The following is a 56045-nucleotide window of genomic DNA, read 5'->3' as shown; positions in this document are numbered from 1 at the left end:
GACCTGAAGGTCAGCGCCACCAACGGCGCGACCCTGGTCGGGCTCATCGCAGGCAACTGCGTCTGGGTCTACCACCCGGCCAAGTCGGGCGGCACGAACCAGCTGCCGGTCAACCTCAACAGCAGCGCCAACGTGACCACGATCCAGGCCGCGATCCTCGCCCTGGGACACAGTTTCGTGGTGCAGAACTGGAACGCGGGCTCCTCGCTCGGCGACCTCAACGTCTACGGGGCCATCGCCCAGAAGTTCCGGGGGCCGGTCGGTACCAGCAACTCGTCGGGTGGAGTCGCCTCGGGCTACGCCAAGAAGTACACGTACGACGGCCGGCTCGCCAACATCCAGCCGCCCTACTTCCTGAACGCCGGCAATTCGCCCTACAAGATCAGCGGTCTGACCGACGGATGATCCGCACCACCGAAAGCAACGGTACCGTCACAGGGTGACAACCGATCTGCTCCCGCTGCCCGTGCTCGTCGCCGTCGTCGCCGGTTTCGGGCTGCTCATCGGCTCTTTCCTCAACGTGGTGATCATCCGCGTGCCGCAGGGGCGTTCGGTGGTGACGCCGCGCAGCGCGTGCCCGACCTGTGACCGGCCGATCAGCGGGTTCGACAACGTGCCGGTGTTCTCCTGGCTGGTGCTGCGCGGGCGCTCGCGGTGCTGCGACGAGCGGATCAGTGCCCGTTACCCGGTGATCGAGGCGTTCACCGCGGTGGTGTTCGGGGCGGTCGCGGCCTGGGCGGGCTGGTCGTGGGACCTTCCCGCGCTGCTGTTCCTGGCCGCCATCAGCATCGCCCTGGCCGTCATCGACTACGACGTGCACCGGCTTCCGAACGCGATCGTGCTGCCGTCGTACCCGGTCGCGGCGGTGCTGCTGACCCTGGCCGCCCTCGCCGACGGTGAGCCGGGTCGGCTGCTGAGCGCCGCGGTCGGCGGGATCGCGCTCTACGCCTTCTATTTCGTGCTGATGTTCATCTACCCCAGCGGGATGGGTTTCGGGGACGTGAAACTCGGCGGGGTGCTCGGGCTCTACCTCGGCTTCTACGGCTGGGAGGAGGCCGTGGTCGGCGGGTTCGCGGCCTTCGTGATCGGGGCCGTCGTGGGCCTGGGGGCCATCGCGTTCGCCGGCGCCACCCGCAAGAGCATGATCCCGTTCGGGCCGTTCATGCTGGTCGGCGCCTGGCTCGGGCTGATCTGGGGGGCCGGGCTGGTGGACTGGTACCTCCGCCTCAACGGGCTCCGCTGAGCCCGCGAACCGGCGCCGGGCCGACGCGTCCACCATTGGCCGCCACCCAAAGGTGAGCCGCACGGTTACTGCCCGCTGAGACTCAAGCTCGGCCTCACCCTTCCCGATCACGCTTTTGGGCGATCGACGCAACGGAAGCGTCTTCGAGCACCACAGGAGCAGTACCGCCCCCATCGGAAGGGACTCGCAGGCATGGCACGACGCACGGCCATCGGACTGGACATCGGGACCTCGGTCGTCCGCGCCGTGGAGCTGTCGTTCGGACGCGACGGCGTCACGCTCGACCGCTTCGGACAGGTCGTCCTGCCGGACGGTGCGGTCCGCGACGGCGAGGTGGTGGACGCCGAGGCGGTCACCGCGGCGATCAAGACCCTGTGGTCCGCAACCCGTTTCGGCTCCAAGAAGGTGGTGCTCGGGGTCGCGAACCAGCGCGTCATCGTGCGTCAGCTGGACCTGCCCTGGATGGAACAGGCGGAACTGCGCAAGAGCCTCGCCTTCCACGTCGCCGACTTCCTCCCGATCTCGGTCGAGGACTCGGTGCTCGACTTCTACCCGCTCGAGGAGGTCACGAGCGACGAGGGCGCGCGCCAGCTGCGGGGTCTGCTCGTCGCCGCCCAGCGGGACACCGTGCTGCGCAACGTGCAGTGCGCCGAGAAGGCGGGCCTGCGCGTCGAGAGCGTCGACCTGACCTCGTTCGCGGTGCTGCGCTCGATGGGCCGCCAGACCGACCTCACCGTCGGCACCGAGGCCCTCATCGACGTCGGCGCCCGCGTCACCAACATCGTCGTGCACTCCGCCGGCGTGCCGCGTTTCGTCCGCATCCTGCTGATGGGGGGCCAGGACGTCACCGACGCGGTCTCCGAGCAGCTGGGCGTGCCGATGGACCGCGCCGAGGGACTCAAGCAGAACTTCGCCCGCTTCGCGCACGGCGAGCAGATGGAGATGGTCTCGCGCACCGTCGCCACCACCGCGCAGGACTTCGTGGACGAGATCCGGGGCTCCCTCGACTACTACGGCGCCTCGTCGCCGGGGCAGCCGGTGGAGCGGATCGTGATCTCCGGCGGCGGTTCCCGTCTCAACGGGCTCGCCGACCGGCTCGCCGCGGGCACCCGTCTGCCGGTCGTGCTGGGCGACCCGCTGTGGCCGCTGAAGCTCGGGCGCACCGGGCTGGACGCCGAGCAGATCGAGTTCATCAAGCCGCTCGCGGCCGTCCCGGTCGGCCTGGCGCTGGGGGCGATCTGATGAGCGAACAGACCACGCAGGTCATGCAGGCCGTGCCCACCGGGCCGAAACCCGTCACCTGGGCGCCGGTTCCGAAGGTCAACCTGCTGCCCGTCGAGATCCTCGAGAAGCGGTCGTTCCGGCGTACCCAGGTGGTGCTGGCCGGGGCGGTCGTGGTCGTGGTCGGGGCGATCGGGGTCGGCACCGTGTGGGCGCAGAACGGTGTGGACAACGCGCAGGCCGAGGCGGACGCGGCGGCCGGGCGGGTACGGCAGTTGCAGGCGCAGCAGGCCGAGTACGCGGCCATCCCGCGCATCACCGCGCAGATCGAGGCGGCCGACTCCGCCCGCACCACCATCTACTCCACCGACGTGCGCTGGTACCGCTACATCACCCTGATCCGCCGGGCCCAGCCCGAGGGCGTCGACATCTCGACCATGACCTTCAGTCTCAGCGCCGCGTCCGACGCCGCCACCACGACCGGCAGCGACGTGCTCACCCCGAGCGGGGTCGGTGAGGTGAAGTTCACCGGCACCGGTGGCGAGTACGCCCAGGTCTCGGCCTGGCTGGAGGCCGTCGGCAAGATCAGCGGCCTGGAGGCGCCCCGCCTGGACAATGCCACCCAGGCGACCGACGAGACCGAGGGCACCGCGGTGACGTTCTCGACCTCGGCCGTGCTGGACAGCGAGATCTTCTCCGGGCGCTTCCAGGACACCACCACGGACACATCGAGCTCATCGTCGGGTTCGACCACCGACTCGGGTTCCACCACCGACTCCGGTTCCACCACCGACTCCGGTTCCGCGCCGGCCGCCCAGTAAGGACTCCCATGCTCGCCAACCGCACCGCGCGCTGGTCGCTCGGTACCGTCGCGCTCTGCCTGGTCCTGCTGGTGGCCGCCTGGTTCCTGCTCATCGACCCCCGGCGCGGGCAGGAGACCGATCTGCGCGACGCCGCCGTCGCGTCCGACAGCCAGGCCTCGCAGCTGCAGATCCAGGTCGCCAAGCTGAAGAGCCAGGCCTCCGACCTACCCGCTCAGAAGGCCAAACTCGAACAGATCGCGAAGCAGCTCACGCCGGACGCGGGCATCCCCGACTTCGTGCGCGCGCTGCAGCAGATCGCGGCCGAGAGCGGCGTCGAGCTCTCGTCCATCGCCCCCGGGTCGCCGGTGGTGGTGACCACCGGGGCCGCTGCGACCCCCTCGACGGACGGTGCCGCCCAGGCCGGGTCGCTGGTGTCGGTGCCGATGGCCCTGAACGTGAGTGGCGACGCCGCCGAGAGCACGATCTTCCTGAAGTACCTGCAGACCAAGATCGCCCGCACCTACGTGATCAGCGCGCTGAACGTCGCCGTGACGACCTCGACCAGCTCGGGGACGGCGTCGGTGGAGGGCACGTCCGCCCAGGGCGCCGCGGCGATCAGCCAGGCCTCGCTCGACGAGGGCAGCCTCTCGGCCGCCGACGGCGACACCAGTACGGCGACACCGGCTGCGACGTCCAAGGGCGACGAGGGAACGACGGCCACCCCGGCGCCGGGCGTGAGCACGGCAGCACCGGGTACGGGTACGGGTACGGTGACCGACCCGGCGGCGACCGCCACGGCCACACCGGATCCCGAGGTCACCACGACCACGACCACGCTCGACATCACCGGCAGCATCTACGTGCTCCTGGACGGGACCTCCACCCTGGAGGACATCCAGAAGCAGGCGGCCGAGGCAGCGGCGCGCGGCACCACCACGGCGACCCCCACGCCGAGCGCAGGCAACTGAGCCCGGGCGGAACGGCCCGGGCCCGCGGATCCACCCGGTCCGCGGGCTCGCCCGTTTCCGGCTCGCACGCCCCGTCGTGGCAGGATCACCCCATGCTTCGTTGGCTCACTGCGGGCGAGTCCCATGGCCCCCTGCTGATCGGCGTCCTCGAGGGACTGCCGGCCGGTGTCCAGATCACCACCCCCGAGATCCAGGCCGCCCTGGCCCGGCGCCGGCTGGGCTACGGCCGCGGCGCCCGGATGAAGTTCGAGCAGGACGAGGTCCGGGTGACCGGCGGCCTGCGGCACGGGGTCAGCCAGGGCGGGCCGTTCGCGGTGCAGATCGGCAACACCGAGTGGCCCAAGTGGGAAAGCGTGATGTCGGCCGACCCGCTCGCCGAGCAGGTCAGTGACGACCCGAACGACAAGCCCCTCGACGGCCAGGGCCGCAGCGCCCCGCTGACCCGGCCCCGCCCGGGCCACGCCGACCTGGTCGGCATGCAGAAGTACGGCTTCGCCGACGCCCGGCCGGTGCTCGAGCGCGCCTCCGCCCGGGAGACCGCCGCCCGGGTCGCGCTCGGCCAGGTGGCCGCGAGCTTCCTCGAGCAGGCCGCCGGCATCCGGCTGGTCAGCCACACCGTGGGCATCGGCCCGGTCGGCACCCCCGACGACGCCGAGCTGCCCGGCCCGGACGACGTCGCCGCCCTCGACGCCGACCCGGTGCGCAGCTTCCACGCGCCCACCAGCGCCGCGATGGTCGCCGAGATCGACGACTGCCACAAGGCCGGCGACACCCTCGGCGGCGTCGTCGAGGTCCTCGCCTACGGCGTCCCGCCGGGCCTGGGCAGCCACGTGCACTGGGACCGCCGCCTCGACTCCCGGCTGGCCGGCGCGCTCATGGGCATCCAGGCGATCAAGGGCGTCGAGGTCGGCGACGGTTTCCGTACCGCCGCCCGCCGCGGCTCGGTGGCCCACGACGAGATCGAGCGCGGTGACGACGGCCTGCTGCGCCGCCGCACCGACCGCGCCGGCGGTGTCGAGGGCGGCATGAGCACGGGCGAGATCCTCAAGGTCCGGGCCGCGATGAAGCCGATCTCCACGGTGCCCCGCGCCCTCGACACGGTCGACGTGGCCACCGGTGAGAAGGCCGTCGCCATCCACCAGCGCTCCGACGTGTGCGCCGTGCCCGCCGCCGGTGTGGTGGCCGAGGCCATGGTGGCGCTGGTGCTGGCCGAGGCGCTGGTCGAGAAGTTCGGCGGCGACAGCGTTCCCGAGACCGCGCGCAACATCCGCAGCTACCTGGAGTCGATCCCCGAGCTGCAGAAGTCGGAGATCCGGTGACGCGTCCGGTCGCCGTCCTCATCGGCCCGCCCGGGGCGGGGAAGACCACGATCGCCCACGCGCTCTCCGAGAAGCTCGGGGTACGAGTCCGGGACACCGACGAGGACATCGTCAGCGCCACCGGCCGGGCGATCGCCGACATCTTCGTCGACGACGGTGAGCCGCACTTCCGCGAGCTCGAGCACGCCGCGGTGACGAAGGCGCTGTCCGAGCACGACGGGGTGCTGGCGCTGGGCGGGGGAGCGGTGCTCGACCCGCGCACCCAGGAGGCCCTGCGTGAGCACGTCGTGGTCTTCCTCGACGTGCGCATCACCGATGCGGCCCGCCGCGTCGGGCTGAACCGCGACCGCCCCCTGCTTCTCGGTAACCCCCGGGCGCAGTGGACGATGATGATGGACCACCGCCGGCCGATCTACACGCAGATCGCGACCCACCGCGTCCCCACCGACGGTCTGGAGCCCGACGAGGTCACCTCGGCGGTGCTGTCGGCGCTGGGGTTGCAGGAGACTTCCCATGAGTGACGACATCGCGACGAAGATTCCCGTGGGGCTGAGCGATCGCTACGAGGTGACGATCGGCCCGGGCGTGCTCGCCGGCCTGCCGCAGGCCCTCGGCGACAAGGTCACCCGGGTCGCGATCGTGCACCCGCGCACCCTGCGCGCCCTCGGTCGCACCGTGAACCAGCAGCTCACCGACGCAGGCCTGCGTCCCCTGCTGATCGAGGTCCCCGACGGCGAGAACGCCAAGACCGCCGAGACTCTCACCATGTGCTGGGCGCTCCTCGGCCAGGCCGGTTTCACACGTTCGGACGCGGTGGTCGGGCTGGGCGGGGGAGCCGTCACCGATCTCGCGGGGTTCGTCGCGGCCAGCTGGCTGCGCGGCGTCGCCGTGGTGCAGGTGCCGACGACGCTGCTCGGCATGGTCGACGCCGCGGTCGGCGGCAAGACCGGCATCAACACGGCCGAGGGCAAGAACCTGGTCGGCGCCTTCCACCCGCCCCGCGCCGTGATCTGTGACCTCGACGCGCTGCGCACCCTGCCGCACGCCGACCTGGTCGCCGGTCTGGCCGAGGTGGTGAAGTGCGGCTTCATCGCCGACCCGGCCATCCTCGAGCTGATCGAGCGTGACCCGGCGGCCGCCACCACCTGGGACTCGGACGCGGTGCGCGAACTGGTCGAGCGGGCCATCGCGGTCAAGGCCAAGGTCGTCACCAACGACCTGAAGGAGTCGGGGGAGCGCGAGTTCCTCAACTACGGCCACACCTTCGCGCACGGCGTGGAGCAGGTCGAGCACTACACCTGGCGCCACGGCGAGGCCGTCGCGGTCGGGATGATGTACGTCGCGCGGCTCGGCGAGCTGGCCGGGCGCACCCCGTCCGACCTGGTCACCCGGCACACCGAGGCGCTCGCGAGCCTGGGCCTGCCGCGCACCTACCGGGGCGATCGCTGGCCCGCGCTGATCGCGGCGATGGGCCGCGACAAGAAGAACCGCGGCGACCTCATGCGTTTCGTGGTGCTGGACGGCCTGGCCCAGCCCGGGCGTCTCGAGGGCCCGGAGCCCGCGCTGCTCGAAGAGGCCTACCGGCTGATCAGCGAGTAGACCGAGGTCACCTCAAGGACGGATCAACGGTCGCCGAATCTCACTCGGTGGCGACCGGTGATCCTCTCCTCCTCCCGGGGACCGTGCTGGACCGGCTCGTCCGGCTGCGTTGGGCCCTGTGTCTCGTCGCCGCGTTCGAGGCCCTGGTCGTCCGGCCCCCGGCGGCCTGGGACCTGCAGCAGTTCGCCGCCGGTGGCCGGGCGGTCCTGACCGGCGACCTCGCCTCGGTCTACGCCAGTTCCTGGATGCAGGCCGGGCCTTTCGAACTGCTGGCGGCCTGGTTGATGAATCCGTCGGCGGGCGGGAGCATGCGCTGCCTGGCCTACGGGGCGCCCGACGTGCTCGTGCGGGCCGTCGCCGGGGCGGTCGTCACCGGGGCGGTCATGGTGTTCGTCCGGCACCTGCGTGCGGTGCACTCGCTGGAACCGTCAGCCCCCGCGGAGTTCGCGGCCGGTGCGGCCTCGCTGGTGCTGATGCTGCCGGTGCGGTGGTGCGCCGAGGGGCATCTCGCGCAGGCCGGGGTCGCCGTCGCCTGGATCTGGGCCGCGAGTCTTCTGGTGCGGGGCCGCAGTTCGGCCGCGGCCCTGGTCATCGGACTGGCGGCGGGGTGGGAGCCGTGGGGTGTGCTGGCAGCCGGGCTGCTGCTGACCGAGCGCCGTTTCCCGTTCCTGGCCCGGGCCGTCGCGGTGTTCGTCACCACGGCGGTCGCCGCGTACCTGCCCTTCGTGGCCACCGGTCACTTCGAGCTGTTCGACCTGACCTGGCCGGTGGTGCGGGAAACCCTGTGGGGACAGCTGTTTCCCGAGCACGTGCAGACGGGCTGGTACGCCCGGGTGCTGCAGGGGCTGCTCGCCGGACTGGCCGGGTGCGCCCTGGCCCGGGCCCTGGGCCGCCGGGCCGAGCTGGTGTGGCTCGGCCCGCTCGCGGTGGTGCTCGCCCGGCTGGCGCTGGATCCGCTGATCCTGGCCTACTACTGGACCGCCGTTCTGGTGCTCCTCGTGGTGGGGGCCGGCTTCGCGCGGGACCGGTGGCCGGTGGCCGCGCCGGTGCTGATGGTGGCGCCGTTCGTGCAGCTGTCCCCGGCGTTCTGGACCTGGCAGAACACCTGGTACCTGCCGGCCGCGGCCTGCCTGGTGATGTTCGCGGTCGTGGTCGCTCAGGGCCGCCGGAGCGAGGTCGTGGTCTGAGGACGACGTGACCGAGTCGGGATTATGCCGAACCTTTCGGAATTTTCCGGTATCGTGACGGAGGTCGAAGGGGGATGGACGATGACGCAGATCTGGCCCGACGTGGTGCGTGCCTGGGACGAACTCGAGGTGCCCGACGGCTGGCGGGTCGCCCAGGCGGCGACCGACGGCATCCTGCTCATGCCGCTCACCGCCGGCGGCGAGCACAACGTGATCGGTGGGCTGCTGACCAGGCAGTTCTTCGACGCGATCACCGACGACGAGTACTTCGTCGGCTGGGACCTGCCGGCCTCGCTGCCCGACGACGGGATCTACGTCCCCGACCTGTGCGTGGCCCACGAGAGCCGCATCCGCTGGAACTCCCGGTCCGTGCCGATGGACGTGTTCGTCGTGGCGGTCGAGATCACCACACCCGACAGTGCGGTCAACGACCGCAACCGCAAGTGGCGCGCCTACGCCCGGGGCGGCATCCCGCAGTACCTGCTGGTCGACGCGTCTGACCCGGGCGGCCCGACGGTGAGCCTGTTCTCCCGCCCGGTCGACGGCGTGTACCAGGACGTCGTCCGGGTGCCGTTCGGGGAACGGATCGAGCTCGCGGCCCCGCTGTCCGTGGTCCTGGACACCGGCGCATTCGTGCGACCCGAGGTGGGCTGATCGCCGGGCACATGCATTTCACCTGTGAAGAGGAGGGTTTCGCCGTCGCGCTGTCCGTCGAACGCCGGGCCGTGGCACCGTCATACGGTCGAATGTCTCAACCGAAGGCTGGTTTCGGCCTTCGACGAGATCTTCCGGGTGCATCGGAGCGCGGCCTGGGGTGGGGTGCCGCAGTACCTGTCCGTGGCGTACGGCGAGCCGATCACTCTGCTGCCCCCGTTCCCCGTCGTCATCGACACGAGCCGGTTCCCGCTCACCGACGACGAGTGAGCCTGGGTAACCTCCGTCCATGACCTCCGTCCTCGTCCTCAACGGCCCCAATCTCGGCCGCCTCGGCGTCCGTGAACCCGACGTCTACGGCAGCGACACCCTCGCCGACCTGAGCGCGGCGTGCGTCGAGGCCGGCCGGGAGTTCGGGCTCGAGGTGGAGGTCCGGCAGACCGACGACGAGTCCGAGATGATCGGCTGGCTGCACGGGGCGGTCGACGCCGGGGCGCACGTGGTGCTGAACCCGGCCGCGTTCACGCACTACTCCTACGCGATCCGCGACGCCTGCGCGATGGTGACCAAGGCCGGGCTCACGCTGGTCGAGGTGCACCTGTCCAACCCGGCCGCTCGTGAGGTGTTCCGCCACACCAGCGTGGTGGGCGGCGTCTCCACCGGCACCATCGCCGGTTTCGGCCGGGAGGGGTACCTGCTGGCCCTGCGCGCCGTAGCTGCACGCGGCTAATTCAGGCAGCGGCTAGACTTCACCGGATTCAGACCATCGCGCCGGGCCCCACGAGAGGTCCGCGCGTCCGCATGCAGACGAGAGAGAACCACACGTGGCATCGACGAACGACCTGAAGAACGGCCTGGTGCTGAACCTCGAAGGGCAGCTCTGGTCCGTCGTCGAGTTCCAGCACGTGAAGCCCGGCAAGGGCCCCGCGTTCGTGCGCACCAAGCTGAAGCACGTGCTCAACGGCAAGGTCGTCGACAAGACGTTCAACGCCGGCACCAAGGTCGAGACGGCCAACGTCGACAAGCGCGACATGCAGTACCTGTACAAGGACGGCGAAGACTACGTCTTCATGGACAACGACACGTACGACCAGCTGCACATCTCCGCGGCCACGGTCGGCGACGCGGCGAAGTTCATGCTGGAGAGCGACATGGCGGTCGTCGCCACGCACGACGGCACCCCGCTGTACGTCGAGCTGCCGACCTCGGTCGTCCTCACGATCACCTACACCGAGCCGGGCCTGCAGGGCGACCGCTCCACCGGTGGTACCAAGCCCGCGACCGTCGAGACCGGCCACGAGATCCAGGTCCCGCTCTTCGTCGAGACCGGCACCAAGGTCAAGGTGGACACCCGCACGGGCGACTACCTGAGCCGCGTCAACTGACCGTCATCAACGCCGTCAAGACCGCCGGAAGCGAGCAGTACAAGCGCATGGGAGCACGGAGCAAGGCCCGGAAGCGGGCTCTCGACATCCTCTTCGAGGCAGACGTCCGCGGGGTCGACCCGCTGACGGTCCTGGCCGACCGGAAGGACGAGAAGGACCCCAACCGGGTGCTCCCGGCGTACGCCGTCGAGCTGGTCGAGGGCGTCGCCGCCCAGACCGAGCGCATCGACGAGCTGCTGTCCACCTACTCGCACGGCTGGACCGTCGAGCGGATGCCCGCGGTCGACCGGGCCGTGCTGCGGCTGGGCTCGTGGGAACTGCTCTACAACGACGACGTTCCCGACGCCGTCGCGATCGACGAGGCGGTCGAGCTGGCGCGCACGCTGTCCACCGACGACTCGCCCAACTTCGTGAACGGCCTGCTGGCCCGGCTCCTCGAGGTCAAGGCATCTTCCTGAGTGGTACCTAGGCGTACCCATCAGGTGGCAGAGTGTCATCGTCGGCTACGCCGTCCGGACGCTCTCCTCGCATCAATGTGACGGGCGTGCACGCAGAGACATCAATCTCTCTGTAGTGCACCCCCTTCGCTGCCGATGGACCGGTTATTGACGCCGATCGGTGTCAATGTCGGGATCGATGGTGCGGAGGTGTCGCGATGGACGCGAGCGACGAACCGCGCCCCGGCGACGACCTTCGCCCTCACGACGAGCCCCGCGCCTTCGACGAGCCCCGCGCCTTCGACGAGCCCCGGCAGCGTGACTCGATCCACCTGATCGAGCTCCTCACCGCCTCCACCGCCGCCCTCGACAGCGGCGGCAGCGAGCACGGCGTCACCGTCTCCCGCGAGGCCGCCGACCTGGCCGTGGCGCTCGGCGACCGCCGGGCCGAGGCGTCCGCGCTGGTGCTCCTGGCCCGCCACCTCACCCGTCTCGGCGACAACGAGGCCTGCAGCCAGGTCTGCGACCAGGCCGCCCAGGCCCTGCGTGACCTCGGCGACGAGCACGGCCTGGGCGAACTGCTCATCGTGCAGGCCCTGGCGCTCAACGAACTCGGCCTGGCCGACGAGGCCCTCTCCAGTCTGGCCGTCGCCCGCGAGGTCGCCGCCCGCCTGAACGACCGGCCCCTGCTGTTCTGGGTCCTCAACCGCATCGCCGTCGTGCACACCGCGATGCAGGACTTCCGCCGGGCCCGTGACTTCCAGCTCCGCGCCCTCGAACTCGCGGCCGGCCTCGACGTCGACGCCCGCTTCTGCATCGTCAACAACATCGCCGACAACGCGATCGGGTTCCACCGTCAGCTCCTGCACGACGGCGGTGAGCCGCACGAGGCCAGGGCCGTGCTCGACGAAGGGCTCGCGCATGCCGTGATGGCGGTCGAGCTGTCGCGGCACCCGCTGCACGGCACCCCATACCGCCAGGCGCTGGCTCTCGACAACCACGGCATGCTCCTCGCCCTCGCCGGCAACCCCGAGGCCTCGCTGACCGCGATCCTCGACAGCCGCCGCATCTCGGTCGAGCACGGGTTCCAGGCCATGGAGCTGTCCACGCTCTACCACTCGGCCTTCGTACTGCTCGAACGCGGTGACGCGATGCGGGCCGTGCACGAGCTCGAGGTGGCCCTGCGGATGGCCGACGACCTCAACGAGCTGCCGATGCGGATGATGGTCACGTCCGAGCTCTCCCGGGCACTCGAAGTGACCCAGCAGTACGAACCGGCGCTGCGTCGTTACAAGGAGTACGCGTCACTGGAGCGGCAGCTGCGCTCGACCGTCGCCGCCACCCGTGCCCGCCGCCTGGTGCAGCTGGTCGAGGTGGACCACGCCCGGCTCGACGCCGCCGACGCGCGCACCGAGTCGGAGCTGTACCGGGCCCGCAGCCGGGAGCTCGAGGCCGAGATCCTGGCGCTGGGTCAACTCGCCGCCGATCTCGACCGGCAGGTCAACGAGGATGCCCTGACGCGCCTCTCGAACCGTCACCACATCGAGTCGGAGCTTCCGCAGCTGCTCGGGCTGGCGCACGCGGCGGGTCATCCGCTGAGCCTCGCGGTGCTCGACATCGACCACTTCAAGCACGTCAACGACACCTGGGGACACCCGGTCGGCGACGAGGTCCTGGTCGCCGTGGCCGGGTTGCTGCTGCACTCGTGCCGGGCCGGTGACCTGGTCGGACGGCTCGGTGGCGAGGAGTTCCTGATCGCGCTGCCCGGTCTCAGCGCCCCGGCCGCGGCCGAGGTGTGCCAGCGGGTGCGACGCAGCGTGCAGGACCACGACTGGGCGTCGATCCGGCCGGGACTGCGCGTGACGATCAGTATCGGCGTGAGCGCGCTCGCGTTCGGTGACGACATGCGTGAACTCATCGAGAAGGCCGACGAGCAGCTCTACCGGGCCAAGCGCTCGGGCCGTAACCGGGTCGAGGTGGGCGAGGCCTACCCCGGCCGGGCCGGGCAAGAGGCCTCCTAGCAAGCCCCTGAAGGGGCCTGTGGGGCTCGTGGGGCTAATGGTGGACGTGGGGGTCGTCTGGAGCGCTCGTCTCCCCTTCGTGAACGCGAGGGGCCCGCATCGGTGCGCACGTCGTCCCTCATCGACAGCACGGGACCGCCCAGCCGAGAACACCGGAGCGCGAGCACCCTGCCGCAAAAAGCGTGATGTGACGGTGCCAGCCGCTCCTGGTCAGGCAAGAGGAGCTGCTCGCACCGCCACATCACTGATGCCTGCGGGTGTTGCTGAAGTGCGGGTGTTGCTGAAGATCTGGGTGAAACGGGAGTTGCTGGTGGTGCCGCCCGAAGGACGTGTTGGTCGAGGACGCCGGCCGCCCCGGCGTCCTCTGCTCGAAACTCTGCCCCTCCCTCACTCAGGACAGAGGTGTTGCCATACGGGTGGTGCCTGTTCAGTCTTCCGAGGCGACCGCGCGGCGGGCGTCCGCGTTGAGGACCCCCCACGTGATCAGCTGCTCGGCCAGCACGGCCGGCGGCACGTCATAGATCACCGCGAGCGTACGCAGGTCATCGGTCCGGATGCTGAGGACCTTGCCGTTGTAGTCACCGCGCTGACCCTGGATCGTGGCTGCGTAACGGGCCAGCGGGCCCGCCTTCTCCGCCGGGACGGACTGCAGCCGCTCGAGGTCGAGCACCAGCTTCGGCGGGGGCTCGCTGCTCCCCGTCGGAGCCGCGTCAGGCAGGAGCGCCTGAACCGGAACACCGTAGAAATCAGCGAGCTCGGCGAGACGCTGAACCGTGACCGCACGGTCACCGCGCTCGTACGAGCCGACCACCACGGCCTTCCAGCGACCTTCGGACTTCTCTTCCACCCCATGAAGGGACAGCCCCTGCTGGGTGCGGATCCCACGCAGGCGGGCGCCGAGCGCCCTGGCGTAATCAGATGCCATGCCGATGATAGTCACGGAGAGTCACTGACTCCGTCAAGTCACATTGGCAAACTTCTCGAAGGAATTCGCCACTCGGCGTAGGCGAACAGGGCCTGAGCTACACGGCCGGTCACCGGCTGGTAGCCTCCGGGAGCCGAAAGGTGCTCGAAAACGCCTTCGGTGCCCAGTCCTTTAACGATCCGTCCCGTGAGGCGGAGAAGGAGGGGGTCGACACATGTCGCCCAAAAGCCTTGCCCCGAGTTCACCCAGCGCACCGGACGATCCACCCGAGGTGACGTCCCGCGTGGTGCTCGAGCCCGCCGAGATCGGCCGCGCGCTCAGCCGCATCGCCCACGAGGTGCTGGAACACAACAAGGGCGCCGAGAACCTCGTTCTGCTGGGCATCCCGACCCGCGGCGTGACCCTGGCCCACCGGCTGGCCGCTCGCCTCGCCTCGATCGAGGGCACCGACGTCCCGGTCGGCACGCTCGACGTCACGCTGCACCGCGACGACCTGCGCCGGCAGGCCTTCCGCACGATCGCCGGCACCGAGCTGCCCGAGGGCGGTGTCGACGACAAGGTCGTGGTGCTGGTCGACGACGTGCTCTACTCCGGCCGCACGATCCGGGCCGCCCTCGACGCGCTGAGCGAGTTCGGCCGTCCCCGCGCCGTGCGCCTCGCCGTGCTGGTCGACCGCGGCCACCGGGAACTGCCGATCCGCGCCGACCACGTCGGCAAGAACCTGCCCACCTCCACCCTCGAGCGCGTGCGGGTCCGGCTCGCCGAGGTCGACGGGGGAGACGACGTGGTGAGCATCGTGGGAGGGGTCGCCAAGTGAAGCACCTGCTGTCCACCGCCGACCTCAGTCTCGACGACGCGATCCAGATCCTCGACGTGGCCGGCCAGATGGCCGCGACCCAGCAGCGCGAGATCAAGAAACTGCCGACGCTGCGCGGCCGCACCGTGGTGAACCTCTTCTACGAGGACTCCACCCGCACCCGGATCTCGTTCGAGGCCGCGGCCAAGCGGCTGTCGGCCGATGTGATCAACTTCTCGGCCAAGGGCTCGAGCGTCTCCAAGGGCGAGAGCCTGAAGGACACCGCACTCACCCTGAAGGCGATGGGCGCCGACGCGGTCGTGGTGCGGCACCCGGTCTCCGGCGCCCCGCACCGTCTGGCCCACGCGGGCTGGATCGACGGCACGATCCTCAACGCCGGTGACGGCACCCACGAGCACCCCACCCAGGCGCTCCTGGACGCGTACACGCTGCGCTCGCGCCTGATTCCGGACGGCACCGGGGCCGACCTCAAGGGCAAGCGCGTCGCGATCGTCGGTGACGTGCTGCACAGCCGGGTCGCCCGATCGAACGTCACGCTGCTCACGACCCTGGGCGCGGAGGTGGTGCTGGTCGCACCACCCACGTTGCTACCGGTGGGGATCGATCACTGGCCGTGCTCGACCTCGTACGATCTGGACGACGTGGTCGACGGCGGTCACGGCGACCTGGACGCGGTGATGATGCTGCGGGTGCAGCGTGAGCGCATGCACGCGGCGTTCTTCCCCAGCGCGCGGGAGTACTCCCGGCGCTACGGGCTGGACGCGCGGCGCATGAACCGGCTGCCCGACCACGCGCTGGTCATGCACCCGGGCCCGATGAACCGGGGCCTGGAGATCACCGCGGAGGCGGCGGACTCGCCGCGCTCCACGATCGTCGAGCAGGTGGCCAACGGGGTCGCCGTGCGCATGGCCGTGCTGTACCTGCTGCTGTCGAGTCAGACCTCTGGAGAGGGCGCGTGATGAGCTCGTTTTTGATCAAGGGCGCCCGCCTGCTCGGTGGCGCCTCCTCCGACATCCTGATCGAGGACGGCGTGGTCGCCCAGCTGGGCACCGTCACCTCGAGCGGTGCCCAGGTGGTGGACGCGGACGGGCTCGTCGCCCTGCCGGGTCTCGTCGACCTGCACACCCACCTGCGCGAGCCCGGGCGGGAGGACGCGGAGACGGTCGAGACCGGCACCCGCGCCGCCGCACTGGGGGGCTGGACGGCCGTGCACGCCATGGCCAACACCGACCCGGTCGCCGACACCGCGGGCGTGGTCGAGCAGGTCTGGCGCCTGGGCCGCGAGTACGGCTGGGTGGATGTGCGCCCGGTCGGCGCCGTCACCGTGGGCCTGGCCGGTGAGCGTCTGGCCGAGCTCGGCGCGATGGCCGACTCGGCCGCCGGCGTGCGGGTGTTCTCCGACGACGGCCACTGCGTCTGGGACCCGGTGCTGATGCGCCGCGCCCTGGAGTACGTGAAGGCGTTCGACGGGGTCGTGGCCCAGCACGCGCAGGAGCCGCGCCTGACCGAGGGCGCGCAGATGCACGAGGGCGTCGTCTCGGCCGAACTGGGGCTGGCCGGCTGGCCGGCGGTCGCCGAGGAGGCGATCATCGCCCGGGACGTGCTGCTCGCCGGGCACGTCGGCTCCCGCCTGCACGTGTGCCACGTGTCCACGGCCGGGTCGGTCGAGATCCTGCGCTGGGCCAAGGGCCGCGGCATCGACGTGACCGCCGAGGTGACGCCGCACCACCTGCTGCTCACCGACGAGCTGGTGCGCAGCTACGACCCGGTCTACAAGGTCAACCCGCCGCTGCGCACGGCGGCGGACGTCCAGGCGGTGCGCGAGGCGCTGGCCGACGGCACGATCGACATCGTGGCCACCGACCACGCCCCGCACCCGGTCGAGGCCAAGGACTGCGAGTGGGGCGTCGCGTCGATGGGCATGACCGGCCTCGAGACGGCCCTGTCGGTGGTGCAGGAGGCCATGGTCGACACCGGCCTGCTGACCTGGGAGCAGGTCGCGGACCGGATGTCGGTGGCCCCGGCCCGGATCGGCCGGGTGTCCTCGCAGGGCCGGCCCCTGGTCGTCGGTGAACCGGCTCACGTGACCCTGGTGGACCCGTCGGCCCGGTGGGAGTGCGATCCTGCAACCCAGGCCACGATGGGCCGTAACTCCCCGGTGCGGGGCCGGGAGATGCACGGTCGCGTCGTGGCGACCTTCTACGCGGGACGCCCGACCGTTCTGGACGGCGTCCTCAACGAGGCTCTTTCGGAGGTGCCGCAGTGACTCAGGTTCCCGCAGTCCTCGTGCTCGAGGACGGAACCACCTGGCGCGGCCGCGCCTACGGCGCCGTCGGCAGCACGGTCGGCGAGGCGGTCTTCTCGACCGGCATGACCGGCTACCAGGAGACCCTGACCGACCCGTCGTACCACCGCCAGGTGGTCGTGATGACGGCCCCGCACATCGGCAACACCGGTGTGAACGACGAGGACAACGAGTCCTCGAAGATCTGGGTGGCCGGCTACGTGGTGCGCGACCCCGCGCGCCGGGCCTCGAACTGGCGCTCGCGCCGCGAGCTGCCCGACGAGCTGTCGTCGCAGGGGGTCGTGGGCATCTCCCACGTCGACACCCGGTCCATCACCCGCCACCTGCGTGAGCGCGGGGCGATGCGGGTGGGCATCTTCTCCGGCGCCGCGCTGGCGCCCGAGCACGAGCTGCTCGAGCAGGTGCGCAACGCCCCGGAGATGTCCGGCGCCGCGCTGGCCGACGAGGTCAGCACGTCGCAGGCCTACGTGGTGCCCGCGATCGGCGAGAAGCGCTTCACCGTGGCCTCGCTCGACCTCGGCATCAAGTCGATGACGCCGCAGCGGATGGCGCAGCGGGGCATCGAGTCCCACGTGCTGCCCGCGCTGGCCACCATCGACGAGGTGCTCGCCACCGGGGCCGACGGCGTCTTCTTCTCCAACGGCCCCGGCGACCCGGCCACCGCGCAGCCCCAGATCGCCCTGCTGAGGGAGGTGCTCGAGCGCCGCATCCCGTTCTTCGGGATCTGCTTCGGCAACCAGCTCTTCGGTCAGGCGCTCGACCTGGGCACCTACAAGCTCGGCTACGGCCACCGCGGCATCAACCAGCCGGTGATGGACCGCACCACCGGCAAGGTGGAGGTCACCGCGCACAACCACGGCTTCGCCGTCGACGCGCCCCGTGAGGGCACGTTCGCGACGCCGTTCGGCACGGCTCAGGTGAGCCATGTCTGCCTCAACGACGACGTCGTCGAGGGTCTCAAACTTGTTGACGGGCCTGCATTCTCGGTGCAGTACCACCCCGAGGCGGCAGCCGGACCGCACGACGCCGGCTACCTGTTCGACCGCTTCGCCGATCTCATGGGGGAGCACAGCGCCGATGCCCAGAAGAACTGACATCTCCAGCGTCCTCGTCATCGGCTCCGGCCCGATCGTCATCGGCCAGGCCTGCGAGTTCGACTACTCCGGCACCCAGGCCTGCCGCGTGCTGCGCGAGGAGGGCCTGCGGGTCGTCCTGGTGAACTCCAACCCGGCCACGATCATGACCGACCCGGAGTTCGCCGACGCCACCTACGTGGAGCCGATCACCACCGAGGTGATCGAGGCGATCATCGCCAAGGAGCGTCCCGACGCGATCCTCGCCACCCTCGGCGGCCAGACCGCGCTCAACGCGGCGATGGCCCTGCACTCGGCCGGGATCCTCGAGAAGTACAACGTGGAGCTGATCGGCGCCAACGTCGCGGCGATCGAGGCCGGTGAGGACCGCCAGCTGTTCAAGGGCGTCGTCGACCGCGTCCGCGAGGTCCACGGTCTCGACGCGTCGGTGGCCCGCAGCTTCATCTGCCACACCATGGACGACTGCGTCGCCGCGACGGAGCAGCTCAACTACCCCGTCGTCGTGCGCCCCAGCTTCACCATGGGCGGCCTCGGCTCCGGCATCGCGTACGACCGCGACGACCTGGAGCGCATCGCCGGCGCCGGCCTGCACTACTCGCCGACCACCGAGGTGCTCCTCGAGGAGTCGATCATCGGGTGGAAGGAGTACGAGCTCGAGCTGATGCGCGACCGCAACGACAACGTCGTGGTGGTCTGCTCGATCGAGAACCTCGACCCGATGGGCGTGCACACCGGTGACTCGATCACCGTGGCGCCCGCGCTCACCCTCACCGACCGCGAGTACCAGCGGTTGCGCGACATCAGCATCGCGGTCATCCGCGAGGTCGGCGTCGATACCGGTGGCTGCAACATCCAGTTCGCGGTCAACCCGGCCGACGGCCGCGTGGTCGTCATCGAGATGAACCCGCGCGTCTCCCGGTCGTCCGCCCTGGCGTCCAAGGCCACCGGCTTCCCGATCGCCAAGATCGCGGCCCGGCTCGCCGTCGGCTACTCGCTCGACGAGATCCCGAACGACATCACCGAGAAGACCCCGGCCAGCTTCGAGCCCACGCTCGACTACGTCGTGGTCAAGGTGCCCCGCTTCGCGTTCGAGAAGTTCCCGGCCGCCGACACCACGCTGACGACCACGATGAAGTCGGTCGGTGAGGCGATGGCGATCGGCCGGAACTTCACCGAGGCCCTGCAGAAGGCGCTGCGCTCGCTGGAGAAGAAGGGCGCGGCGTTCCACTGGGACGGGCCGGTGCCCTCGCTGGAGCCCCTCCTCGAGTCGATCAAGGTCCCGACCGACGAGCGTCTGGGCCAGGTGCAGCAGGCGATCCGGGCCGGCGCCACGGTCGAGCAGCTGTTCGAGGCGACCAGGATCGACCCGTGGTTCCTCGACCAGCTGATGCTGATCCAGGAGATCGCGACGGAGGTGAGCGCGGCCGACGCCCTCACCCCGGAGCTGCTGCGCGAGGCCAAGCGGCACGGGTTCTCCGACGCCCAGCTGGCTGCTCTGTCCGGCCTGGCGGAAGACGTCGTGCGGGGCGTGCGCCACGCCCTCGGGGTGCGCCCGGTCTACAAGACGGTCGACACCTGTGCGGCCGAGTTCGCGGCCAGCACGCCGTACTACTACTCCAGCTACGACGAGGAGGACGAGGTCACCCCGTCGTCCCGTCGCAAGGTGATCATCCTCGGATCCGGCCCGAACCGGATCGGCCAGGGCGTGGAGTTCGACTACTCCTGCGTGCACGCGTCCTTCGCGCTGCGCGACGCCGGGTTCGAGACCGTGATGGTCAACTGCAACCCGGAGACGGTCTCCACCGACTACGACACCTCCGACCGGCTGTACTTCGAGCCGCTCACCCTCGAGGACGTGCTCGAGATCGTGCACGCCGAGCGCCGTTCCGGTGAGCTCGTCGGCGTGATCGTGCAGCTCGGCGGCCAGACCCCGCTGGGTCTGGCGGCGGCGCTGAAGGCCAACGGGGTGCCGATCGTGGGCACCAGCCCGGAGGCCATCGACCTGGCCGAGGACCGCGGCGAGTTCGGGCAGGTGCTGGCCGACGCCGGTCTGCTCGCGCCCAAGCACGGCACCGCGATCAGCTTCCCGCGCGCGGCGCAGATCGCCGCCGAGATCGGCTACCCGGTGCTCGTGCGCCCGTCGTACGTGCTGGGCGGGCGCGGCATGGAGATCGTCTACGACGAGACCCAGCTCGCCGACTACCTGGAACGGGCCACCGAGGTCGGCCCGGGCCGGCCGGTGCTGGTCGACCGGTTCCTCGACGACGCCATCGAGATCGACGTCGACGCGCTGTTCGACGGTGACGAGATGTACCTCGGCGGCGTGATGGAGCACATCGAGGAGGCCGGCATCCACTCCGGCGACTCGGCCTGCGTGCTGCCGCCGGTCACCCTGGGCCAGCGCGACATCGAGCGGGTGCGTGAGTCCACCTTCGCCATCGCCCAGGGCGTCGGGGTGCGGGGCCTGCTGAACGTCCAGTTCGCCCTGGCGGCCGGTGTGCTCTACGTGCTCGAGGCCAACCCGCGGGCGAGCCGTACGGCGCCCTTCGTGTCCAAGGCGACCGCGGTGCCGCTGGCCAAGGCGGCGGCCCGGATCATGCTCGGCGCGAGCATCGCCGACCTGCGGGCCGAGGGCATGCTCCCGGCCCGGGGCGACGGCGGCACGATGCCGGCCGAGTCGCCGGTCTCGGTGAAGGAGGCGGTGCTGCCGTTCAAGCGGTTCCGCACCGCCGAGGGCAAGATCGTCGACACCCTGCTCTCGCCGGAGATGCGTTCCACCGGTGAGGTCATGGGCATCGACACCGACTTCCCGCACGCCTTCGCCAAGTCGCAGTCGGCCGCGTTCGGCGGTCTGCCCGACACCGGCACGGTCTTCGTCTCGGTGGCCGACGTCGACAAGCGCGCCCTGATCTTCCCGGTCAAGCGCCTCGTCGACCTGGGCTTCACGGTGCTGGCCACCGACGGCACGGCCGATGTGCTGCGCCGCAACGGTATTGCCAGCACCCGGGTGGCCAAGCTGGGTGCCGGTCAGGGCCCGACGGGGGAGCGCACCATCGTCGACATGATCGGCGCCGGTGAGGTCGACATGGTCGTCAACACCCCCTCCGGCCCGGCCGCGCGCATGGACGGCTACGAGATCCGCGCGATCACCACCGCCGTGGACAAGCCGATCATCACCACCATCCAGCAGTTCTCGGCCGCCGTGCAGGCGATCGAGGCCGCGCGCAACGAGCCGGTGCGGGTGGCCTCGCTGCAGGAGCATGCCATGCGGCTGGGTGAGCTGCGGTCGGAGCAGAAGCTGTGACCTTCGGTTCGCGACTGAGCGCGGCGATCGGCGAGCACGGTCCCCTCTGCGTCGGCATCGACCCGCACCCGGGTCTGCTGGCGAAGTGGGGCCTGGACGACGACGTGGCCGGCCTGGAGACCTTCACCATGACCGTGGTGGAGGCCCTGGCCGGGCGGGTCGCGGCGATCAAGCCGCAGGCGGCGTTCTTCGAGCGGCACGGTTCGAAGGGTGTCGCGGTGCTGGAGCGGGCTCTGGAGGGGATTCGCGAGGAGGGCGGGCTGAGCGTCGTCGACGCCAAGCGCGGTGACATCGGCTCGACCATGTCGGCCTACGCCGACGCGTTCGTGGGGGAGTCCTCACCGTTGGCCGGGGACGCGGTGACGGTCTCGCCGTTCCTCGGGTTCGGATCGCTGCGTCCGCTGCTCGACCTGGCCGCGGCGAACGGCCGCGGCGTGTTCGTGCTGGCGCTGACCTCCAACCCGGAGGGCGGCGAGGTGCAGCACGCGGTCCCCTCGGTCTCGTCGGTCTCGTCGGGACCAAAGACCGTGGCGCAGAACATCATCGACGCGGTAGCGGCGGAGAACGCGGGAGCCGGGCCGCTCGGTTCGGTAGGCGTGGTGGTCGGGGCGACCGTGACCGGTGCGGGGCGCGAGCACGACCTGTCCGCCCTGAACGGGCCGATCCTGGCGCCCGGCATCGGGGCACAGGGAGCCACCGCCGACGACCTGCGGGAGGTGTTCGGGCCGGCCCTGCGTCACGTGCTGCCGAACTCCTCACGGGAGGTGCTCGGCGCCGGGCCGACCGTGGCGGGGCTGCGGGAGGCCGCGGACCGGACCGTGGAAGCCGTGAGTCTGGCGCTGCGCGCCTGATCGTTCCTCCCCGAAGGGCCCGGCTCGCCAGAGCCGGGCCCTTCGTTTGCCCGGGTTCATCACGAACCGGACACGAAAGCGGTTGCGGCGAGTGACGTCACCGGTTCGGAGAGTGGCAATTAACATCTGTCGGATATGACCGTATCAAGTACGTATGCGTAGGCCTACTCTGCGTAAACCGCACTTGACTCCCATAACCGGACAGTGCCACTGTTGCACCCCTCAGGGCCACATCCGTACCAAATCGGATGCGGCACAACAGGTGTGCCCTCACGGTCCCCGAGGCTCCCCGCACTTGTCACCACCGGAAACGTTCAACGGACCCGGACGGCCCTCACCCCTGGCGTCCCGGGGTTCGGGAAGGAATGCCGTCTCGATGGCTCCTAAGGCCAGCGGTACCCGAAAGCGACTGGGTGGACGGTCGATCCGGGCCCGCATCCTGATGATCGGCTGGGTCCCCAGTCTCTCGCTGCTTCTCGTCGGGGTCGTCCTCGCCGGTTACCTGGCCCTCTCGGCCCGGGAGATCCGTGACGGCAACAGCGTGATGGAGACCCAGCTCGGGTCGTCCCGCGCCTTCATCCCCGAGGCCGAACGTGAGGGGCGGCTGAGCGTCGAGTACCTCGCCGACCCGGACGCCTCCAAGACCGAGCTCGACGCCCAGCGCGCCCGCACCGACCAGGTGCTCGCCACGCTGAACGCCGACGCGGTGCTGCTGCAGCAGAACGCCCCGGAGTACCTGAGCCCGGTGTTCGCCGACCTCGGCGAACTGGGGGCGGGCATGGCGGCCATGCGTGCCAGCGTCGACTCCCGCGAGCTGCCGGCCGCCGAGGCCCAGCAGTACTGGAGCAGCTTCGTCAACCTGACGTTCCGCGCGATCTCGCTGATGGCGCGCACCGCGCCCAACGGTGAGTCGTCGGAGCAGGAGCGCCAGGCCGCCGAGCTGATCCGCGTCGTCAACCAGATGTCCCAGGGCAACTCGCTGGCGCTGCTGGCGATGTCGAACGAGGGCCTGACGCCCGAGGAGTACCAGACCTTCGTCAAGACCGGTGGCCTCTACCGGGAGCGGCTGGAGGAGATCGGCTCCACGCTGACCGCCCCGCTGCAGGCCAAGATCACCGCGCTCACCGGCAGCGGCGCCTGGCGCCAGCAGGGTGCGGTGGAGAACGCGGTGCTCGCCGCCGACGCGCTGACCCTGCGCGAGCGCTCCAAGCTGCTCAACGGCGCCGACGTCGCCTCCGTGACCGGGGCGCAGTACACGCTCATGGACAGCGACCCGACGCCGGCCCAGGTCAAGAACAACAACCTGAAGACCGAGCTGCCGATCGCCTCCTCGGCCTGGGAGACGGCCTACAACGACGTCACCGACCAGCTCGTCGACATCGCCATCGAGCAGCTCGCCTACTCCTCCGGCATGGCGGTGGACCTGGCCGAGCGCCGCTACCTGCAGTCGATCGCCGGTGGTCTCGGCCTGGTCGTGTTCGCCGCGATCGTGCTCGCCCTGACCACCCGCGAGTCCAACCGCCTGGGCCGCCGCCTGCGCGGGCTGCGCGACCAGACGCTCGACCTGGCCGACAACCGGCTGCCCGCGCTGGTCTCCGGGCTGCGCACCGGTGACGTCACCGACGAGATGCGCGAGATGCCGAAACTGCAGTTCGGCCGCGACGAGATCGGTGAGGTCGCCAGCGCGTTCAACCACGCGCAGGAGGTCGCCGTCAGCGCCGCCGTGCAGGAGGCCGAGACCCGGGCCGGTCTGCGCGAGGTGTTCCTCAACATCGCCTACCGCAGCCAGGTCATCGTGCACCGGCAGCTCGGCGTGCTGGAGAAGGCCGAGCGGTTCGAGGAGGACCCGGAGCAGATCGAGCTGCTGTTCGAGCTCGACCACCTGGCCACCCGTGCCCGCCGTAACGCCGAGAACCTGGTCATCCTCGGTGGCGGCCAGCCCGGCCGCCGCTGGCGCAACTCGGTCGACCTGCTGCAGGTCGTGCGCTCGTCGATCTCCGAGGCCCAGGACTACGCCCGGGTGTCGATCGGCCGCCTGCCGCGCCTGTCGATCAACGGTGGCGCCGTGGCCGACGTCATCCACCTGCTCGCCGAGCTGGTCGACAACGCCACCTCGTTCTCCCCGCCGATGTCCAAGGTCGAGGTCCGGGGCAACCTGGTCGGCAAGGGCCTGGTGCTCGAGATCGAGGACCAGGGCCTGGGCATCCCGGCCGACAAGCTCGCCGAGCTCAACGAGATGCTCACCAGCGCACCGGACTTCCACGCGCTGACGCTGCGCGAGGAGCCGCGCCTGGGCATGTTCGTGGTGGCCCAGCTGGCCGCCGGCCAGAACATCCGGGTCACGCTCACCCCGTCGCCGGCCTACGGCGGCACCAAGGCCGTCGTGCTCATCCCGGCCGAGCTGTTCGACTCCTCGGGGGTCCTGCCCGGCAGCTCCCAGCCGCTGGCGCTGGACAGCTCCGAGGGCGACGAGAACGGTGCCTCCGCCGCGCCGGGCATGCGCTCGCTCCACGAGCGGATGGCCATCACCGGCGAGATGACCGGCGAGATCTCGGTGGTCCCGGACCGCAACGACCGGGGCGACCGCAACGACCGGACGGACCACCGCCGCCCGGCCGCCCCGGCGCTGTCGGTGGCCCCGGAGGCCCCGCGCTCGGCGACCGGGCCGCTGCAGCGACTCGACCGCTCCGACCGGGGCGACCTCGCCGGCGAGCGGGGTTACGACAGTGGCAGCGACCGTGGACACGACCGTGGGAACGACCGTGGAGGTGCGCAGGTGCACGCCATGCCCCAGCGCGGTGCCGAACCGCGTCCGGCGCTCTACCCGCCGACCTCGCAGGTCCCGCGGATCGACGGCCAGAACGGCCAGAACGGTGGCTTCGGGCAGCCCGGCCCGTCGGTGAACCCGCAGGCCCGGGCCGACTACCTGGCCTCGCGCACCCCGGGCCCGGCCACCGGCGGCCTGCCCCTGCGCACCCCGGGCGCCCCGGCCAACACCGGGTCGATGAACACCGGGTCGATGGGCACCGGCGCCGTGAGCACGCACTCGAAGGCCGCGCCGACCCCGCCCGCCGGGGTCCGGGGCGGACCCGCGACCGGCCCGGCCCCGCGCCCGGCCGGCCGCACCGGACGGCCCGAGCTGCCCCGCCGCACCCGGCAGGCACACCTGTCCGACCGGCTGAAGAACCAGCCGCTGCCCTCCACCGGGGCCATGCCCCAGGGCACCGAGACCACGGGCCCGATGGACCCGGACGCCGCCCGCAACCGGATGGCGGCGTTCCAGCGCGGCACCCAGCGCGGACGCACCGAACGACCGGACGCCTGATCCCCTGACGATCAGCCGGCGGCACTAGGCATCACCAATGAAGAAGGAAGGCGAGAACACTGTTCCCGCGAACCACTGACTGGAAGGCGAGATGACGCAGAACAGCGCGATGGGTGGCCTGGACTGGCTGGTGGAGGACCTCCTCCGCCGGCTCCCGGGCGCGGACCGGGCGATCGTTCTCTCGTCCGACGGCCTGCTCATCGGCCGGTCCAGCAACCTCACCCGTGACGACGGCGAGCACCTGGCGGCGGTGGCCTCCGGCTTCCAGAGCCTGGCCCGCGGCACCGGCCGGCACTTCGGCGGCGGCGGGGTGCGGCAGACGGTCGTCGAGATGGACAACTACTTCCTCGTCGTCACCGCGGCCGGTCAGGGAGCGTGCCTGGCGCTCCTGGCCGACGTGAACGCCGACATGGGCATGGTCGCGTACGAGATGAACCTGCTGGTCAAGCAGGTCGGCACGTACCTCAGCTCGCAGCCGCGCGAGGACGCGGCACCAGGGGTGGGGCCGAGGCCGTGACCCCGGCGGATCAGCACTGGTTCGACGAGGAGGCCGGGCCTCTGGTCCGCCCGTACGCCCTCACCCGCGGGCGCACCACCAGCAAGCAGCGCGACCTCGCGATGATCACGCTGGTGGTGTCCCTGCAGCGGGTCACCCCGCAGCTGGCCGACCAGCTGGAGCCCGAGGGGCTCCAGATCGTCACCATGTGCCAGCACCCCAAGTCCATCGCCGAGGTGTCCGCCGACCTGGGCCTGCCGCTCAGCGTCGTCAAGATCCTCATCGGTGACCTGATCGACCGGCAGCTCCTGATGTTCCGGTCGGCCGTCACCCCCGACATCAACGTCCTTCAGGCGGTTATCAATGGCATACGCCGACTCTGACCCGAACCAGCGGCCCGGGGTGCGCGCGACGGCGGTGAAGCTGCTCATCGCGGGTGGCTTCGGGGTCGGTAAGACCACCATGGTCGGCGCGATCAGCGAGATCCCGCCCCTGCGCACCGAGGAGCTCATCACCGAGCTCAGCCGTGGTGTCGACGACCTCTCCGGCGTCGAGCAGAAGAAGACCACCACGGTCGCGCTCGACTTCGGCCGCATCACCATCAGCCCGGAGCTGGTGCTCTACCTGTTCGGCACACCCGGCCAGGACCGTTTCTGGTTCATGTGGGACGAGCTGGCCGAGGGCGCGATCGGTGCCGTCGTGCTGGCCGACACCCGCCGGCTGGAGAGCTGCTTCCCGGCCGTGGACTTCTTCGAGCGCCGGGGCATCCCGTTCGTCATCGGGGTGAACTGCTTCGAGGGCGACGCCGAGTACACGCCCGACGAGGTCCGGGTGGCCCTCGACATCGACGAGCGGGTACCGGTGGTGCTGGCCGACGTGCGTCAGCGCGCGTCGTGCAAGGAGCTCCTGGTCACGCTGGCCGAGCACGCGATCACGATGGCCACCGCGACCCCGGCCTGACCCCGGCCTGACCGAGGCGCTCCCGTACCGCGCCATCTCCCCGAAGGGCACCTGCCGCACCGGCAGGTGCCCTTCGGCGTTCGAGGGCTCAAGGGCATCAAGGGTGGACGTGGTGGCCGGGCGCCGCCCGTCGTCCCGCCGACGGTGGTGGGAGGGCCCCAGACGGGCCCTGGAGGGCTCTGGCGCCGCCCCGGCGCCCTGACCTGCACTCTCACCGGCACCTCACCGGTACCGCCCCCACACACCCGGCCGACGCGTCCCTCATTGCTCATCGACGCCCTGCTGCCACCTCACGCACTCTCGGGCACGGCGCTTCTGCACCCCTTCGGGTGCGTCGCGGGTGCGTTCAGGAGGGCTGGACGCCACCTGCCCGGGGGACACTCAGTGCGTCGTGGCAGGATCACGCTCAGCGATTCCGGGCGGGAAATTCCAGGTCCGAGCCGATAAACATGCCCGGATGTCGGTTTCAGGGCGCGTTTCGGAGGACATGAATACCAGTATGTCTGGATTAGCCGTTAGTGTCGGCTCCCAGCGATGCCCCGATCATTCTGATCGGTGCTTCGTCGCGACCGGAACCCGGCTGGAAGCTGGCGGGAATGGCGAACGGAACGGCAAGGTGGCCGGGGCTGTGGCGACACGGCCCCCCGCGTTGCCCTCCGGGATACCGACTCGCTAGGTTCGGACCAGATTTCGCGGTCTGCCTGCGCCGATCGGTCAAGAATGATCGGCCGGACGGCCGGAATTGCTCCGGTACGGCTCAACTACCTACTGAGTTCGACGAACAACTGAGGTGACTCAAGTGGCTCTGCCCCCCCTGACTCCCGAGCAGCGGGCCGCCGCCCTGGTGAAGGCGGCCGAGGCTCGGCGTGCTCGTGCCGAGATCAAGAACAGGCTCAAGTACTCGCAGGGCTCACTCGGGGAAGTAATTACCGAGGGGCAGGAGAACGAGGTGATCGGCAAGATGAAGGTGTCGGCGCTTCTCGAGGCTCTTCCCGGCGTGGGCAAGGTGCGTGCCCGACAGATCATGGAAGAGATCGGCATCTCCGAGTCCCGGCGTGTGCGTGGCCTCGGCTCCAACCAGATTGCGGCGCTCGTCAAGCGCTTCGGGAGCTGAAACAGCGGTGATCGGGACGGAGCTGCAGGACCCGTCGGGGGGCGGGTCGGTTCGGCCAGGACGGCTGACGGTACTGGCAGGACCCACAGCGGTGGGAAAGGGAACGGTCGCGGCCGACATCCGCCGCCGCTACGAGCAGATCTGGCTCTCCGTCTCGGTCACCACCCGGCCGCCGCGGCCGGGTGAGCAGGACGGCGTCCATTACTTCTTCGTGGACGACGCGAAGTTCGACGAGCTGATCGCGACCGATCAGCTCCTGGAGTGGGCGGTGGTGCACGGCCGGCACCGGTACGGCACCCCGCGCGCCGCGGTCGAGGAGATCCTCGCCCAGGGCCGGCCGGCCCTGCTGGAGATCGATCTGCAGGGGGCGCGGCAGGTCCGCACCACCATGCCGGGCGCCTTCTTCGTGTTCCTCAAGCCGCCGAGTCTCGACGAGCTGGTCCGCCGGCTGGTCGGCCGGGGCACCGAGGACAGCGAGGAGCGGGCCCGACGCCTGCGCACGGCCGAGGTGGAGATGGCGGCCGAGTCGGAGTTCGACATCGGCATCGTGAACGACGACGTCCGCCGGGCCACCGACGAGCTCGTATCATGGATGGGTCTGACCCCGATCGAGAGCCCGGCCGACCCGGTGAGCTCGGTGGAGTCGAACCACTGATTTCGCGCTCGGCCCGACCGTGTGCTGAGCTGTACGCACCATCTACGCCTGGAGTTCGTGTGTCCGGAACCGTTGCCAGCCCTGAAGGCATCACCAACCCGCCGATCGACGACCTGCTGTCGACCGTCGATTCCAAGTACTCGCTGGTCATCTTCGCCGCCAAGCGCGCGCGTCAGATCAACGCGTACTACTCGCAGCTCGGTGAGGGCCTGCTGGAGTACGTCGGCCCGCTCGTCGAGACGCACGTGCAGGAGAAGCCCCTCTCCGTCGCCATGCGCGAGATCAACGAGGGCCTGCTGACCGCCGAGAAGCACGACTGACCTTCGTTCATGGCAGTGACGGGCCGCCGCATCGTTCTCGGCGTCGGCGGCGGGATCGCCGCCTACAAGGCGTGCCTGCTGCTGCGCCTGTTCAAAGAGGCGGGTCATGACGTCCGGGTGGTCCCGACCCAGGCCGCGCTGACCTTCGTCGGCGCCCCCACCTGGGCGGCCCTCTCCGGGCACCCCGTCTCCCCGTCGGTGTGGGACGACGTGCACGAGGTGCCGCACGTCCGGATCGGCCAGCAGGCCGACCTGGTCGTGGTGGCCCCCACCACCGCCGATCTGCTGGCGAAGGCCGCTCACGGGCTGGCCGACGACCTGCTCACCAACGTGCTGCTCACGGCCCGGTGCCCGGTGGTGCTCGCCCCGGCGATGCACACCGAGATGTGGCTGCACCCGGCCACGGTCGCCAACGTCGCCACCCTGCGCGAGCGGGGCACGCACGTGATCGAGCCCGCCAGCGGCCGGCTGACCGGTGCCGACACCGGTCCGGGCCGGCTGCCCGAGCCGGAAGAGCTGTTCGCCGTGGCTCTGGGGCTGCTGGACCCGGCTCCCTCCGCCGGGAGCCCGGCGCCTGCGAGTTCCGTGGCCGCTGCCGACCCCCCGGTGCCGTCGAACACGTCGGCGGGGAGCGTGGTGCCGGAGATCGCCGCCGCGTCGGCCCCCCGGCGTCCGGGCGACCTCGCCGGCGTGCGCGTCGTCGTCTCCGCCGGCGGCACCCGCGAACCCCTCGACCCCGTCCGCTTCCTGGGCAACCGCAGCTCCGGCCGCCAGGGTGTCGCCCTGGCCCGCGCCGCCCGCGACCGCGGGGCCCGGGTCACGCTCGTCGCCGGGCCGATCGAGGTCCCGGCCCCCGACGGCGTCGAGGTCGTGAGCGTCGAGACCGCCCTGCAGATGCGCGACGCCCTGAGCGGTGCGGCGCCGGCCGCCGACGTCGTGGTGATGGCCGCCGCGGTCGCCGACTTCCGGCCCGCGCAGGTCGCCGGCCACAAGATCAAGAAGAACGCCGATACCGACGACGCACCGGTCGTCACGCTCGTGCGCAACCCCGACATCCTCGCCGGGCTGGTCGCGCGGCGACGTGCCGGGCAGGTCGTGGTCGGTTTCGCGGCCGAGACCGGCGACGACACCGGCACCGCACTCGAGCACGCCACCGCCAAGCTCGCCCGCAAGGGCTGTGATCTGCTGGTGCTGAACGACGTGTCGGCCGGCAAGGTCTTCGGCCGGGCCGACACCGAGGTGACGGTTCTCGCGGCCGACGGCACCGTCACGCCCGTGCCGGCGGGTACCAAGGAAGCGGTCGCCGAGGCCATCTGGGACTCGGTGCGCAAGCTGCTGCCGACGCCCGGCCAATAGTCCGGCCACAGTCCTGGAGACAGGCTGTGCCAGCCGACCTGCCCCTTGTCTACCAGGATGGTTAGAGTAGGCGGCGCGGACGACGCGAGTTCGCCGCCCGTCAACGTTCCATACTTGCCTGCTCGTCATCACACCCTTCGGGAGTGCCGTGTCCGACCGTCTGTTCACCTCTGAGTCCGTCACCGAGGGGCACCCCGACAAGATCTGTGACCAGATCAGTGACGCGATTCTCGACGCTCTTCTGCAGCAGGACCCGGCGTCGCGGGTCGCGGTGGAGACCATGGTCACCACCGGTCTGGTGCACGTGGCCGGTGAGGTCACCACGAAGTCCTACGTCGACATCCCCTCGATCGTGCGCAAGACGATCCTGGACATCGGTTATGACTCCAGCACCAAGGGTTTCGACGGGAACTCGTGTGGCGTCGAGGTCAGCATCGGTGCGCAGTCGCCGGACATCGCGCAGGGCGTCGACACCGCCTACGAGGCGCGGGTCGAGGCCGGGGCCGACCCGCTGGACCTGCAGGGGGCCGGCGACCAGGGCCTGATGTTCGGGTATGCGAACGACGACACGCCCGAGCTGCTGCCGTTGCCGATCTGGCTGGCGCACCGTCTGGCCGAGCGCCTGACCGAGGTCCGTAAGAGCGGCGAGGTCCCGTACCTGCGCCCCGACGGCAAGACCCAGGTCACCATCGCCTACGACGGTGACCGGGCCGTTCGCCTGGACACCGTGGTCGTCTCCAGCCAGCACGCCGCGGACGTCAGCCTGGAGAACCTGCTCCAGCCCGACGTCGTCGACCACGTGATCAAGCCCGTGCTCGACCGCATCGACATCGACACCTCCGACTACCGCCTGCTGGTCAACCCCACGGGCCGGTTCGAGGTCGGTGGCCCGATGGGTGACGCCGGTCTGACCGGCCGCAAGATCATCGTCGACACCTACGGTGGTTTCGCCCGTCACGGTGGTGGCGCGTTCAGCGGCAAGGACCCGTCGAAGGTCGACCGCTCGGCTGCGTACGCGATGCGCTGGGTGGCGAAGAACGTGGTCGCCGCCGGCCTGGCCAAGCGGTGCGAGGTGCAGGTCGCCTACGCGATCGGCAAGGCGCAGCCGGTGGGTCTGTACGTGGAGACGTTCGGCACCGAGACCGTTCCGAACAGCAAGATCACCGAGGCGATCAAGGAGGTCTTCGACCTGCGGCCGGCCGCGATCATCCGTGATCTGGACCTGCTGAAGCCGAAGTACCACCAGACCGCGGCCTACGGTCACTTCGGGCGCAACCTCGAGGGCATGACCTGGGAGCAGACCACCCGCGTCGACGCCCTGAAGTCGTTCATCGGTTAGATGTGAGAGTTGTCCACAGCCCGGCCGTCACCGTGAGAGGTGGCGGCCGGGCTGCTTTAGATTGAGGCTCATGAGCACCGGATCCGACGCCAGCTCCGGCGACCAGCTGGAACTGCTCCGCGCCGCGACCCGTGGCCGCAAGCCCAGACCCCCGGCTGCGGCGGCCGCCGAGCTACCGGTCGCCCGGGTCACGGTCGACGTGCCGTTGCCCCATCTCGACCGGGTGTTCGACTACCTGGTGCCCGAGCCGATGTCCGAGGCCGCGCAGCCCGGGGTGCGGGTGCGGGTGCGTTTCGGTGGGCAGGACATCGAGGGCTACCTGCTCGAGCGGGTGGGGGAGTCGGAGCACCCGGGCAAGCTGGCGCCGTTGCGCAAGGTGGTCTCGCCCGAGCCGGTGCTGTCCCCGGCCGTGCTGCGGTTGTGCCGCCGGGTGGCCGAGCGCTACGCCGGCAACCTCACCGACGTGCTGCGCCTGGCCGTGCCGCCGCGCCACGCCCGGGTCGAGCAGGCCCCGCGGCCCGAGCCCCTGGAACCACTCACTGAGCAGCCGATAACAGGCTGGGAGCAATACCGCGCCGGGCACGCCCTGCTCACCCGCATCGCCGCCGGCGACGCCCCCCGCGCCGTCTGGGCCGCCCTGCCCGGCCGTCACTGGCACGACGACCTGGCCACCGCGATCGAGGTGGCACTGCGTCACGGCCGCGGGTCGCTCGTGGTGCTGCCCGACAAGCGTGACGTCGACGCGCTCGACCGGTCTCTCACGCAACGCCTGGGGGAGGGGCGGCACGCCCGGCTCGAGGCCGATCTCGGGCCCACCACGCGCTACCGCAACTTCCTGGCGGTCTCGCGCGGCGACGTGAAGGTCGCGATCGGCACCCGCGCGGCCGCTTTCGCCCCGGTGCACGACCTGGGCCTGGTCGCGATCTGGGACGACGGCGACGAGATGCACGCCGAGCCCCGCTCTCCCTATCCGCACGCCCGCGAGGTCCTGGCGGTGCGCGCCGAGCTCGAGGGCGCCGCGCTGATCGCGGGCTCCTGGTCGCGTTCGGTCGAGTGTGCCGCCTGGCTGCGGTCCGGATGGGCCCGCCCGGTCGGCGCCGACCGGGCGGTGGTGCGCGACGCGTGGCCCCGCATCCAGGTCGCGGCCACCGCGTTCGGAGGTCGCGACGACCCGTCCGCGCACGGGCGACTGCCCAGCCCGGCCTGGCGGGCGATCAGCGACGGCCTGAAGCAGGGGCCGGTGCTGGTGCAGGTCCCGCGCGCCGGCTATCTGCCCGGCCTGGCCTGCCAGGACTGCCGCCACCCGGCCCGTTGCGAGCACTGTCACGGTCCGCTCGGGTTCCCGGCCCGCCTGAAGAAAGACGAGGCGGGTCTGCCCGAGTGCCGCTGGTGCGGTCGCGTCGCCGCGGCCTGGCGGTGCGGCAGCTGTCAGAGCCGGCGGCTGCGCGCCACCACCGTCGGGGTCGGGCGCACGGCCGAAGAACTGGGGCAGGCCTTCTCCGGCGCCGCCGTGGTGGTGCCGCAGGCCGACGGGCCCACGCCCCACGTGCCGGTCAACGCGCTGGTCGTGTCCACGCCGGGTATCGAGCCGCCGGTCGAGGGCGGCTACGCCGCGGCCGTGCTGCTCGACGCCGGGCGGCTGCTCGAGCGTCCCGACCTGCGGGCGAGCGAAGATGCGCTGCGCCGCTGGCTGGGCGCGGCGGCCCAGGTGCGGCCGCACGGCTCGGTGATCATCGCCGCCGACCCGCAGGCTCCCGCGGTGCAGGCGCTCGTGCGCATCGATCCGGGCACCCAGGCCGAACGGGAGCTCGACGAGCGCACCGAGCTGGGCTTCCCGCCCGCCGTGGTGATGGCCGACGTGACCGGCACCGCGACCGCGGTCAACTCCCTCGTCCGCACCGCGCGGCTCCCCGAGGGCACCCTGACGCTGGGGCCGACGGAGGTGCTCGACGCGTCCCCGGTCGCCGCCGAAGAGCCGAAACCGAAACCGCAGCGCCGCCACATACCCCGCACCCAGACCCTCGCCGGCCTGGAGGAGAGCAGGCCGGCCGAACCCGAGGCGATCGACGAGACCCAGGTGCGCGTGCTGCTGCGGGCACCCCGCCAGGAGCTGGAGAACCTGGCCCGGTGTCTGCACGAGGCCGCCGCGATCCGCAGCTCCCGGCGCGAGCCGGGGGCGACACGCATCCAGCTCAACCCGCTCAACCCGGGGTGAACCTTGGCCTCGGCGAGGCCCGATCCCTCGCCTTCCCGGCACGACGCCCGTAGTGTCGAGGGCAGAGGTGGTGGAGATGGCGGAAGACCGAGCTTTCCGGATCGCCTACGCCCGGGGCATGCGCCTGCTGCTCGGCGCACTTGCCTGCGGGCCGTCGGTGAGCGGCATCGTGGTGAGCGACGAGTCCGTGCGGGTGTGGATGGGCTGGGCCTTCCAGGCCACGATCCCCCGCCACGCGATCGCCGCCGCCGACCTCGAGGAGCGCGCCGTGATCAGCATCGGCGTGCACGGCTGGCGCGGCACCTGGCTGGTCAACGGCACCACCCGGCAACTCGTGCGCATTCAGCTGAACGTCGGTGTGCAGGCCCGGGTGCTGGGCTGGAAGGTGCCGCTGACCACCCTGTTCGTGAGTGTCGAAGACCGCGACGAGTTCGTGCGCCTGATCCGTCCACGCGGCCCGGGCAACGGCAGCCACAGCAAGCAGGCCAAAGCCCGCCGCATCCGGCTGCCCTCGCCGTCACTCAAACCCGGCTACGCACGAGACGCGAACAGCCCCGGCCACTGACCCGGCCACTGACCCGGCCACTGACCCGGCCACTGACCCGGCCACTGACCCGGCCACTGACCCGGCCACTGACCCGGCCACTGACCCGGCCACTCAACCTCGGCCCCGGCCCGACCTGGACACCGAGCCCCAGCCTGGCCGCTCAGCGGGTCGCCTGACCTGGTCGCCTGACCTGGCCGTCCAACCTGGCCGTCCAACCTGGCCGCTGTCCCGGCTGCCCGACGCCGGCCACTGACCTGGTCGCGTGCCCCCGTCGCCCAGCTCCGCCCCACATCGGCGCCGGCACAGGGATACCCGCTATACCGAACCGGTATAGCGGCTACCCCTGTGCCACGACCGGCGAGCGTCCCGCCTCAGTCCGTGCTGAACCTCGCCAGCACCGCCTGCTCCACCACACTCAGCGCCGTGTAGAGCACCACCGACACCGCCGTGAGCACCACGATCGACGCCCACAGATGGTCGTAGCCGAACGCCCCGATGTCCCGCAGGATCTCGCCGCCGATGCCCTTGCCGGTCGCGAGCCACTCCGCCACCAGCGCCCCGATCAGTGCCCCGGGCACGGAGATCCGCATCGCCGCGAACAGCGACGGCAGCGCCCCGGGCAGCGAGACCACCCGCAACTGGGCCAGGCGCCCACCGCCGTAGGCCGCCACCAGGTCACGGGCCAGAGGATTCACCGAGCGCAGCCCGAACACGATCGTGACCAGCGCCGGGAAGAAGACCACGATCCCGGCGATCACGGCCACGCCGGTCGCGCCGCGTCCGAAAACCAGGGTCACGAGCGGGGTCATGGCCACCAGGGGCACCGAGCGCAGCAGCATGGCGACCGGCAGGAAGGCCTGCTCGACACTGCGGAACAGCACGAAGGTCACAGCGGCCAGCAGCGCGGCGAGCAGGCCTCCGGCGAAACCGAGGGACGCGTCGGCGAGGGTCACGAGCAGCGGCTCGGTCACGGCGGCACGGTTCTCGGCCGACGCGGACAGGTAGTCCCAGACCGCGGCCGGGTTCTTGCCGACGAGCGGGTTCACGTCGAACGCGCGCAGGAAGAGCTCCCAGGCCGCGAGCGCGACCACCGCCGACACCAGGAGCGGCGCGAGGGCCCGCACGAGTCTCACGACGTGGCCCACGGCGTGGTGAAACGGGCCAGCAGCGCGAAGAACGCGTAGCCCAGTCCGGCGAGCAGGCCCGTCACCAGTGCCAGTGCCCAGGTACGCGGCACCACGTACTGCTGCTGGGCCACGGTCAGGGCCACGCCGAGTCCGTTGTCGATGCCGCCCAGGTACTCGCCGAGGATCGCGCCGAGCATGGCGGCGGGGGCGGCGATCTTCAGGGCGTTGAGGACGTGCGGCGCGGCGGCGACCAGCCTGACCTTGCGGAGCTGGGCGAACCGTCCGCCGCCGTAGGCCGACACCAGGTCGAGGCTCGCGCGGTCGGCGGCCTTGAGGCCGAGCAGCGAGCCGACGAGCGTGGTGAAGAAGACCGAGAGGGCGGCCAGGAACACGGTGGGCGCGCGGCCGCCGAAGATGACCAGCACGATCGGGCCGATCGCGGTCAGCGGCACGCAGTAGCTGATCACCGCGAGCTGGGTGGCCACGGTCTCCAGCGGAGGCAACAGCAGGGCGAGCGTGGCGACGGCCAGGGCCGCGCCGTTGCCCCAGACGAACCCGAGGGCGGCTCCGCGCAGGGTGATGCCGGCGTTGGTGGCGTACAAGTCCCAGCCGTCGTCGGCCATCTGGGCCAGCACGGCCCACGGGGTGGGTACCGACTCGGGGACGACGGTCAGGGCGAGCACCGACCAGAGGACGAGGAGGAGACCGGTCCCGACCGCGCCACCCAGCCGGCCGGGTCGGGAAGGTGAGTTCACGCGTCCACCATCGACGCACCGCCGGACGCACCGAACAGCAATTCGGAGAGACGATCGGCGATGGCGTGGAACTCGGGCGTGCGCATCATCTCGGGGGTACGGGGACGGGGGAGATCGACGGGGACGACCTCGACGATGCGCCCCGGGCGCGGGCTCATCACGGCGACCACGTCGGAGAGGAACACGGCCTCGTTGACGCCGTGCGTCACCATCAGCGTCGTGGCGGGCTTCTGGGTCCAGATCCGCAGCAGCTCGAGATTCAGCCGCTGGCGGGTCATGTCGTCGAGGGCCCCGAACGGCTCGTCGAGCAGGAGCACCGACGGTTTCACCACCAGCGCCCGCGCGATCGAGACGCGCTGCCGCATGCCGCCGGACAGCTGCGACGGGCGGGCCTTCTCGAATCCCTTCAGCCCGACCAGGTCGACGAGCTCGTCGATGTACGCGTTGTCTGGGGTGATGCCCGAGATCTCCAGGGGCAGGCGGATGTTCGTGCGCACGCTGCGCCAGGGGAGCAGGGCCGCGTCCTGGAAGGCGATGCCCAGGTGGTGCCGGGCGCGCAGCTCGAGCGGCGTCTCGCCGTGCACGAGAACCGATCCGGCGTCGGGCTTCTCGAGCCCGGCCAGGATCCGCAGGATCGTCGACTTACCGCACCCCGACGGACCGAGGAGAGAGACGAACGAGCCCCGGGACGTCCTCAGTCGCACGTCTTCGAGAGCCGCGACCGATCGGCGGCCCATCCGGAAGGTGCGCCCCAGGCCCTGCAGTTCGATACCCGTCACTTCAGGTCGGGGTTCTCGGCGTACACCTCGTCGAGCAGCGTGAGGTCGAACAGCTTCTCGGCCGTGATCGGGGTGCCCGCCAGCTCCAGCGCCCGCAGGTTGGCCTCGATGAGCTCGGGCGAGATCGTGAACAGCCCGTTCGCCTTCGTGTCGTCGCTGACCACCAGGTCGTTCTGCGCCTGGGCCTCCTTGACCTGCTCCTCGAGCTTGAGGCCCTGGTCCTTGCCGAAGGTGTTCACGGCCAGCTCGGCCGACTTCTCCGGGCTCGCGACCGCGTCGGCCCAGCCCTGGATCTCGGCCTTCAGGAACGCCTTGACCTTGTCGCGTTCGTCGTCGATCGACGACTGCAGCACGGTGAACGTCTCGGCCACCAGCGGCAGCCCGTTGTCGGCGAGGAGGAACGTGGTGACGTCGAAACCCCGTGAGTCGAGCAGGATCGGCTCGTTCGTGATGTACGACATGAACCCGTCGACCTCACCGGTGGTGACCACCATCGGGTCGAACTGCACCGGCACGATCTCCACGTCGTCCTCGGTCATGCCGTTGGCCGCCAGCAGTGCGGCGAAGATGACGGTGTTGGCGCCGCTCTGGACGCCGATCTTCTTGCCGGCCATGTCCGCCGGTGTCGCGATCGGGCTCTTGTCGATGCTGACGATGCAGAACGGGTTCTTCTGGTAGGTCGTGCCGACGATCTTCAGCGGCGCGCCCTTGGTGATCGCGGGCGCGGTCACGGTCGGCGTGGAGAGCCCGACGAAGGCCTTGCCGGTGGCCAGCGCGGACTCGGCGGTGGTGCCCGAGGCCCCGCCCGCGAGCAGCTCCACCTTCGAGAAGCCGGCCTGCTCGTAGTAGCCGTTCGCGGTGGCCATGTACTCACCGGCGAACTCGATGTTCTTGATCCAGGAGAGCTGGACGGCGATCTCGCCGAACCCCTCCGCACCCGCACCCGCGGACGCGCCGGAGTCGGAACCGCAGGCGGCCAGGAACGGACTGCCGGCCAGGGCGAGGGCACCGGCCTGGAACAACCGGCGACGGGAGAGTTCGGGGTACATCGGGCTGACGCTAGGAGCGTTCGATTGCGACCGTGTTTCGGCTTATGTCTCTTTTGAGGACAAAGGGCATTTGCGTCGGCCCGTAGACTCGACCGGTGACTGTCCAGAACATCCGCCTGTTCGGCGACCCCGTGCTGCGCACCAAGGCCGAGCCGGTCGTGGATTTCGACCGTGAGCTGCGCACTCTGGTCAAAGACCTGCAAGAGACCATGATGAACGCGCCGGGCGCCGGGCTGGCCGCCCCGCAGATCGGGGTCGGGCTGCGGGTGTTCACCTACTACGTGGACGGCGAGCTGGGGCATCTGATCAACCCGGACCTCGACCTGTCCGTCGAGCAGCAGGACGGCGAAGAGGGCTGTCTGTCCCTGCCCGACCTGGTGTTCGACACCCAGCGCTCGCTGCGCGTCGTGGCCAAGGGTTTCGACCAGCACGGTGAGCCGGTCACGATCGAGGGCAGCGAGCTCCTGGCCCGCTGCATCCAGCACGAGACCGACCACCTCGACGGCATCCTGTTCATCGACCGTCTCGACCGGGAGACCCGCAAGCTCGCGCTCAAGGCGATCCGTGAGGCCGAGTGGAACGGTGCCCCGCCGCCCCAGGTCAAGGTCAGCCCGCACGCCACCTTCGGGCGCGCCGTCTAGTTCCCTCCGCGATACGTCAGCGAGACTCCACCGTGCGCATCATCGTCGCGGGCACCCCCGAGGTCGCCCTGCCGCCGCTCGAGGCCATCCATGCCTCCGACCATCAGATCATCGCCGTGCTCACCCGGCCCGACACCGTCGCCGGGCGGGGCCGCAAGGTCTCCCGCTCGCCGGTCGCGCAGTGGGGTGACGAGCACGGCGTGCCGGTGCTCCAGCCGGACAGGCCCGGCGATCCCGGGTTCCTCGAGGAGCTGGCCGCGCTCGGGGCGGACTGCGTGGCCGTCATCGCCTACGGCGCCCTGGTGCCGCAGCGGGCCCTCGACATCCCGCGTCTGGGCTGGATCAACCTGCATTTCTCGGTGCTGCCCGCCTGGCGCGGCGCGGCGCCCGTGCAGCGCGCGATCATGGCCGGTGACCAGGTCACCGGGGCATCGGTGTTCCAGCTCGAGAAGGGCCTCGACACCGGCCCGGTCTACGGCGTGATGACGCAGACGGTGCGTCCGCGCGACACCTCCGGCGACCTGCTCGACCGGCTGGCCGAGGGCGGTGCCGGGCTGCTGGTCGCGGTGCTCGACGGGCTCGCCGCCGACGAGATGGAGGGACGCCCGCAGCCCGAGGAGGGTGTGTCGCTGGCGCCCAAGATCACGGTCGAGGAGGCCCGCGTCGACTGGTCGCAGACCGCCGTCGCGATCGACCGCCGGGTGCGTGGGTGCACCCCGGCGCCGGGTGCGTGGACGACGTTCCGCGGTGCCCGGCTCGGGCTCGGGCCGGTGTCGCCGCTTCCCGACGACGCCGAACCCCTGGCCCCGGGCGAGGTCCGGGTGCTGAAGAAGGCCGTGCACGTGGGCACGTCGACCGGTGCGGTCGAGCTGGGCGAGGTGCGGCCCGCGGGCAAGAAGGCGATGGCCGCCGTCGACTGGGCGCGGGGTGCGCGCCCGGGCGAGGGCGAGCGTCTCGGTCTTGAGGACGCGCCGGACGGTTCCGCTGCCACCCCGGCTTCCGGGGGTGGCCGGTGACGTCGGTGCGCGCTTGCCGCGCCGGCCGGTCCGCACCTTTCCTGTCCACCCTGCCGGGTGATAACAGGCCAATGCACTTCAAGGAGGCAGTATGAGCAACCAGGCCTCCTCCGGACGCCCCTCGAACTCCGGACGGCCCTCCGGCTCCGGCCGGCCCGCGGGCTCCGGACGTCCCTCGAGCCCGCCCCGCCGGGCGGGGGGCAAGCCCGGCCGCGCCGGCGGGCGGGACGCCCCGCGCTCGCGCACGGCTGAGGGCGGCGCCGAGCGCCCCGACAGCCGGCCCGGCGGCGGCCGTCCCGTCAACGTCGACCCGGCCCGCAGCGTCGCGTTCGAGACGCTGCGCGCGGTCACCGACCGCGACGCGTACGCCAACCTGATCCTTCCCGGCCTGCTGCGCCGGGCCCGCCTGCGGGGCCGCGACGCCGGCCTGGCCACCGAGCTCGCCTACGGCGCGCTGCGGGGCCGCGGCACCTACGACGCGATCATCGCCGCCGGCACCGACCGGCCGATCGCCGAGATCGACCCGGCCGTGCTCGATGCCCTGCGCCTGGGCGTGCACCAGCTCCTGCACATGCGGGTGCCGCCGCACGCCGCGGTGTCCACCACGGTCGACCTGGTGCGCTCCACGAGTGGTTCCGGCGCGTCCCGTTTCGCCAACGCCGTGCTGCGGCGCGTGGGGGAGCGCGACGAGGCCGAATGGCTCGCGAAGGTGGCGCCCGACGCGTCCACCGACCCGGACGGCAACCTCTCGGTGACCCACTCGCACCCGCAGTGGATCGTGCGCGCCCTGCGCGACGCCCTGAAGGCCACCGGACGCCCCGACGACGAGCTGCCCGCACTGCTGGCCTCGCACAACGCGCGTCCCACGGTGGTCGCCGCCGCGCTGCCCGGTCTGTCCGACGTGGCCGAGCTGACTGAGGGCGACCGCGCCCGGCCGGGCGTGCTCTCGCCCGTCGCGGCGCTGCTGAAGGGCGCGCCCGACGAGATCCCGGCCATCCGTCAGAGCCGGGCCCGGGTGCAGGACGAGGGCAGCCAGCTCGTGGCCCTCGGCGCCGCCGCCGCCACGACCATCGGCACCGACCGCGGCCTGTGGCTCGACCTGTGCGCCGGGCCGGGCGGCAAGGCCGCGCTGCTCGCGGCGCTGCTGGCCGAACGGCACGCCGCCGGGCTGGTGGGCGACGACGCCGAGCTGGTCGCGGTCGAGTCGGCCGAGCACCGCGCCGGTCTGGTGCAGCAGTCGCTGGCCGCCGTGCAGTGCGCCTACGACGTGCAGGTGCGTGACGGCCGCACCGTGGGGGAGGCCGAACCGGGCCGCTACGACCGGGTTCTCGTCGACGTCCCGTGCACCGGCCTGGGCGCGCTGCGGCGCCGCCCGGAGTCGCGCTGGCGGCGCAGCCCTTCCGACCTGACCTCGCTGGCCCCGCTGCAGCGGGCCCTGCTGGAGTCGGCGCTCGCGGCGGTGCGGCCCGGCGGTGTGGTCGCCTACGCCACCTGCTCACCGCACCCGGCCGAGACCCGCCTGGTGGTCGACGACGTGCTGCGCGGCCGCGACGATGTGGAGCGCCTCGACACCCCGGCGGTGCTGCGCGACCTGATCGGCTCGCGACGTCTGCCCGGCTCCGACGACCTGGTGCTGGGCGACGGGCCGTCCGTGCAGCTGTGGACCCACCTGCACGGCACCGACTCGATGTTCCTGTCGCTGCTGCGGCGCAACGCATGACGGGCCGCAACGCATGACGGACGGCACGACCGGGGGCCCGGTGCGCCGGGTCGTCACCGGCCCCGACGTGTACGACCCCACGTCCATCTCCCAGGCGGTGGGCGTGGGCGACCTGGTCTTCGTGTCGGGGCAGGTCGGGGTCGACGCGAACGGCCTCACCGTGGCCGGTGACTTCGCCGGCCAGGCGCGTCAGGCCTTCCGCAACCTCGAGCGGGTGCTGACGGCTGCCGGCACCGGCCTCGACCACGTGGCCAAGGTGACGATCCTGGTCACGGTGCCGCCGCCGATGGACGACGTGGTCGCCCTGCGCCGGGAGTTCTTCTCCCGGCCGTACCCGGCGGACACGATCGCGCAGGTGGTCTCGCTGGCCCAGCCGGACTGGCTGATCGAGATCGAGGCGATCGCGGTGCGCCCGGGCGGGTCCGCGCCGGACTGACCGGACTGACCCGGATCAGCGTGGTGGTACCTCGCCGTCCAGGCCGAAGCTGATGATGCGCCGCGGGTGGATCCGGATGAGCTCACCCGTGGTGCCGTCGTCCAGCGTCACCCCGCGCAGGGCCTCGGCGGTGCCCCGGATCTCGACCATCCGCACCCGCCACGGCTTCACCGAGGCGATGTCGTCGACGACGAACGAGACCGCCGGGTTCTTCTCGACGTTGCGGAACTTGCGGGACTCACCGAGGTTCCAGCCCCGGATGTCGATCGTGCCCAGCTCGGCGTTGTGGGTGAATCCCACCGGGCTGTTCTGCGGCGCGTTCCTCGGGTCGACGGTGGCCAGGCGGCCCAGGGTCTGGGTGGCGAGGTAGGCCAGGATCGGCGGCGTCAGCTCGTCGTGGCCGGTCTCGGGGCGAGTCGTCATGAGCCGATCCTCGGAGATGAACCTCACTTGAGGTCAAGACCCGCCGGCCGCGGGGCGCCCCAGGTCCGCACTAGGCTCTGCGACGTGGGCATCCAGATCTCTCCCAGCATCCTGAACTCCGACTTCTCCCGGATCGGCCACGAACTCGAGCGCATCTCGAGCGCCGACTGGGCGCACGTCGACGTGATGGACAACCACTTCGTCCCGAACCTCACGCTCGGCCTGCCGGTCGTCGAGTCGATCCTCAAGGTGTCGCCGGTGCCGGTGGACTGCCACCTGATGATCGAGGACCCGGACCGCTGGGCCCCGGCCTTCGCCGAGGCGGGCGCGAAGAGCGTCACCTTCCACGCCGAGGCCGCCGCCGCGCCGATCCGCCTGGCCCGTGAGCTGCGCAAGCAGGACGCCCGCGCCGGTCTGGCCCTGAAGCCCACCACCGCGGTCGAGCCCTACCTCGAGCTGCTGCCCGAGATCGACATGCTGCTGATCATGACCGTGGAGCCGGGCTTCGGCGGCCAGTCGTTCCTGGAGTCGATGCTCCCGAAGATCCGCCGCACCCGTCAGGCCGTGAAGGACTCCGGGCTGGACGTGTGGATCCAGGTCGACGGCGGGGTTTCGGTGAAGACCATCGAGCGCTGCGCCGAGGCCGGGGCCGACGTGTTCGTGGCCGGTTCCGCCGTCTACGGTGCGCAGGACGCGGCCGCGAGCATCGCCGAACTGCGCGAGCTGGCCGCCCAGGCCTGCTGAACGCGACCGCTTCGTCCCGCTAAAGGGGAGTTCGGCGTCCCCCATTTGCAGTGAACTCCCGCCCTGCCGTTCCCGGGAACAGATGTGAATGGCACACTGTTGGCCAGTTCGGCAGCCCGCGACGCGGGAGGCCGGACGAAAAGAGCAGTGCGTGCTCCGGGGTCGGTGAAATTCCGAGCCGGCGGTGACAGTCCGCGACCCGCACAGGCCTTCGGGCCGGTGCGGTTGACCTGGTGGAACTCCAGGACCGACGGTTAAAGTCCGGATGGGAGGCAGCACGCGGTGTTCGCGGAGGAGAACTCTCTGTCCGTGACGCCGAAACACGACGCTCGCGAGGCCCTTCGGGCCCGTGAGGTCTCCCGTCGTGATCCCCCGGAGCCCGCGTGACGCGCGTGGCCAGGGAGGATCACAGATGTTCACCGGAATCGTCGAAGAGCTGGGCCAGGTCGTCGAACTGGTGCCCGGGGCGGACTCCGCCCGGGTGACCGTTCGCGGGCCCCTCGTCACCTCCGACGCCGTCAAGGGCGCCTCGATCGCCGTCAACGGCGTCTGTCTGACCGTGGTCGAGCAGACCGGTGACACCTTCACGGCCGACGTCATGGCCGAGACGCTCCGGCGGACCTCGCTGCGCACCGCCACACCCGGCGCCCCCGTCAACCTGGAGCGCCCGTTGCAGGCCGACGGCCGGTTCGGTGGTCACGTCGTGCAGGGCCACGTCGACGGCACCGGCACCGTCGTCGAGCGCGTCCCCGGCGACCACTGGGAGCTCGTGCGTGTCGAGGTGCCCGCCGAACTGGCCCGTTACGTGGTCGCGAAGGGCTCGATCACCCTCGACGGCGTCTCCCTGACCGTCGCCGAGCTCACCGACGGCCCGACCGTCGTCACCGTCTCCCTCATCCCTGAGACCCTCGCCCGCACCACCCTCGGGCACCGCGCGGTCGGCGACCCGGTGAACATCGAGGTGGACGTGCTGGCCAAGTACGTGGAGCGGCTCGCAGCCGCTCCCGCGATCACGGAAGAGACGGTGGCCCCGCGATGAGCGGCGACCTGCAGGTGCACGACGACGTGACGTACCCCGACATCGCGCTCGACCCGGTGGAGAAGGCGGTCGAGGCACTGCGTTCGGGCCTGCCGGTGCTGGTGGTGGACGACGCCGACCGTGAGAACGAGGGCGACGTCATCCTCTCCGCGGTGCACGCCTCGCCGGAGTGGGTGGGCTGGACCATCCGGCACACCTCCGGTGTGCTGTGCGCGCCGATGTACGACGACCGGGCCGACGCGCTGAACCTGCCGCACATGGTCGAGCGCAACGAGGAGTCGCTGCGCACCGCGTACACGGTCTCCGTCGACGCCCGCTCGGGCATCGCGACCGGCATCAGCGCCGCCGACCGCTCGGTCACGCTGCGGCTGCTGGCCGACGGCGCGACCCGCCCGGACGACCTGGTGCGACCCGGCCACGTGTTCCCGCTGCGCGCCCGGCGCGGCGGCGTGCTCGAGCGCCGCGGTCACACCGAGGCCGCGGTCGACCTGTGCGAGCTGGCCGGCCTGCCGCCGGTCGGGGTGCTCGCCGAGGTCGTGGAGGACGACGGGCCGGTCACCCGGCTGCCCGGGCTGCGCGCCCTGGCCGACGAGTTCGGCCTGCCCCTGATCAGCATCGAGGACCTGGTCGCGTACCGGCAGGAGCACCCCTCGCCGGAACGGGAGGCCCCGCTCGCCGTGCCGACGAGGGTGCGCCGCGTGGCCGACAGCCACCTGCCCACCGAGCACGGCGACTTCCGGGCCATCGCCTACCGCGACCTGCTCACCGGGCACGAGCACGTGGCCCTGGTCGCGGGGGAGCCGACGGTCACGGGCGCCCTGGTGCGGGTGCACTCGGAGTGCCTCACCGGCGACGCGTTCGGCTCCAGCCGCTGCGACTGCGGCCCCCAGCTCGACGCGGCGATGGACAAGGTCGCGGCCGAGGGCGGCGTGGTGATCTACCTGCGCGGTCACGAGGGCCGCGGCATCGGGCTGCTGGCCAAGCTCACCGCCTACCAGCTGCAGGACTCGGGCCTGGACACGGTCGCCGCGAACACCGCGCAGGGCCTGCCCGCCGACGCCCGTGAGTACGGCGCCGCGGCAGCCGTTCTCGACGATCTCGGGCTCGACGAGATCCGCCTGCTGACCAACAACCCGGCCAAGCTCACCGGGCTGGCCGAGCACGGCATCAGCGTGAGTGAGCGGATCGGCCTGCAGGTCGGGGCGAACCCGCACAACACCGCGTACCTGACGAGCAAGCGTGACCTCATGGGTCACCAGCTCGACGCGCTCTGATCCATCACACAGGAGGAGATTTCAGCATGAGTGGCGAGGGTGCGCCAACGATCACGGTGGACGGCTCGCGGCTGCGAGTCGGGCTGGTCTGGGCCTCGTGGCACCAGGAGGTCATGGACGGCCTGGTCGCCGGGGCCCGCCGGGGTCTGGCCGACGCCGGCGTGAAAGACGTCGTCGAGGTGCCGGTTCCGGGCAGTTTCGAGCTCCCGGTCGCGGCCGCCCGGCTGGCCGCCTCCGGCGTCGACGCGGTGATCGCGCTCGGCGTCGTGGTGCGCGGGGGCACGCCGCATTTCGACTACGTCTGCTCGGCCGCCACGAACGGCCTCACCGACGTCAGTGTGCGGCACGGCGTCCCGGTCGGTTTCGGGGTGCTCACCTGCGACGACATGCAGCAGGCCCTCGACCGGGCCGGCCTGCCGGGCTCTAAGGAGGACAAGGGCCACGAGGCGGCCACCGCCGCGGTCTCGGCGGCGGTCGCGCTGCAGGACCTGGCGCTCCCGGCGTAGCCGGCCCGGATACCCTCGACCCGTGAAGACGTTCGATGACCTGTTCGCCGAGTTGACCCACCGTGCGCAGACCCGTCCCGAGGGCTCCGGCACGGTCGCCGCTCTCGACGCGGGTGTGCATGCCATCGGCAAGAAGGTGGTCGAGGAGGCCGCCGAGGTGTGGATGGCGGCCGAGTACGAGTCGAACGAGGCCGCGGCCGAGGAGATCTCGCAGCTGCTGTACCACCTGCAGGTGATGATGATCGCCAAGGGCATCAGCCTCGACGACGTCTACAAACACCTGTGAGCATTCCCGGGGGCAACGAGCAGGCGCTCGCCGACCTGCACCGGCCCTTCGTCTCCCGCCGCGGCCGGATCGTGGCCTGGGTGATGGGGGTCGGGCAGGCCGTCGCGTTCGTGGCCTGCATCCTCTGGGTGGGTGCCTCGTGGGGCGTCTACGACAAGGTCGGTCTGCTCGCGGTCGCCGCGTTCATCGGCTGGGGCATGAGCCGTTTCGGCGGGGTGCGGGCCACTCCCTCGTCCACCGGGCTGGCGGTGCGCAACCTGCTGGTGACGCGTCAGGTGACCTGGGCCGAGATCGAGGACGTGAACTTCGGCGTCAGCGATCCGTGGGTCACGCTCGACACCGCCGACGGTGACCCGCTGGCGGTCATGGCGGTGCAGCGCGCCGACGGCCCGGGTGCGCAGGCCGAGGCCCGGCGGCTGGCGACGCTGGTCGCGTACCACCGGCGTCTTTCTTCCTGAACCACGAGATGCAGGACGCGGTGGGCACCGCAGGTGCCCACCGCGTCCTGCGTCTCAGGCCTGTTCGCGAGCCGCGGCCCGATCGGCGTGCCCCAGCGCGTGGCCGGGGGCGGCGATGTCGCGGACCCGGCGCTTGAGCTCCACGATGTCCGGGAACCCGCCGTCGTTCTTGCGGTCCCAGACCGGGCTCTCGTCGACGTGCACCTGGAAGATCCCTCCGGTGCCCGGGACCAGCGCCACCTCGTCGAGCTCGGTGCCGAACGTCTGCAGCAGCTCCTGCGCCACCCAGGCCGCACGCAGCAGCCAGTTGCACTGCGTGCAGTAGGTGACGGAGACCCGCGCCACGACTACTTCCCGGCCGCGTCGAGCGCGTTCTGCACCGCGGTCGCGAGCGTCGCGGTGTCGTCGGCGGCGGTCAGGTTCACCGTCTGCCCGTCGACCATGATCGTCGGCGTGCCGGTGACCCCGGCCTTGGACGAGGCCTCGGTGACGCGCTTGGTCCAGCCCTCGTAGGTCGCCTCGTCGACGGCCGTGCGCACCGCGGCCTCGTCGGCCCCGGCCTCCTTGGCGTAGGCGACCAGCTGGTCGTCGCTCAGGCCGGCCCCACCCTCGGCGGGCTGGTTCTCGAAGAGCAGGTTGTGGAAGTCCAGGGCGGCGTCGGGCGAGGAGTTCACGACCGCGCCGAAGGCGTTCAGCGAGCGCGTCGAGTACTCGTCGGTGGAGGCTTTGTCGAGGAAGGCGATCGGGTGGTACTCCACCTTCACGTCGCCGTCCTTGACCCACTGCGCCATCTGGGTGCGGTTGGCGGCCTCGAACTGCGCGCAGTACGGGCACTGGAAGTCTTCGTAGACGGTGATCGTGACCGGTGCCGAGGATTCGCCGTCGACGAAGGCGTTGTCCGTGATGTTGGCCGGGTTCGCCGCGCTCGAGGTGGCGTTGTCCCGACGGGTGGTGTTGACGACGACGAAGACCCCGACGACCACCACGACCAGCGCCAGCACCACGCCGCTGACCAGCAGCGTGCGGCGTCTGGCCTCGGCCTTCGCGGCCGCCGCGCGCATCTGCGCGGCCTTGGCCTGCCGTGCGTCCCGGGTCGAACTGCCGCTGGCCATACCTGTGACTCCTTGCTGTTCGGTGGCTGTTCGGTGGACTACGGCTGCGGGGTGGGCAGCTCGTAGGTGTCCGCGGCGGGCGTCAGGCCGAGCTTGTCGTCGAGGGCGAACCGGCCCGCGCCGCGCAGGAACAGCCAGGCGCAGCCGGCCATGATCGCCCCGTTGAGCACGAGCTCGCGTACGTAGCCGGGCACCGGGTTGCTCGTGAAGCCGCTGTTGCCGAAACACCCGCACTCGATCTGCAGACCGCGGGCCCAGGCCGAGGCCACCCCGATGAAGAAGGCCAGGCTGACCAGGGCCGTGAACACCGCGACGAACCGGGTGAGCACGCCCACCACCAGCAGCGCACCGAGGATGAGCTCGACGATCGGCAGGGCCGTGCCGACGGTGGGCACGACCGCCTCGGGCAGCAGCTGGTAGTTGCGCACCGATCGGATGGTGTCGTCGATGTCCTGGATCTTGGCCCAGCCGGTGTAGAGGAACACCCCACCGGCGAGCAGGCGGACCACCGGCCCCACCCAGGGCTGCCACGACGTCACAGAGCTGTCACCGCGCTTGGACACGCCCGTCAGGGTAGTGCGCGAGCCTGGACGGAACCTGGAAGCAGCACCAGATCCGCCCGCTCGTGCGGCCGTTCGCGGGCGAAGTAGGCCCGTTCCTGGGCGGCCCAGCGTTCCCAGTGGGGCCGGTAGCCCTCCCCGTCCCGGGCCATCGCGCGGGTGTGTCTGACCTGTTCAGGGGCGTCCGCGAAGGCGAGAGCGTGCACGAAGGGGGCGGCGGCGAGCGCTCCGGCGCCGACTCCCTCGACGATGGTCACCTCTTTGACGGGCACTTCGTCCTGAACTGTCCCATAACGGTCGGCGGTCCAGTCCCAGCGGGCGAAGCGGGCTCTCTCGCCGCGGCTGAGGAGGGCGAGGACCTCGTCGGCGAGGCGGTCGATCGCGGCCTCGAGTCCGTCCCAGCCGGGGTAGAGGTCCTCGACGCGCACCAGGGTGACGTCCTGGTTCTCCTGCTGGAGGACGCGGTGGAGACGGTCGGCGAGGGTGGACTTCCCGGAGCCGCTGGGCCCGTCGACGGCCAGGACGGTGGTGGCCCGTTGGCGGGGGCCCGCCCGGCGGGTGCGTTCGAGGAGGTCGCGCAGCGCGGCGAGGTGGTCGGGGTGCCCGGGGCCCTGCGGCTGGCCGGGCCGGTCGGGTCGGTCCGGTTGCCCGGGCTCGTCGGGGGAGGTCACGCCGCTCATCCGGCGGACACTACGCTGTCGGGCGTGCCGGTTGCCGTGCGAGTCATTCCCTGTCTGGACGTCGACGCCGGGCGCGTCGTCAAGGGCGTCAACTTCGAGGGCCTGCGGGACGCCGGGGATCCGGTCGAGCTCGCCGCTCGTTACGACGCGGAGGGCGCCGACGAGCTGACGTTCCTCGACGTGACGGCCTCCTCGTCCGGGCGCGAGACCATGTACGACGTGGTGTCCCGCACCGCCGAGCAGGTCTTCATCCCGCTGACCGTGGGCGGTGGTGTGCGGTCGGTCGACGACGTGGACCGGTTGCTGCGCGCGGGCGCCGACAAGGTCGGGGTGAACACGGCGGCGATCCAGCGGCCGGAGCTGATCGCGGAGGTGGCGCACCGGTTCGGGGCGCAGGTGCTGACGCTGTCGGTGGACGCGCGGCGCTGCCCGCCGGGCACGGTCACGGCGTCCGGGTTCGAGGTCACCACGCACGGTGGCCGCAAGGGCACGGGCATCGACGCGGTGGACTGGGCCGCGCGCGGCGCCGAGCTCGGGGCCGGTGAGATCCTGCTGAACTCGATGGACGCCGACGGCACGAAGGCCGGGTTCGACCTGGAGCTGCTGCGGCTGGTGCGTGACGAGGTCGGGGTGCCGCTGATCGCCAGCGGTGGGGCCGGCGCGGTGGAGCACTTCCCGCCGGCGGTCGCGGCCGGGGCCGACGCGGTGCTGGCGGCGAGCGTGTTCCACTTCGGCCAGCTGACGATCGGTGACGTGAAGGACGCGCTGCGGGCGGGCGGGGTCTCGGTCCGCTGAGGGCCGCTGGGGGCCGCTGAGGTCCGCTGGGGCACTGGCCCTCCCGGTTCGTCCCGCTGCGGTGACCGGTCGGCGTGAGCCGACCGGCGCGTCCGTCATCAGGGTCCCGGGCAGGGCCTAGGTGCGCATGGGGGTCTCGCGGAAGCGCGCGACCGCGGCCTCGTCGCCGAGGAACTCGACGCGGGCGTGCTCCTTGCGGCCGAAGAGGTACATGGCCAGTTCGCCGGGCTCCCCGACGAGCGTGACGCCCGGGCCGGTGCCCTTCTTCAGCGCGTGCGGCTCGCCCCCGGGAACCTGCAGGCTGACGGGCACGTCGGCCTTGCGCACCATGAGCCGGCCGAACGGCCCGGCGATGTTCTTCCAGAACGCGGCCTGACGCTCACCGGGCAGCGGGCGTGGTTCCCAGCCGGGCGTGGCGCGGCGCACGTCCTCGCCGTGCACGAAGTGCTCGAGCAGGTTGGCGCGCTCGTCGACGCCGGGCAGGCCGAACGGCGACAGCCGGGGCGGGCCGTTGCGCACGGTGGTGACGAGCTCGTCGAAGTCGCGCGCGGCGAGGGCTTCCTGCTGCTGCGCCGACCACTTCTTCAACGGGCCGAGGACGCCGGCGACGCGGACGTGGGGACGTCCCTCCCGCACGACGAGGTGGACGGCGAGGTCGGTGGTGGTCCAGCCGGTGCACAGGGTGGGGGCGCCGGGCCCGGCCTGCGCGAGGGCGTCGGCGAGGGCCTGACGTTCCGCTGCGGAATGCGAGGGCATGAGCTCACCTTGACACAGGTGGAGTCCGTCGACGAGGCGTGGGTATGCCGGTTTCGTCGGCCGCCGATTCTGTCGGTGGTGGCCTCTAGCGTCTTTTCTCGCGGGCAGGCGGACGTCTGCCCGCGATTGTTGCGAATGCGTCCACGGACGTTGACAGGAGGTTCCCGCGTGGTGAAGCGGGCCGGCCCGGAAAAGGCCGGAGAGCGGGAGAGAAGCACGCTGCTGCGTGGTCTGCGGGTGATCGGCATCGGGATCCGTCAGGAGCCGGCGATCTTCTCGGTGGCCGTGCTGATGTCGGCGCTGTACGGAGCGGGCACCGCCGGGGGCGGCTGGGTGCTCGGGCGGCTGACCGACCGGGTGCTCGCGCCCGCCTTCGAGCAGGGGCGCATCAGTGGGCACGACCTTCTGGTCACCGGGCTGGTGCTGGCCGGGGTCGCGGTGCTGACGGCGGTCGGGGTGGTCGGGCGCCGGGTGGCGGCCGGGCTCACCTCGTTCCGGCTGCAGGCCCGCTACCGGCGGCTGCTCACCCGGCAGTACCTGCGTCTGCCGCTGGAGTGGCACCACCGGCATCCGGCCGGGGTGCTGCTGTCCAACGCGAACGCCGACGTCGAGGCCACGTGGCAGGTGTTCGCGCCGCTGCCGATGGCGATCGGCGTGGTGGTGATGCTGCTGGTGGCGTCGGTCGCGATGATCGTGGCCGACCCGGTGCTGGGCCTGACCGGTCTGCTCGTGCTGCCCTGGGTGGTGCTGCTCAACGCGGTCTACCAGCGGTACATGTCGCCGGCGGTGACGCGGGCGCAGGCCGAGCGCGGCGAGGTCTCCTCGGTGGCGCACGAGAGCCTCGAGGCGGCGGCCGTGGTGAAGAGCCTGGGCCGCGAGGCCTCGGAGACGGCCCGGTTCGCGGTCACCGCCGACCGTCTGAAGGTCGCGAACGTGCGGGCCGGGCGGCTGCGCGCGGCGTTCGACCCGCTGATGGAGGCGATCCCGACGCTGGGCACGCTGACCGTGCTCGCGGTCGGGGCCTGGCGGGTGCAGGGCGGGCACGCGAACACCGGTGACGTGGTTCAGGTGGCCTACCTGCTGAGCCTGGTCGCGTTCCCGCTGCGGTCGATGGGCTGGGTGCTGGGCGAGATCCCGCGCACGGTCGTGGGCTGGGAGCGCACCAGCGCGGTGCTGGCCGAGACCGACGCTATGCCCTACGGCCCGGCGGAGCCCGCACCCGGGGGAGCGGTCGGGGTCGAGGTCGAGGAGGTCGCGTACGCCTATGTCGACGACGCCGGCGAGCGCTACGAGGTGCTGCACGACATCGACCTGAGCATCCGCCCGGGCCGCACGCTGGCGCTGGTCGGGCCCACCGGTTCGGGCAAGTCGACGCTGGCCACGCTGCTGGTGCGGCTGGTCGACCCGGCCAAGGGCACGATCCGGCTCGACGGCACCGACGTGCGCGACCTGCGCCCGGGCGGGGTCGCGGAGCTGTCGGCGCTGGTGCCGCAGGGCACGTTCGTGTTCAACGACAGCGTGCGCGACAACGTGACGCTGGGGGACACCCGTTTCAGCGACGACGACGTGTGGCGGGCGCTGACGGTGGCCCGGGCCGACGGCTTCGTGAAACACCTGGCGCACGGCATCGACACGGTGATCGGTGAGCGGGGTGCCGACCTGTCCGGCGGGCAGCGGCAGCGTCTGGCGCTGGCGCGGGCCCTGGTGCGGCGGCCGCGGCTGCTGGTGCTCGACGACGCGACGTCGGCGATCGACCCGCGCATCGAGGCGGAGATCCTGGCCGGGCTGGACGACACGTCCGACGGGGCCTCGGTGACGGTCGTGGTGATCGCCTACCGGCGGGCCACGATCGCGCTCGCCGACGAGGTGGCCTACCTGGAGAACGGCCGCATCGCCGACCGCGGCACGCACGCCGAGCTGCTGGTGCGCAGCGAGGGCTACCGGCGGCTGGTGACGGCGTACGACCACGACGACGAGCAGCCGGGTGGGCCGGTGGGTCCCGGCGAGCCGTCCGGCGACGACCTCGACGATCTGGACGACCTGGACGACCTGACGGAGATGACGCGGCGATGAGTGTTCCTGCGACCGAGGGCGTGGCGCGGGCGGGTGCCTGGCACGTGCTGCGGCGCGGCGTCGAGATCTCGCCCGAGCTGGTGAAGGGCGTCTGGTTCACGCTGTTCCTGGCGCTGGTGGCGACCTGCGGGCGCATCCTGGTGCCGATCGCGGTCCAGCAGACCATCGACCGCGGGATCTCCGGCGACGGCGGGGTGCGGCTGGGCCTGGTCCTCGGGCTGGTCGGCACGGTCGCGGTGGCGCTGGTGGTCACCGCGATCTGCTCGTACGTCAGCAACGTGCGGCTGTTCCGGGCCACCGAGTCCGGTCTGAGAACGCTGCGGGTGAAGGCTTTCCGGCACATCCACGACCTCTCGGTGCTGACCCAGAACAGCGAGCGCCGTGGTGCCCTGGTCGCCCGGGTCACCACCGACGTCGACACGATCTCCACCTTCGTGCAGTGGGGCGGTCTGCTGCTGGTGCTCTCGGCCGGGCAGCTGCTCATCGCCACGATCGTGATGGCGGTCTACTCGTGGCAGCTGACCCTGCTGGTCTGGGCCTGCTTCCTGCCGCTGTTCGTGATCGTGCGGCCGTTGCAGCGGCGGGTCTCGGTGGCCTACGGCCGGGTGCGTGAGCGGGTCGGCGACATGCTCGGCTCGATCTCCGAGGCCGTGGTCGGGGCCGACACGATCCGGGCCTACGCCGTGCAGGGCCGCACGCAGCAGCGCATCGACACGGCGATCGAGACGCACCGGCGCTCGGCCGTGCGCGCGCAGATGCTGGTGGCCGTGTCGTTCACCGGCGGCGTGCTGGTGTCCGGGCTGGTCGTGGCGGCCGTCGTGGTGGCGGGCATCGCGCTGGGCGTGAACGGGGGCATCAGCCTGGGCGAGCTGCTGGCCGTGCTGTTCCTCGTGCAGCTGTTCACCATGCCGGTGCAGATGGGCACCGAGGTGCTGAACGAGCTGCAGAACGCGGCGGCCGGCTGGCGGCGCGTGATCGGGATCCTCGACACCGAGGCCGACATCGTCGACCCGGGCGAGAAGGGCACGAGCCTGCCCCGGGGCCCGATCGGGGTGCGGTTCGAACACGTCACGTTCGCCTACCCGGGCGGTGAGCCGGTGCTGCGTGACGTGAGCCTGAGCATCCCCGAGCGGGCCCGGGTGGCCGTGGTCGGCGAGACCGGTTCGGGCAAGACCACGCTGGCGAAGCTCCTGACCCGGCTGATGGACCCGACCGGTGGCCGGGTGCTGATCGACGGCACCGACCTGCGCGAGATCAGTTTCGCCAACCTGCGCTCGCGGATCGTGATGGTGCCGCAGGAGGGGTTCCTGTTCGATCTGGACCTGGCGGCCAACATCGCCTGGGGCCGTGAGGGCGCCACCCGTGAGCAGGTCGAGAAGGCGCTGTCCGAGCTGGGTCTGCTGGAGTGGGCGCAGGGGCTGCCGCGAGGGCTGGACACCCCGGTCGGTCAGCGCGGCGAGTCGCTGTCGGCGGGGGAGCGGCAGTTGCTGGCGCTGGCCCGGGCCTACCTGGCCGATCCTGACCTGCTGGTGCTCGACGAGGCCACGTCGGCCGTCGACCCGGCCACCGAGGTCAAGCTGCAGGCCGCGCTCGAGGGCGTCACCCGGGGCCGCACCTCGGTGACGATCGCCCACCGGATGAGCACGGCCGAGGCCGCCGACCTGGTCGTGGTCGTCGACCGCGGTGAGGTCGCCGACGCCGGGCACCACCTGGAACTGCTGGAACGCTGCGAGCCCTACCGGCGCATGTACGCGTCGTGGCGCAGTCAGACGTCGCAGCCGGCCAGGCAGCCGGTCTGACGGCGAACAGGCCTGATCACGGCCGCTTTCCGGCGGTGATCAGGCCTGCGTCGCCCCGAGCGGGCGGGCGATCGGCTCCGGCAGGTCGTACGGCGTCTCGACGGGCAGCAGCGCCCGGGCCCGGGCGGTCTCGTCCTGCCGCACCAGTTCGTGGATCTCGTGGGCGAGGGGCGTGACATCCGTGACCGACAGCGTCCATTCGTCGACGTAGGCGGGCACCACGGGGGCTCCCAGACCGATCTGGATCGACCGGTGATCGACCGGTGATCGACCGGTGATCGACCGGGGCGAGTGACGGCGAGCGTTCCGGGTCCCACTGCACCCGCACCGGGCGTTCCCGCACCAACCGCCGGAAATCCCTTTCGTCGCCGTGCAGTTCGGGCACGAAGTGGCTCAGGCCGGCCCGGGTCAGGGCCTCCTCGAAGCCGGCCCGCGTCAGTCTGATCGCGAGAACCCGCTCCTGGCCGTCCTTACGGGCCCAGCCGCAGCGGTACATCATCCACCGGAACGACGGCTTGATCCAGGTCATCCGCTCGCGCCGGAACGGGGGAGCGAACCGGCCCGCGGCCGGCGCGGGGTGGCCGGGGTGACCGGGGCGAGGGGATGGCCGGGGCGGCCGGGGCGAGGGGGCGGCCGGGGCGAGGGGGTGGCCGGGGTGGCCGGGGCGGGGGACCCCTCCTGCCGCACCAGGTCACCGGCTTGGGCCACCGGGGCTGGGCAGCGGCGGCCGGCGCCCACGCCCGTGCCGGTGGCGGCCCGCTACCGCGCCCGGTGTCGGCTCGTCGTCAGTCGACCGGCAAAGGGCTGTCGCTCGAGCCCATCTCGTCGTCCAGGGCCTCGAGCCGCTGCGCCGGAGTGAGCGGCGAGCGGGAGGCCAGGCGCTGCAGCCGCCGGCGCTGCGAGCGGTACCTCCTGCCCACGCCCCGCCGCACCCGCCCGGCCAGCACCTCGCTGATCTCCCGCGCGGACAGGTCCTCGATCCGCACGACCTCCTTCTCGGTACGCTGCGACCCGGGCAGCCCCTCCTGCTCACCGACGCCCCGCGCGACCTCGTCCGGGAAGAACGCGTTGCCGGTGCCGGCCCGGGAAACCGCCCCCAGGATCGCCTGCACCGCCAGGTCCACGGGCACCGCGTCGGGCGCCGGCGTGGGCTCCGGCGCACCCGGCCAGGGCTCGGTCAGCAGGTCCGGGTCGCCGATCACGTCCAGGCCGGAAACCCGCAGCTCCTCGATGATCTCGCGATAGCCCCGGGCCAGCTCGACCGCGCGGTCCACGGCCCAGTCCGGGGTGTGCACGGCCGGCCCCTCACCCGAGGGCATCAGCTCGACCGTGCGCAGGATCGAGCCGTAGCGGATCAGGTCGGCGTAGTCCTTCCACGGGAAGTCCCGGTCGCGCAGCTGCACGTTCAGCCGCCGGAACAGCTCGGTCTCCGCCGCCGACATCGACCGGTTCTGCCGCCCGGACTCCACCCCCGTCAGCGTGCCCCCGGGCAGGCCGAGCAGATCGTTGAACGTGCGCATGAGCAGCCCGCGGTCGGCGGGGTCGAGCACCACCACC

57 protein-coding genes, 2 pseudogenes and 1 riboswitch (1 of these 60 running past the window's edge) are annotated in these 56045 nt (G+C 71.4%); of the genes and pseudogenes, 45 read left to right on the top strand and 14 right to left on the bottom strand.

The window, feature by feature from the left end; genetic code table 11:
* From J2S57_RS00290 to J2S57_RS00220, 15 genes are all read left to right on the top strand, one after another.
* Positions 1-405, top strand: the end of a protein-coding gene (locus tag J2S57_RS00290) for a type IV pilus modification PilV family protein (protein WP_307236616.1). Its footprint begins 1287 nt before the window's first position; only the last 405 of its 1692 coding nucleotides appear in the window; its start codon lies off the left edge, out of view; it ends in the stop codon at positions 403-405.
* Between the two features lie 34 nt (positions 406-439).
* Positions 440-1243 carry a prepilin peptidase gene (locus tag J2S57_RS00285; protein WP_307236614.1) on the top strand — a complete coding sequence of 268 codons (804 nt, stop codon included), beginning with the start codon at positions 440-442 and terminating at the stop codon, positions 1241-1243.
* 192 nt (positions 1244-1435) lie between these two features.
* Positions 1436-2485, top strand: coding sequence for a type IV pilus assembly protein PilM (gene pilM, locus J2S57_RS00280; RefSeq protein ID WP_307236610.1), 1050 nt, complete (start codon positions 1436-1438; stop codon positions 2483-2485).
* Positions 2485-3285, top strand: coding sequence for a PilN family protein (locus J2S57_RS00275; protein WP_307236607.1), 801 nt, complete (start codon positions 2485-2487; stop codon positions 3283-3285). Before pilM ends, J2S57_RS00275 begins: the two co-directional genes overlap by 1 nt.
* 8 nt (positions 3286-3293) lie before the next feature.
* Positions 3294-4235 carry a hypothetical protein gene (locus J2S57_RS00270; RefSeq protein WP_307236604.1) on the top strand — a complete coding sequence of 314 codons (942 nt, stop codon included), beginning with the start codon at positions 3294-3296 and terminating at the stop codon, positions 4233-4235.
* 92 nt (positions 4236-4327) lie between these two features.
* Positions 4328-5554 carry a chorismate synthase gene (aroC, locus tag J2S57_RS00265; RefSeq protein ID WP_307236601.1) on the top strand — a complete coding sequence of 409 codons (1227 nt, stop codon included), beginning with the start codon at positions 4328-4330 and terminating at the stop codon, positions 5552-5554.
* Positions 5551-6075 carry a shikimate kinase gene (locus J2S57_RS00260; RefSeq protein WP_307236598.1) on the top strand — a complete coding sequence of 175 codons (525 nt, stop codon included), beginning with the start codon at positions 5551-5553 and terminating at the stop codon, positions 6073-6075. The genes aroC and J2S57_RS00260 overlap by 4 nt, the downstream gene beginning before the upstream one ends.
* The gene (aroB, locus tag J2S57_RS00255; RefSeq protein WP_307236595.1) at positions 6068-7153 is read left to right on the top strand and encodes a 3-dehydroquinate synthase; all 1086 of its coding nucleotides are present in this window, start codon (positions 6068-6070) and stop codon (positions 7151-7153) included. The genes J2S57_RS00260 and aroB overlap by 8 nt, the downstream gene beginning before the upstream one ends.
* 47 nt (positions 7154-7200) lie before the next feature.
* Positions 7201-8340 carry a hypothetical protein gene (locus J2S57_RS00250; protein WP_307236592.1) on the top strand — a complete coding sequence of 380 codons (1140 nt, stop codon included), beginning with the start codon at positions 7201-7203 and terminating at the stop codon, positions 8338-8340.
* An 81-nt stretch (positions 8341-8421) separates the two neighbouring features.
* A complete protein-coding gene (locus J2S57_RS00245) occupies positions 8422-8994 on the top strand; it encodes a Uma2 family endonuclease (protein WP_307236589.1) in 573 nt (190 codons plus the stop codon).
* A 138-nt stretch (positions 8995-9132) separates the two neighbouring features.
* Entirely contained in the window at positions 9133-9264 is a 132-nt protein-coding gene (locus J2S57_RS00240) for a hypothetical protein (protein ID WP_307236586.1), read from the top strand.
* A gap of 19 nt (positions 9265-9283) precedes the next feature.
* The gene (locus J2S57_RS00235) at positions 9284-9724 is read left to right on the top strand and encodes a type II 3-dehydroquinate dehydratase (RefSeq protein ID WP_307236583.1); all 441 of its coding nucleotides are present in this window, start codon (positions 9284-9286) and stop codon (positions 9722-9724) included.
* Positions 9725-9818: 94 nt separating this feature from the next.
* Positions 9819-10379 (top strand): elongation factor P, encoded by a 561-nt coding sequence (efp, locus tag J2S57_RS00230; protein ID WP_307236580.1) that lies wholly within the window; start codon positions 9819-9821, stop codon positions 10377-10379.
* Between the two features lie 47 nt (positions 10380-10426).
* Positions 10427-10837, top strand: a complete 411-nt coding sequence (nusB, locus tag J2S57_RS00225) for a transcription antitermination factor NusB (protein ID WP_307236577.1) — start codon at positions 10427-10429, stop codon at positions 10835-10837.
* Between the two features lie 197 nt (positions 10838-11034).
* The gene (locus J2S57_RS00220) at positions 11035-12837 is read left to right on the top strand and encodes a tetratricopeptide repeat-containing diguanylate cyclase (protein WP_307236574.1); all 1803 of its coding nucleotides are present in this window, start codon (positions 11035-11037) and stop codon (positions 12835-12837) included.
* A 427-nt stretch (positions 12838-13264) separates the two neighbouring features.
* On the opposite strand, the gene bldD is transcribed toward J2S57_RS00220, so the two are convergent.
* Positions 13265-13762 carry a transcriptional regulator BldD gene (gene bldD / locus J2S57_RS00215; RefSeq protein WP_214155234.1) on the bottom strand — a complete coding sequence of 166 codons (498 nt, stop codon included), beginning with the start codon at positions 13760-13762 and terminating at the stop codon, positions 13265-13267.
* Between the two features lie 214 nt (positions 13763-13976).
* Here bldD and pyrR point away from each other — a divergent pair, with 214 nt between their 5' ends.
* The 17 genes from pyrR (at position 13977) to J2S57_RS00130 (ending at position 34478) form a co-directional block, all read left to right on the top strand.
* Positions 13977-14579, top strand: coding sequence for a bifunctional pyr operon transcriptional regulator/uracil phosphoribosyltransferase PyrR (gene pyrR, locus J2S57_RS00210; RefSeq protein ID WP_370882422.1), 603 nt, complete (start codon positions 13977-13979; stop codon positions 14577-14579).
* Entirely contained in the window at positions 14576-15538 is a 963-nt protein-coding gene (locus J2S57_RS00205) for an aspartate carbamoyltransferase catalytic subunit (RefSeq protein WP_307236566.1), read from the top strand. Before pyrR ends, J2S57_RS00205 begins: the two co-directional genes overlap by 4 nt.
* Positions 15538-16845, top strand: coding sequence for a dihydroorotase (locus J2S57_RS00200; RefSeq protein ID WP_307236564.1), 1308 nt, complete (start codon positions 15538-15540; stop codon positions 16843-16845). Before J2S57_RS00205 ends, J2S57_RS00200 begins: the two co-directional genes overlap by 1 nt.
* Complete coding sequence (carA, locus tag J2S57_RS00195; protein WP_307236561.1) at positions 16842-17978, top strand: glutamine-hydrolyzing carbamoyl-phosphate synthase small subunit; 1137 nt, start codon at positions 16842-16844, stop codon at positions 17976-17978. The genes J2S57_RS00200 and carA overlap by 4 nt, the downstream gene beginning before the upstream one ends.
* Positions 17962-21282, top strand: coding sequence for a carbamoyl-phosphate synthase large subunit (gene carB / locus J2S57_RS00190; protein ID WP_307236558.1), 3321 nt, complete (start codon positions 17962-17964; stop codon positions 21280-21282). Before carA ends, carB begins: the two co-directional genes overlap by 17 nt.
* A complete protein-coding gene (pyrF, locus tag J2S57_RS00185; protein WP_307236556.1) occupies positions 21279-22133 on the top strand; it encodes an orotidine-5'-phosphate decarboxylase in 855 nt (284 codons plus the stop codon). The genes carB and pyrF overlap by 4 nt, the downstream gene beginning before the upstream one ends.
* Positions 22134-22509: 376 nt before the next feature.
* Positions 22510-25458, top strand: coding sequence for a sensor histidine kinase (locus tag J2S57_RS00180; RefSeq protein ID WP_307236554.1), 2949 nt, complete (start codon positions 22510-22512; stop codon positions 25456-25458).
* A 91-nt stretch (positions 25459-25549) separates the two neighbouring features.
* Positions 25550-25975, top strand: a complete 426-nt coding sequence (locus J2S57_RS00175; protein ID WP_307236552.1) for a roadblock/LC7 domain-containing protein — start codon at positions 25550-25552, stop codon at positions 25973-25975.
* On the top strand, positions 25972-26337 hold the full coding sequence (locus tag J2S57_RS00170; RefSeq protein ID WP_307236549.1) for a DUF742 domain-containing protein: 366 nt from the start codon (positions 25972-25974) through the stop codon (positions 26335-26337). The genes J2S57_RS00175 and J2S57_RS00170 overlap by 4 nt, the downstream gene beginning before the upstream one ends.
* The gene (locus J2S57_RS00165) at positions 26318-26914 is read left to right on the top strand and encodes a GTP-binding protein (protein WP_307236546.1); all 597 of its coding nucleotides are present in this window, start codon (positions 26318-26320) and stop codon (positions 26912-26914) included. Before J2S57_RS00170 ends, J2S57_RS00165 begins: the two co-directional genes overlap by 20 nt.
* Positions 26915-27713: 799 nt before the next feature.
* Positions 27714-28028 carry an integration host factor, actinobacterial type gene (mihF, locus tag J2S57_RS00160; protein WP_307236543.1) on the top strand — a complete coding sequence of 105 codons (315 nt, stop codon included), beginning with the start codon at positions 27714-27716 and terminating at the stop codon, positions 28026-28028.
* A gap of 22 nt (positions 28029-28050) precedes the next feature.
* Positions 28051-28683: a guanylate kinase gene (gene gmk / locus J2S57_RS00155; RefSeq protein WP_370882536.1), complete on the top strand. Its 633-nt coding sequence runs from the start codon at positions 28051-28053 to the stop codon at positions 28681-28683.
* A gap of 59 nt (positions 28684-28742) precedes the next feature.
* Entirely contained in the window at positions 28743-29003 is a 261-nt protein-coding gene (gene rpoZ, locus J2S57_RS00150; RefSeq protein ID WP_231481587.1) for a DNA-directed RNA polymerase subunit omega, read from the top strand.
* Positions 29004-29012: 9 nt separating this feature from the next.
* Positions 29013-30359, top strand: coding sequence for a bifunctional phosphopantothenoylcysteine decarboxylase/phosphopantothenate synthase (locus J2S57_RS00145; RefSeq protein WP_307236537.1), 1347 nt, complete (start codon positions 29013-29015; stop codon positions 30357-30359).
* A 148-nt stretch (positions 30360-30507) separates the two neighbouring features.
* Positions 30508-31698 carry a methionine adenosyltransferase gene (gene metK, locus J2S57_RS00140; protein ID WP_307236534.1) on the top strand — a complete coding sequence of 397 codons (1191 nt, stop codon included), beginning with the start codon at positions 30508-30510 and terminating at the stop codon, positions 31696-31698.
* A gap of 70 nt (positions 31699-31768) precedes the next feature.
* Positions 31769-33913: a primosomal protein N' gene (locus J2S57_RS00135; protein WP_307236532.1), complete on the top strand. Its 2145-nt coding sequence runs from the start codon at positions 31769-31771 to the stop codon at positions 33911-33913.
* 76 nt (positions 33914-33989) lie between these two features.
* Complete coding sequence (locus tag J2S57_RS00130; RefSeq protein WP_307236529.1) at positions 33990-34478, top strand: hypothetical protein; 489 nt, start codon at positions 33990-33992, stop codon at positions 34476-34478.
* Between the two features lie 353 nt (positions 34479-34831).
* On the opposite strand, the gene J2S57_RS00125 is transcribed toward J2S57_RS00130, so the two are convergent.
* Genes J2S57_RS00125 through J2S57_RS00110 form a run of 4 tightly spaced genes read right to left on the bottom strand, consistent with a single transcriptional unit; the run spans position 34832 to position 38170 of the window.
* On the bottom strand, positions 34832-35593 hold the full coding sequence (locus tag J2S57_RS00125) for an ABC transporter permease (protein ID WP_307236524.1): 762 nt from the start codon (positions 35591-35593) through the stop codon (positions 34832-34834).
* On the bottom strand, positions 35590-36342 hold the full coding sequence (locus J2S57_RS00120; RefSeq protein ID WP_307236521.1) for an ABC transporter permease: 753 nt from the start codon (positions 36340-36342) through the stop codon (positions 35590-35592). The genes J2S57_RS00125 and J2S57_RS00120 overlap by 4 nt, the downstream gene beginning before the upstream one ends.
* A complete protein-coding gene (locus tag J2S57_RS00115) occupies positions 36339-37079 on the bottom strand; it encodes an ABC transporter ATP-binding protein (protein ID WP_370882535.1) in 741 nt (246 codons plus the stop codon). Before J2S57_RS00115 ends, J2S57_RS00120 begins: the two co-directional genes overlap by 4 nt.
* Positions 37080-37117: 38 nt before the next feature.
* On the bottom strand, positions 37118-38170 hold the full coding sequence (locus J2S57_RS00110) for an ABC transporter substrate-binding protein (protein WP_307236514.1): 1053 nt from the start codon (positions 38168-38170) through the stop codon (positions 37118-37120).
* A 95-nt stretch (positions 38171-38265) separates the two neighbouring features.
* Here J2S57_RS00110 and def point away from each other — a divergent pair, with 95 nt between their 5' ends.
* The 4 genes from def to J2S57_RS00090 all read left to right on the top strand — a co-directional run bounded on the left by def (position 38266) and on the right by J2S57_RS00090 (position 41983).
* Positions 38266-38811, top strand: a complete 546-nt coding sequence (def, locus tag J2S57_RS00105) for a peptide deformylase (protein ID WP_307236510.1) — start codon at positions 38266-38268, stop codon at positions 38809-38811.
* 32 nt (positions 38812-38843) lie between these two features.
* Entirely contained in the window at positions 38844-39827 is a 984-nt protein-coding gene (gene fmt, locus J2S57_RS00100; protein ID WP_307236507.1) for a methionyl-tRNA formyltransferase, read from the top strand.
* Positions 39828-39918: 91 nt separating this feature from the next.
* Positions 39919-41547, top strand: a complete 1629-nt coding sequence (locus tag J2S57_RS00095) for an RsmB/NOP family class I SAM-dependent RNA methyltransferase (RefSeq protein ID WP_307236503.1) — start codon at positions 39919-39921, stop codon at positions 41545-41547.
* A gap of 13 nt (positions 41548-41560) precedes the next feature.
* A complete protein-coding gene (locus tag J2S57_RS00090) occupies positions 41561-41983 on the top strand; it encodes a RidA family protein (RefSeq protein ID WP_307236499.1) in 423 nt (140 codons plus the stop codon).
* Positions 41984-41998: 15 nt separating this feature from the next.
* Here J2S57_RS00090 and J2S57_RS00085 read toward each other — a convergent pair whose 3' ends face one another.
* Entirely contained in the window at positions 41999-42406 is a 408-nt protein-coding gene (locus J2S57_RS00085; protein ID WP_307236496.1) for a PPOX class F420-dependent oxidoreductase, read from the bottom strand.
* Positions 42407-42490: 84 nt separating this feature from the next.
* Between J2S57_RS00085 and rpe the strand changes: the two genes are divergently transcribed.
* From rpe to J2S57_RS00055, 6 genes are all read left to right on the top strand, one after another.
* On the top strand, positions 42491-43150 hold the full coding sequence (rpe, locus tag J2S57_RS00080; RefSeq protein WP_307236493.1) for a ribulose-phosphate 3-epimerase: 660 nt from the start codon (positions 42491-42493) through the stop codon (positions 43148-43150).
* Between the two features lie 147 nt (positions 43151-43297).
* A riboswitch (FMN riboswitch) is annotated at positions 43298-43433 on the top strand.
* A gap of 129 nt (positions 43434-43562) precedes the next feature.
* Positions 43563-44189 (top strand): riboflavin synthase, encoded by a 627-nt coding sequence (locus J2S57_RS00075; protein WP_307236490.1) that lies wholly within the window; start codon positions 43563-43565, stop codon positions 44187-44189.
* Complete coding sequence (locus J2S57_RS00070) at positions 44186-45463, top strand: bifunctional 3,4-dihydroxy-2-butanone-4-phosphate synthase/GTP cyclohydrolase II (protein WP_307236488.1); 1278 nt, start codon at positions 44186-44188, stop codon at positions 45461-45463. The genes J2S57_RS00075 and J2S57_RS00070 overlap by 4 nt, the downstream gene beginning before the upstream one ends.
* A gap of 26 nt (positions 45464-45489) precedes the next feature.
* On the top strand, positions 45490-45969 hold the full coding sequence (ribH, locus tag J2S57_RS00065) for a 6,7-dimethyl-8-ribityllumazine synthase (RefSeq protein ID WP_307236485.1): 480 nt from the start codon (positions 45490-45492) through the stop codon (positions 45967-45969).
* Positions 45970-45991: 22 nt separating this feature from the next.
* Entirely contained in the window at positions 45992-46255 is a 264-nt protein-coding gene (locus tag J2S57_RS00060) for a phosphoribosyl-ATP diphosphatase (protein WP_307236482.1), read from the top strand.
* Positions 46252-46713, top strand: a complete 462-nt coding sequence (locus J2S57_RS00055) for a PH domain-containing protein (protein WP_307236480.1) — start codon at positions 46252-46254, stop codon at positions 46711-46713. Before J2S57_RS00060 ends, J2S57_RS00055 begins: the two co-directional genes overlap by 4 nt.
* Before the next feature lie 54 nt (positions 46714-46767).
* On the opposite strand, the gene J2S57_RS00050 is transcribed toward J2S57_RS00055, so the two are convergent.
* Genes J2S57_RS00050 through J2S57_RS00035 form a run of 4 tightly spaced genes read right to left on the bottom strand, consistent with a single transcriptional unit; the run spans position 46768 to position 49065 of the window.
* Complete coding sequence (locus J2S57_RS00050) at positions 46768-47058, bottom strand: Rdx family protein (protein WP_307236478.1); 291 nt, start codon at positions 47056-47058, stop codon at positions 46768-46770.
* Positions 47059-47060: 2 nt separating this feature from the next.
* The gene (locus J2S57_RS00045) at positions 47061-47825 is read right to left on the bottom strand and encodes a DsbA family protein (RefSeq protein ID WP_307236475.1); all 765 of its coding nucleotides are present in this window, start codon (positions 47823-47825) and stop codon (positions 47061-47063) included.
* Positions 47826-47863: 38 nt separating this feature from the next.
* Positions 47864-48388, bottom strand: a complete 525-nt coding sequence (locus J2S57_RS00040; protein ID WP_307236473.1) for a DoxX family protein — start codon at positions 48386-48388, stop codon at positions 47864-47866.
* Between the two features lie 5 nt (positions 48389-48393).
* Positions 48394-49065 carry a nucleoside/nucleotide kinase family protein gene (locus J2S57_RS00035; RefSeq protein WP_307236471.1) on the bottom strand — a complete coding sequence of 224 codons (672 nt, stop codon included), beginning with the start codon at positions 49063-49065 and terminating at the stop codon, positions 48394-48396.
* A 24-nt stretch (positions 49066-49089) separates the two neighbouring features.
* Here J2S57_RS00035 and hisF point away from each other — a divergent pair, with 24 nt between their 5' ends.
* The gene (gene hisF / locus J2S57_RS00030; RefSeq protein WP_307236469.1) at positions 49090-49860 is read left to right on the top strand and encodes an imidazole glycerol phosphate synthase subunit HisF; all 771 of its coding nucleotides are present in this window, start codon (positions 49090-49092) and stop codon (positions 49858-49860) included.
* A 117-nt stretch (positions 49861-49977) separates the two neighbouring features.
* Here the strand turns inward: hisF and J2S57_RS00025 are convergent, their stop codons facing one another.
* Positions 49978-50616: a TIGR03085 family metal-binding protein gene (locus J2S57_RS00025; RefSeq protein WP_307236466.1), complete on the bottom strand. Its 639-nt coding sequence runs from the start codon at positions 50614-50616 to the stop codon at positions 49978-49980.
* A 135-nt stretch (positions 50617-50751) separates the two neighbouring features.
* Here J2S57_RS00025 and J2S57_RS00020 point away from each other — a divergent pair, with 135 nt between their 5' ends.
* Positions 50752-52689 (top strand): ABC transporter ATP-binding protein, encoded by a 1938-nt coding sequence (locus J2S57_RS00020; RefSeq protein WP_442358338.1) that lies wholly within the window; start codon positions 50752-50754, stop codon positions 52687-52689.
* A complete protein-coding gene (locus J2S57_RS00015) occupies positions 52686-54488 on the top strand; it encodes an ABC transporter ATP-binding protein (RefSeq protein ID WP_307236460.1) in 1803 nt (600 codons plus the stop codon). Before J2S57_RS00020 ends, J2S57_RS00015 begins: the two co-directional genes overlap by 4 nt.
* Before the next feature lie 39 nt (positions 54489-54527).
* Here the strand turns inward: J2S57_RS00015 and J2S57_RS00010 are convergent, their stop codons facing one another.
* The 3 genes and pseudogenes from J2S57_RS00010 to J2S57_RS00005 form a co-directional block, all read right to left on the bottom strand.
* Entirely contained in the window at positions 54528-54710 is a 183-nt protein-coding gene (locus tag J2S57_RS00010; protein ID WP_370882421.1) for a DUF4291 family protein, read from the bottom strand.
* A 127-nt stretch (positions 54711-54837) separates the two neighbouring features.
* Positions 54838-55017 (bottom strand): annotated as a pseudogene (locus tag J2S57_RS35255) (DUF4291 family protein); the annotation flags it as partial.
* Positions 55018-55273: 256 nt separating this feature from the next.
* A pseudogene (locus J2S57_RS00005) lies at positions 55274-56045 on the bottom strand (hypothetical protein); the annotation flags it as partial.

This window comes from Kineosporia succinea, assembly GCF_030811555.1.
In the GTDB taxonomy this organism is placed as follows: domain Bacteria; phylum Actinomycetota; class Actinomycetes; order Actinomycetales; family Kineosporiaceae; genus Kineosporia; species Kineosporia succinea.
This window is presented reverse-complemented; position numbering and strand designations above follow the sequence as displayed.

Excerpts from the sequence above, each read along its gene's own strand:
- pilM (WP_307236610.1), top strand. The coding sequence starts at position 1,436 with ATGGCACGACGCACGGCCATCGGACTGGACATCGGGACCTCGGTCGTC.
- J2S57_RS00275 (WP_307236607.1), top strand. The coding sequence starts at position 2,485 with ATGAGCGAACAGACCACGCAGGTCATGCAGGCCGTGCCCACCGGGCCG.
- J2S57_RS00270 (WP_307236604.1), top strand. The coding sequence starts at position 3,294 with ATGCTCGCCAACCGCACCGCGCGCTGGTCGCTCGGTACCGTCGCGCTC.
- aroC (WP_307236601.1), top strand. The coding sequence starts at position 4,328 with ATGCTTCGTTGGCTCACTGCGGGCGAGTCCCATGGCCCCCTGCTGATC.
- aroB (WP_307236595.1), top strand. The coding sequence starts at position 6,068 with ATGAGTGACGACATCGCGACGAAGATTCCCGTGGGGCTGAGCGATCGC.
- J2S57_RS00245 (WP_307236589.1), top strand. The coding sequence starts at position 8,422 with ATGACGCAGATCTGGCCCGACGTGGTGCGTGCCTGGGACGAACTCGAG.
- J2S57_RS00235 (WP_307236583.1), top strand. The coding sequence starts at position 9,284 with ATGACCTCCGTCCTCGTCCTCAACGGCCCCAATCTCGGCCGCCTCGGC.
- nusB (WP_307236577.1), top strand. The coding sequence starts at position 10,427 with ATGGGAGCACGGAGCAAGGCCCGGAAGCGGGCTCTCGACATCCTCTTC.
- J2S57_RS00220 (WP_307236574.1), top strand. The coding sequence starts at position 11,035 with ATGGACGCGAGCGACGAACCGCGCCCCGGCGACGACCTTCGCCCTCAC.
- bldD (WP_214155234.1), bottom strand. The coding sequence starts at position 13,762 with ATGGCATCTGATTACGCCAGGGCGCTCGGCGCCCGCCTGCGTGGGATC.
- pyrR (WP_370882422.1), top strand. The coding sequence starts at position 13,977 with ATGTCGCCCAAAAGCCTTGCCCCGAGTTCACCCAGCGCACCGGACGAT.
- J2S57_RS00200 (WP_307236564.1), top strand. The coding sequence starts at position 15,538 with ATGAGCTCGTTTTTGATCAAGGGCGCCCGCCTGCTCGGTGGCGCCTCC.
- carB (WP_307236558.1), top strand. The coding sequence starts at position 17,962 with ATGCCCAGAAGAACTGACATCTCCAGCGTCCTCGTCATCGGCTCCGGC.
- J2S57_RS00180 (WP_307236554.1), top strand. The coding sequence starts at position 22,510 with ATGGCTCCTAAGGCCAGCGGTACCCGAAAGCGACTGGGTGGACGGTCG.
- J2S57_RS00175 (WP_307236552.1), top strand. The coding sequence starts at position 25,550 with ATGACGCAGAACAGCGCGATGGGTGGCCTGGACTGGCTGGTGGAGGAC.
- J2S57_RS00165 (WP_307236546.1), top strand. The coding sequence starts at position 26,318 with ATGGCATACGCCGACTCTGACCCGAACCAGCGGCCCGGGGTGCGCGCG.
- J2S57_RS00145 (WP_307236537.1), top strand. The coding sequence starts at position 29,013 with ATGGCAGTGACGGGCCGCCGCATCGTTCTCGGCGTCGGCGGCGGGATC.
- J2S57_RS00135 (WP_307236532.1), top strand. The coding sequence starts at position 31,769 with ATGAGCACCGGATCCGACGCCAGCTCCGGCGACCAGCTGGAACTGCTC.
- J2S57_RS00130 (WP_307236529.1), top strand. The coding sequence starts at position 33,990 with ATGGCGGAAGACCGAGCTTTCCGGATCGCCTACGCCCGGGGCATGCGC.
- J2S57_RS00115 (WP_370882535.1), bottom strand. The coding sequence starts at position 37,079 with ATGGGCCGCCGATCGGTCGCGGCTCTCGAAGACGTGCGACTGAGGACG.
- J2S57_RS00110 (WP_307236514.1), bottom strand. The coding sequence starts at position 38,170 with ATGTACCCCGAACTCTCCCGTCGCCGGTTGTTCCAGGCCGGTGCCCTC.
- J2S57_RS00095 (WP_307236503.1), top strand. The coding sequence starts at position 39,919 with ATGAGCAACCAGGCCTCCTCCGGACGCCCCTCGAACTCCGGACGGCCC.
- J2S57_RS00090 (WP_307236499.1), top strand. The coding sequence starts at position 41,561 with ATGACGGACGGCACGACCGGGGGCCCGGTGCGCCGGGTCGTCACCGGC.
- J2S57_RS00085 (WP_307236496.1), bottom strand. The coding sequence starts at position 42,406 with ATGACGACTCGCCCCGAGACCGGCCACGACGAGCTGACGCCGCCGATC.
- J2S57_RS00075 (WP_307236490.1), top strand. The coding sequence starts at position 43,563 with ATGTTCACCGGAATCGTCGAAGAGCTGGGCCAGGTCGTCGAACTGGTG.
- J2S57_RS00070 (WP_307236488.1), top strand. The coding sequence starts at position 44,186 with ATGAGCGGCGACCTGCAGGTGCACGACGACGTGACGTACCCCGACATC.
- ribH (WP_307236485.1), top strand. The coding sequence starts at position 45,490 with ATGAGTGGCGAGGGTGCGCCAACGATCACGGTGGACGGCTCGCGGCTG.
- J2S57_RS00045 (WP_307236475.1), bottom strand. The coding sequence starts at position 47,825 with ATGGCCAGCGGCAGTTCGACCCGGGACGCACGGCAGGCCAAGGCCGCG.
- J2S57_RS00035 (WP_307236471.1), bottom strand. The coding sequence starts at position 49,065 with ATGAGCGGCGTGACCTCCCCCGACGAGCCCGGGCAACCGGACCGACCC.
- J2S57_RS00025 (WP_307236466.1), bottom strand. The coding sequence starts at position 50,616 with ATGCCCTCGCATTCCGCAGCGGAACGTCAGGCCCTCGCCGACGCCCTC.
- J2S57_RS00020 (WP_442358338.1), top strand. The coding sequence starts at position 50,752 with ATGCGTCCACGGACGTTGACAGGAGGTTCCCGCGTGGTGAAGCGGGCC.
- J2S57_RS00015 (WP_307236460.1), top strand. The coding sequence starts at position 52,686 with ATGAGTGTTCCTGCGACCGAGGGCGTGGCGCGGGCGGGTGCCTGGCAC.